Annotated in this window: 50 protein-coding genes (1 of these 50 running past the window's edge); 27 read left to right on the forward strand and 23 right to left on the reverse strand. The window is 72.6% G+C overall.

The window, feature by feature from the left end:
• The first annotated feature begins 906 nt into the window (after window positions 1-906).
• Window positions 907-2583, forward strand: a complete 1677-nt coding sequence (locus AB0J46_RS42630) for a glycosyltransferase family 39 protein (protein ID WP_364340783.1) — start codon at window positions 907-909, stop codon at window positions 2581-2583.
• A 247-nt stretch (window positions 2584-2830) separates the two neighbouring features.
• On the opposite strand, the gene tyrS is transcribed toward AB0J46_RS42630, so the two are convergent.
• Window positions 2831-4096, reverse strand: coding sequence for a tyrosine--tRNA ligase (gene tyrS, locus AB0J46_RS42635; protein ID WP_364340785.1), 1266 nt, complete (start codon window positions 4094-4096; stop codon window positions 2831-2833).
• Between the two features lie 87 nt (window positions 4097-4183).
• Between tyrS and AB0J46_RS42640 the strand changes: the two genes are divergently transcribed.
• Window positions 4184-4585 (forward strand): PH domain-containing protein, encoded by a 402-nt coding sequence (locus AB0J46_RS42640; protein WP_364340787.1) that lies wholly within the window; start codon window positions 4184-4186, stop codon window positions 4583-4585.
• On the opposite strand, the gene AB0J46_RS42645 is transcribed toward AB0J46_RS42640, so the two are convergent.
• From AB0J46_RS42645 to argC, 8 genes are all read right to left on the reverse strand, one after another.
• Window positions 4525-5328: a DNA-3-methyladenine glycosylase gene (locus AB0J46_RS42645; protein WP_364340789.1), complete on the reverse strand. Its 804-nt coding sequence runs from the start codon at window positions 5326-5328 to the stop codon at window positions 4525-4527. The genes AB0J46_RS42640 and AB0J46_RS42645 overlap by 61 nt on opposite strands.
• Entirely contained in the window at window positions 5310-6731 is a 1422-nt protein-coding gene (argH, locus tag AB0J46_RS42650) for an argininosuccinate lyase (protein WP_364340791.1), read from the reverse strand. Before argH ends, AB0J46_RS42645 begins: the two co-directional genes overlap by 19 nt.
• 78 nt (window positions 6732-6809) lie before the next feature.
• Window positions 6810-7319, reverse strand: a complete 510-nt coding sequence (locus tag AB0J46_RS42655) for an arginine repressor (RefSeq protein ID WP_352330310.1) — start codon at window positions 7317-7319, stop codon at window positions 6810-6812.
• Window positions 7316-8236: an ornithine carbamoyltransferase gene (gene argF / locus AB0J46_RS42660; RefSeq protein ID WP_364340793.1), complete on the reverse strand. Its 921-nt coding sequence runs from the start codon at window positions 8234-8236 to the stop codon at window positions 7316-7318. The genes AB0J46_RS42655 and argF overlap by 4 nt, the downstream gene beginning before the upstream one ends.
• The gene (locus tag AB0J46_RS42665) at window positions 8233-9399 is read right to left on the reverse strand and encodes an acetylornithine transaminase (RefSeq protein WP_364340795.1); all 1167 of its coding nucleotides are present in this window, start codon (window positions 9397-9399) and stop codon (window positions 8233-8235) included. The genes argF and AB0J46_RS42665 overlap by 4 nt, the downstream gene beginning before the upstream one ends.
• Window positions 9396-10271: an acetylglutamate kinase gene (gene argB, locus AB0J46_RS42670; RefSeq protein WP_364340797.1), complete on the reverse strand. Its 876-nt coding sequence runs from the start codon at window positions 10269-10271 to the stop codon at window positions 9396-9398. Before argB ends, AB0J46_RS42665 begins: the two co-directional genes overlap by 4 nt.
• The gene (argJ, locus tag AB0J46_RS42675) at window positions 10268-11419 is read right to left on the reverse strand and encodes a bifunctional glutamate N-acetyltransferase/amino-acid acetyltransferase ArgJ (RefSeq protein ID WP_352364964.1); all 1152 of its coding nucleotides are present in this window, start codon (window positions 11417-11419) and stop codon (window positions 10268-10270) included. The genes argB and argJ overlap by 4 nt, the downstream gene beginning before the upstream one ends.
• On the reverse strand, window positions 11416-12438 hold the full coding sequence (gene argC / locus AB0J46_RS42680; protein ID WP_364340799.1) for an N-acetyl-gamma-glutamyl-phosphate reductase: 1023 nt from the start codon (window positions 12436-12438) through the stop codon (window positions 11416-11418). The genes argJ and argC overlap by 4 nt, the downstream gene beginning before the upstream one ends.
• Window positions 12439-12602: 164 nt before the next feature.
• Here argC and AB0J46_RS42685 point away from each other — a divergent pair, with 164 nt between their 5' ends.
• Window positions 12603-13142: a hypothetical protein gene (locus AB0J46_RS42685; protein WP_364340801.1), complete on the forward strand. Its 540-nt coding sequence runs from the start codon at window positions 12603-12605 to the stop codon at window positions 13140-13142.
• 15 nt (window positions 13143-13157) lie between these two features.
• On the opposite strand, the gene AB0J46_RS42690 is transcribed toward AB0J46_RS42685, so the two are convergent.
• The 3 genes from AB0J46_RS42690 to AB0J46_RS42700 are packed head-to-tail and all read right to left on the reverse strand — an operon-like array spanning window position 13158 to window position 16685.
• Window positions 13158-15197: a bifunctional aldolase/short-chain dehydrogenase gene (locus tag AB0J46_RS42690; RefSeq protein ID WP_364340803.1), complete on the reverse strand. Its 2040-nt coding sequence runs from the start codon at window positions 15195-15197 to the stop codon at window positions 13158-13160.
• A 5-nt stretch (window positions 15198-15202) separates the two neighbouring features.
• Complete coding sequence (gene rhaI, locus AB0J46_RS42695; RefSeq protein WP_364340805.1) at window positions 15203-16357, reverse strand: L-rhamnose isomerase; 1155 nt, start codon at window positions 16355-16357, stop codon at window positions 15203-15205.
• Between the two features lie 10 nt (window positions 16358-16367).
• On the reverse strand, window positions 16368-16685 hold the full coding sequence (locus AB0J46_RS42700; protein WP_364340807.1) for an L-rhamnose mutarotase: 318 nt from the start codon (window positions 16683-16685) through the stop codon (window positions 16368-16370).
• Between the two features lie 132 nt (window positions 16686-16817).
• On the opposite strand from AB0J46_RS42700, the gene AB0J46_RS42705 reads away from it, so the two are divergent.
• From AB0J46_RS42705 to AB0J46_RS42735, 7 genes are all read left to right on the forward strand, one after another.
• Window positions 16818-17819: a LacI family DNA-binding transcriptional regulator gene (locus tag AB0J46_RS42705; protein ID WP_364340809.1), complete on the forward strand. Its 1002-nt coding sequence runs from the start codon at window positions 16818-16820 to the stop codon at window positions 17817-17819.
• Entirely contained in the window at window positions 17816-19225 is a 1410-nt protein-coding gene (locus AB0J46_RS42710; protein WP_364340811.1) for a rhamnulokinase family protein, read from the forward strand. The genes AB0J46_RS42705 and AB0J46_RS42710 overlap by 4 nt, the downstream gene beginning before the upstream one ends.
• A gap of 103 nt (window positions 19226-19328) precedes the next feature.
• Window positions 19329-19619, forward strand: a complete 291-nt coding sequence (locus tag AB0J46_RS42715) for a hypothetical protein (RefSeq protein ID WP_352364948.1) — start codon at window positions 19329-19331, stop codon at window positions 19617-19619.
• Between the two features lie 5 nt (window positions 19620-19624).
• A complete protein-coding gene (gene fdh, locus AB0J46_RS42720) occupies window positions 19625-22852 on the forward strand; it encodes a formate dehydrogenase (RefSeq protein ID WP_364341005.1) in 3228 nt (1075 codons plus the stop codon).
• Between the two features lie 63 nt (window positions 22853-22915).
• Window positions 22916-23698, forward strand: coding sequence for a 4Fe-4S dicluster domain-containing protein (locus AB0J46_RS42725; RefSeq protein WP_352364982.1), 783 nt, complete (start codon window positions 22916-22918; stop codon window positions 23696-23698).
• Entirely contained in the window at window positions 23695-24699 is a 1005-nt protein-coding gene (gene nrfD, locus AB0J46_RS42730) for an NrfD/PsrC family molybdoenzyme membrane anchor subunit (RefSeq protein ID WP_364340813.1), read from the forward strand. Before AB0J46_RS42725 ends, nrfD begins: the two co-directional genes overlap by 4 nt.
• A 165-nt stretch (window positions 24700-24864) precedes the next feature.
• Window positions 24865-25401, forward strand: a complete 537-nt coding sequence (locus AB0J46_RS42735; protein WP_364340815.1) for an NUDIX hydrolase family protein — start codon at window positions 24865-24867, stop codon at window positions 25399-25401.
• Between the two features lie 97 nt (window positions 25402-25498).
• Here AB0J46_RS42735 and AB0J46_RS42740 read toward each other — a convergent pair whose 3' ends face one another.
• Entirely contained in the window at window positions 25499-26017 is a 519-nt protein-coding gene (locus AB0J46_RS42740; RefSeq protein WP_358285861.1) for a peptidoglycan recognition family protein, read from the reverse strand.
• 125 nt (window positions 26018-26142) lie between these two features.
• The gene (locus AB0J46_RS42745; protein WP_364340817.1) at window positions 26143-27027 is read right to left on the reverse strand and encodes a MurR/RpiR family transcriptional regulator; all 885 of its coding nucleotides are present in this window, start codon (window positions 27025-27027) and stop codon (window positions 26143-26145) included.
• 86 nt (window positions 27028-27113) lie between these two features.
• Between AB0J46_RS42745 and AB0J46_RS42750 the strand changes: the two genes are divergently transcribed.
• The 12 genes from AB0J46_RS42750 to AB0J46_RS42805 all read left to right on the forward strand — a co-directional run bounded on the left by AB0J46_RS42750 (window position 27114) and on the right by AB0J46_RS42805 (window position 41407).
• On the forward strand, window positions 27114-28661 hold the full coding sequence (locus tag AB0J46_RS42750) for an ABC transporter substrate-binding protein (RefSeq protein WP_364340819.1): 1548 nt from the start codon (window positions 27114-27116) through the stop codon (window positions 28659-28661).
• Complete coding sequence (locus AB0J46_RS42755; RefSeq protein WP_364340821.1) at window positions 28661-29629, forward strand: ABC transporter permease; 969 nt, start codon at window positions 28661-28663, stop codon at window positions 29627-29629. The genes AB0J46_RS42750 and AB0J46_RS42755 overlap by 1 nt, the downstream gene beginning before the upstream one ends.
• A complete protein-coding gene (locus AB0J46_RS42760; RefSeq protein WP_364340823.1) occupies window positions 29626-30453 on the forward strand; it encodes an ABC transporter permease in 828 nt (275 codons plus the stop codon). The genes AB0J46_RS42755 and AB0J46_RS42760 overlap by 4 nt, the downstream gene beginning before the upstream one ends.
• A complete protein-coding gene (gene murQ, locus AB0J46_RS42765) occupies window positions 30450-31349 on the forward strand; it encodes an N-acetylmuramic acid 6-phosphate etherase (RefSeq protein WP_364340825.1) in 900 nt (299 codons plus the stop codon). Before AB0J46_RS42760 ends, murQ begins: the two co-directional genes overlap by 4 nt.
• On the forward strand, window positions 31346-32560 hold the full coding sequence (locus tag AB0J46_RS42770; protein ID WP_364340827.1) for an anhydro-N-acetylmuramic acid kinase: 1215 nt from the start codon (window positions 31346-31348) through the stop codon (window positions 32558-32560). Before murQ ends, AB0J46_RS42770 begins: the two co-directional genes overlap by 4 nt.
• Window positions 32557-33663 (forward strand): serine hydrolase domain-containing protein, encoded by a 1107-nt coding sequence (locus tag AB0J46_RS42775; RefSeq protein WP_364340829.1) that lies wholly within the window; start codon window positions 32557-32559, stop codon window positions 33661-33663. Before AB0J46_RS42770 ends, AB0J46_RS42775 begins: the two co-directional genes overlap by 4 nt.
• Complete coding sequence (locus tag AB0J46_RS42780; RefSeq protein ID WP_364340831.1) at window positions 33660-35258, forward strand: ABC transporter ATP-binding protein; 1599 nt, start codon at window positions 33660-33662, stop codon at window positions 35256-35258. Before AB0J46_RS42775 ends, AB0J46_RS42780 begins: the two co-directional genes overlap by 4 nt.
• A gap of 40 nt (window positions 35259-35298) precedes the next feature.
• On the forward strand, window positions 35299-35733 hold the full coding sequence (locus AB0J46_RS42785; RefSeq protein ID WP_352364923.1) for a helix-turn-helix domain-containing protein: 435 nt from the start codon (window positions 35299-35301) through the stop codon (window positions 35731-35733).
• A 113-nt stretch (window positions 35734-35846) separates the two neighbouring features.
• A complete protein-coding gene (locus AB0J46_RS42790; protein WP_364340833.1) occupies window positions 35847-36509 on the forward strand; it encodes a sensor domain-containing protein in 663 nt (220 codons plus the stop codon).
• A gap of 57 nt (window positions 36510-36566) precedes the next feature.
• Window positions 36567-37628: a DUF559 domain-containing protein gene (locus AB0J46_RS42795; protein ID WP_364340835.1), complete on the forward strand. Its 1062-nt coding sequence runs from the start codon at window positions 36567-36569 to the stop codon at window positions 37626-37628.
• 3 nt (window positions 37629-37631) lie between these two features.
• Window positions 37632-38267, forward strand: coding sequence for a hypothetical protein (locus tag AB0J46_RS42800; protein ID WP_364340837.1), 636 nt, complete (start codon window positions 37632-37634; stop codon window positions 38265-38267).
• A complete protein-coding gene (locus tag AB0J46_RS42805) occupies window positions 38249-41407 on the forward strand; it encodes a DUF87 domain-containing protein (protein WP_364340839.1) in 3159 nt (1052 codons plus the stop codon). The genes AB0J46_RS42800 and AB0J46_RS42805 overlap by 19 nt, the downstream gene beginning before the upstream one ends.
• A 46-nt stretch (window positions 41408-41453) precedes the next feature.
• Here AB0J46_RS42805 and AB0J46_RS42810 read toward each other — a convergent pair whose 3' ends face one another.
• The 4 genes from AB0J46_RS42810 to AB0J46_RS42825 form a co-directional block, all read right to left on the reverse strand.
• A complete protein-coding gene (locus AB0J46_RS42810) occupies window positions 41454-42530 on the reverse strand; it encodes a hypothetical protein (protein ID WP_364340841.1) in 1077 nt (358 codons plus the stop codon).
• The gene (locus tag AB0J46_RS42815) at window positions 42527-43576 is read right to left on the reverse strand and encodes a TOMM precursor leader peptide-binding protein (RefSeq protein ID WP_364340843.1); all 1050 of its coding nucleotides are present in this window, start codon (window positions 43574-43576) and stop codon (window positions 42527-42529) included. Before AB0J46_RS42815 ends, AB0J46_RS42810 begins: the two co-directional genes overlap by 4 nt.
• Window positions 43577-43804: 228 nt before the next feature.
• Complete coding sequence (locus AB0J46_RS42820; protein WP_364340845.1) at window positions 43805-44374, reverse strand: dienelactone hydrolase family protein; 570 nt, start codon at window positions 44372-44374, stop codon at window positions 43805-43807.
• Between the two features lie 125 nt (window positions 44375-44499).
• Window positions 44500-46161, reverse strand: coding sequence for an endo-1,4-beta-xylanase (locus AB0J46_RS42825; protein WP_364340846.1), 1662 nt, complete (start codon window positions 46159-46161; stop codon window positions 44500-44502).
• A gap of 262 nt (window positions 46162-46423) precedes the next feature.
• Here AB0J46_RS42825 and AB0J46_RS42830 point away from each other — a divergent pair, with 262 nt between their 5' ends.
• The 4 genes from AB0J46_RS42830 to AB0J46_RS42845 all read left to right on the forward strand — a co-directional run bounded on the left by AB0J46_RS42830 (window position 46424) and on the right by AB0J46_RS42845 (window position 50605).
• Window positions 46424-48085, forward strand: a complete 1662-nt coding sequence (locus AB0J46_RS42830) for a class I adenylate-forming enzyme family protein (protein ID WP_364340848.1) — start codon at window positions 46424-46426, stop codon at window positions 48083-48085.
• Window positions 48086-48345: 260 nt separating this feature from the next.
• On the forward strand, window positions 48346-48750 hold the full coding sequence (locus tag AB0J46_RS42835) for a hypothetical protein (RefSeq protein ID WP_364340850.1): 405 nt from the start codon (window positions 48346-48348) through the stop codon (window positions 48748-48750).
• Window positions 48751-48843: 93 nt separating this feature from the next.
• Window positions 48844-49203, forward strand: coding sequence for a nuclear transport factor 2 family protein (locus AB0J46_RS42840; protein ID WP_364340852.1), 360 nt, complete (start codon window positions 48844-48846; stop codon window positions 49201-49203).
• A gap of 94 nt (window positions 49204-49297) precedes the next feature.
• On the forward strand, window positions 49298-50605 hold the full coding sequence (locus tag AB0J46_RS42845) for an MFS transporter (RefSeq protein WP_364340854.1): 1308 nt from the start codon (window positions 49298-49300) through the stop codon (window positions 50603-50605).
• Between the two features lie 128 nt (window positions 50606-50733).
• Here the strand turns inward: AB0J46_RS42845 and AB0J46_RS42850 are convergent, their stop codons facing one another.
• Entirely contained in the window at window positions 50734-50967 is a 234-nt protein-coding gene (locus AB0J46_RS42850; RefSeq protein WP_358285799.1) for a hypothetical protein, read from the reverse strand.
• A gap of 80 nt (window positions 50968-51047) precedes the next feature.
• On the opposite strand from AB0J46_RS42850, the gene AB0J46_RS42855 reads away from it, so the two are divergent.
• Window positions 51048-51383: a hypothetical protein gene (locus AB0J46_RS42855; RefSeq protein WP_364340856.1), complete on the forward strand. Its 336-nt coding sequence runs from the start codon at window positions 51048-51050 to the stop codon at window positions 51381-51383.
• A gap of 45 nt (window positions 51384-51428) precedes the next feature.
• On the opposite strand, the gene AB0J46_RS42860 is transcribed toward AB0J46_RS42855, so the two are convergent.
• From AB0J46_RS42860 to AB0J46_RS42875, 4 genes are all read right to left on the reverse strand, one after another.
• Window positions 51429-53984 (reverse strand): phenylalanine--tRNA ligase subunit beta, encoded by a 2556-nt coding sequence (locus AB0J46_RS42860; RefSeq protein ID WP_364340858.1) that lies wholly within the window; start codon window positions 53982-53984, stop codon window positions 51429-51431.
• Complete coding sequence (gene pheS / locus AB0J46_RS42865) at window positions 53984-55024, reverse strand: phenylalanine--tRNA ligase subunit alpha (protein ID WP_352364980.1); 1041 nt, start codon at window positions 55022-55024, stop codon at window positions 53984-53986. The genes AB0J46_RS42860 and pheS overlap by 1 nt, the downstream gene beginning before the upstream one ends.
• A gap of 150 nt (window positions 55025-55174) precedes the next feature.
• Window positions 55175-56266 carry an ATP-binding protein gene (locus AB0J46_RS42870; RefSeq protein ID WP_352364892.1) on the reverse strand — a complete coding sequence of 364 codons (1092 nt, stop codon included), beginning with the start codon at window positions 56264-56266 and terminating at the stop codon, window positions 55175-55177.
• Window positions 56267-56316: 50 nt separating this feature from the next.
• Window positions 56317-56321, reverse strand: the 3' end of a protein-coding gene (locus AB0J46_RS42875) for an RNA methyltransferase (RefSeq protein WP_357986153.1). Its footprint extends 799 nt past the window's final position; the window shows 5 of its 804 coding nt (coding positions 800-804); its start codon lies off the right edge, out of view — the gene reads right to left on this strand; the stop codon is at window positions 56317-56319.

A 56321-nucleotide genomic window follows, 5' to 3' on the forward strand; every position in this document is an offset into this window, starting at 1 on the left:
TGGCTTTTAACACACTGTTGAGTTCTCAAGAAACGGACGCGTACTTCCTCACCAGAACCCGTTCCCGGATCCCCGCTCAGAGGCGTTCATTTCGTATCTTAATCTTAGCAGGCCCGCCGATTTCGTGTCAAATCCGGAGACTTGAACAAACCGGGCCAAACCTGTCTAGGATTGGATGCCTCGCTTCCGAGGCAACCCTCGTAACTTACCGTGTCATCCGGCACTTGTCGAATCAACCGATTATTCGGCGTGGTTCGGGCGCCAGAGGACAACCCATGCCAAAGCGCGGTGAAGCGCCTCGACCGAGGTGGCTTGTCATCTCAAGGGGCTTGTCCTGGGGCCCGTCCGCCTGATCGGCGTCCGGCTCGCTCCCGGGACGAAGTGAAAGATTAGGTCGCGATCCGCGACACGTCAAATCGACGGGCGGGAGCATGGCGGAACGCGGGATGACAGTGCTCGTCACGCGTGCCGCGCGAGCCATCGTCGGCGAGGGCCGGCTCGCCAGCGGGGGGTGGGGGGCGATTGGCGCGGTGGGAGGGAGTGATCGGCGAGTTCGAAAGGGGGTTGGAGACGGGCGGTAGGGGGTGAGAGTGAGGTCGGCCCGATGTGGCGGAGGCAGTGGGGTGGGGTGGCTCGTTCGGGGTCCGGGGAACGGGAGAGTCTGCAGTACTTGCTGCTCTGCGGTGCGGGGTTCTGTTCTGTGGCTGGGCTCCAGCGCGTTCGCGACGAAGGCAGTGACTGACGTGTGGATGCGGTGGTGAGGTCAGGTCGCTCGGACGGCTACCGGGGTCAGAGTGCAGGGCGGGGGTTCGGAGGGGCGCGTATTCTGCCCCGGTGACCACTGCCGCCACAATTGCCCCCTCGGTTCGACCTGCGACCCGTCTGCGTTCCTCTGCCCCTTGGTGGATGGCTTTGGTCGCGGGGGCGGTGGCGTTCTCGGGGACGGGGGCGGCCACCCTGAACGGTGACGAGCTGGCCACCATCAGCGCGGCTTCCCGGTCACTGGCGGGGTTGTGGGAGTTGGCCCGGAACATCGACGGGCACTTCCTGCCGTACTACCTGTTCATGCACTTCTGGATTAAGGCCGGCACGGCTGAGCTGTGGTTGCGGCTGCCGTCGGCGGTGGCGATCGGGGTGGCGGCCTGGTTCCTCGCCGACCTCGGCAGGCGGCTGCACAGTGTGCGGGCGGGCGTGATCGGGGCGGCGCTGTTCGCGATCCTGCCGTCCGTTTCCTATTACGGGGCTTTCGCCAGGTCGTACGCGTTTGCGGCGGCCGCGGTGGTGTTCTCGTTCTGGGCGCTGCACCGGGCGGTGGAGCGGCCGGGCGGGCGGCGGTGGGTGGCGTACGGGGTGGCGGTGGCGCTGGTGTGCTGCACGCATCTGTTCGCGGTGCTGGCGCTGCCCGCGCACCTCGCCCTGGCGCGGCGTGGGGTGCTGGTGCGGATGGCGGTGGCGCTGGGGATCGGAGGTCTGCCCGCGGTGGTGCTGGGACTGGTCGGGTTCGGGGAGCGGCACGCGATCAGCTGGATCCCGCAGCGGGGGCCGGAGGTGTGGCTCAAGTTCCCGAAGATGGCGGCGGGCTCGACCGGGGCCGGGGTGCTGCTGTTCGCGGTCGCGCTGGCCGGTGCGGTGGTGCTCTGGAAGTCGACGGCGGGCCGTGATCGGGTGCGCGACGACGGGATCCGGTCGGCGGGGGCTGGTCAGGCGTGGGGGCACGGTGACGGTACCGCCGGGCCTGACCAAGGGTGGGGGCATGGTGACGGTTCCGTGGGGGCTGAGCAGGTGTGGGGGCGTGGTGACCGTTCCGCCGGCCCTGACCGGATGCGGGGGCAGGGTGACGGTCCCCCGGGGGCTGAGCGGGTGCGGGGGGAGGGTGGCGGTTTCGCGGGGCTTGATGCGGTGGCCGGGGACGGTGGTCGGTGGGCTGTCGCGGGGGTGGGGTGGCTGGTGTTGCCGCCGCTGCTGCTGCTTGCGGTCTCGCAGCTGGTGACGCCGGCGTACGTGGACCGGTACCTGTTCGTGACGGCGCCCGCGCTGGCGTTGCTGGCGGGGGTGGCTGTGGCGGGGGTGCCGCGGTTCCCGGTGCCGGCGGGGGTGGCCCTCGTGCTGGTGGGGGGTGTGCTCGCGGCTTCCGAGCATGTGACGGTACGCGAGGAGAACGGGCGGTTCGAGAACATCCCGTGGGCGTTGCGAGTGGTCAAGGCGGAGCCGGAGGACGCGATCGTGTACGGGCAGAGTCAGCTCCGGGCCGGGTTCGACTACTACGCGGACGCGGCGATGCCGGACGACGTGCTGAAGACGGGTGACGTGCCGGATGCTGACGGGTTCGGCTACCCCGAAAGGTCGGAGGTCGCGGCGGCGTTGAAGGGGCGCGATCGGGTCTGGGTGGTGTGGCGGGGCACCAAGCAGGCGGGGTTGCAGGGCGACTCCGTGCCGCGGGTGGCGCAGGTGAGGCAGGCGGGGTTCGAGCCCGTGTCGGTCAAGCACTCGGCGGATCTGCCGGGGCTGACGGTGGCCCTGTTCGAACGGAAACCAGAACGGAAACCAGCGCGGACGCCGACCCGGACGTCAGCGCGGAAATAGGACAGGCGGCCTCCCGGGGAACCCGCCTCGCCATGGGCAGTGGGCCTTGCAGGGCTCGCCTCGCCATGGGCAGTGGGCTCTCGCATGGCTCGCCTCGCCATACGGCAAGTGGCCCCGCAGGAGATCGTCTCGCCATACAAAGAGTGGGCCCCGCAGGGATCCTCCCGGCCATACGAAAGCGGGCCCCGCAGGGCCCGCCGAGCCAAACGGAAGGCGAGCCCCGTAGGGCCCGCCTCGCCGGTCGTGATCAGGCGACCTCGACGCCGCCGATCGACTTCTTGCCGCGGCGCAGGACCATGAACCGGCCCGCCAGCAGGTCGGACGCCTCGGGGACGTACGCCTCGTCGGTGATCTTGACGTTGTTCAGGTAGGCGCCGCCCTCCTTGACCGCGCGCCTGGCCGCCGACTTCGACTCGACCAGCCCGCTGTCGGCCAGCAGGTCGACGAAGGATGCCCCGAGCTCGGCGACGGTGGCCTTGGGGACCTCCGCCAGGGCGGCCTGCAGCGTGGCGGCGGGCAGGTCCTCCAGCGACCCCTGTCCGAACAGCGCCTTCGACGCGGCCATGACCGCTTCCAGCTCGGCGCGGCCGTGGAGCAGCTCGGTGAGGTCTTCGGCCAGCGTGCGCTGGGCCTCGCGGGCGAAGGGACGCTCGGCGACCGCCTTCTCCAGCTCTTCGATCTCCTCGCGGCTGCGGAACGTGAACACCTTGAGGTAGTGGATCACGTCGCGGTCGTCGGAGTTGAGGAAGTACTGGTAGAAGGCGTACGGGGAGGTCATCTCGGGGTCGAGCCAGAGCGCGCCGCCCGCCGTCTTGCCGAACTTGGTGCCGTCGGCCTTGGTGATCAGCGGCTGGGTCAGGACGTGCACGTGCCCGCCCTCGATGCGGCGGATCAGGTCGGCGCCCGCCGTGATGTTGCCCCACTGGTCGCTGCCGCCGATCTGCAGGGTGCAGTTGTAGCGGCGGAACAGCTCCAGGTAGTCGTTGGACTGCAGGATCTGGTAGCTGAACTCGGTGTAGCTGAGCCCCTCCCCCGCGAGCCTGGCGGAGACCGACTCCCTGGCGAGCATGCGGTTGACCGGGAAGTGCTTGCCGATGTCGCGCAGGAAGTCGATGGCGCTGAGCTCACCGGTCCAGTCGAGGTTGCTGACCAGGCGGGCCGGGTTGGACTCCGCGTCGAAGTCGAGGAACTTGCCGACCTGGCCGCGCAGGCGCTCCACCCACTCGGCGACGATCTCGCTGGAGTTGAGCGAGCGCTCGGTGTTGCGGCCGCTCGGGTCGCCGATCAGGCCGGTGGCCCCGCCGACCAGGCCGATCGGGTTGTGCCCGGCGAGTTGCAGGCGGCGCAGCGTGAGCAGCGGCACGAAATGGCCGATGTGCAGGGACGGCGCTGTGGGGTCGAAACCGGAGTAGACCGTGATCGGTGCCTTGGCCATGGACGCGCGCAGGGCGTCGAGGTCGGTGGACTGGGCGATCAATCCTCGCCACGCGAGGTCGTCGATGATGTCGGTCACGGTGATGTGGCTTCCCTGAGTCGGAGTCGGTGCCTTTAGCCTGCCCGATCGGTGTGCCGGCGCGCCACTTGGATACGCTCGGTGTCCATGTGGAGGGTCCGTCGCGAGCTGGCCGTTTTCAAGATCTTAGGGGCTCTGGCGTGCGCCGGGCTCGCCGTCTTCTGGTGGGTGGCCGGGGACGTGCGCGGGGTGATCCTCGCGGTGCCGGCGGCCGTGCTGGTGGGCGGGATGGGGCTGCGCGACGTGCTGGTGCCGGTGCGGCTGTCGGCCGACGCGGACGGGATCACGGTGGTGCACGGGTTCGCCGGCCGGCGGCGCGTGCCGTGGGCGGCGGTCGAGGACGTCACGGTGGACGTGCGCAGGCGGTTCGGGCTGCGCAGCGAGATGCTGGAGATCGACACCGGCGACCACCTGCACGTCTTCAGCGCTCACGAGCTGGGCGTCTCCCCCACGGAGGTGGCCGCGGAGCTGCGCCGGCGCGGCACGTGAGCCCGGTACGGCGAGACGGTCGGGTCGCCGTCGATCCAGAACCGCCATGGGGTCTCCTTGGCGGTCGAGACGCCGGTGCGCGGGCCTGACCTGATCGTGCCGGGGTCGGCGGGCCGGCCTTCGAGCATGGCGGCCGACCCGTGGGGCAGGCCGGTGAGCCGGGTGGCGTGCTCCTGCCCCTGGCCGGTGAGCCAGGTCGCGTGCTCCGGCCCGTGACCGAAACGCCCGGAGTGCCCGGTGAGGGGATCGAGGGCGGCGGGTGCGCCTTCCCAGATCGCGTCGAGGCCGTTGTGCTCGCGCAGCAGGCCCAGCGCGACGGCCAGCCGGGCGGGGCCGCGGGCGAGGTCACGGTCCGGCACCCGCCCGCCCCGGCCGCCGGCGGGGGTGCGGCGGGTGCGGGCCTCGTCCAGGCCGGCGACGATCTCGCCGGCACGGACCAGCACGGCCGAGCCGTGGCCCTCGGGCAGGCAGACGAGGTTCGCGCAGAAGTGCATGCCGTAGGTGAAGTACACGTACAGGTGGCCGGGCGGGCCGAACATGACGGCGTTGCGGGGTGTCCTGCCGCGGTAGGTGTGGGCCGCCGGGTCCTCGCCGGGGCCGCCGTACGCCTCGACCTCGGTGAGCCGCACGGCGACCGGGCCGTGCACGAGGACGCGTCCGAGCAGGTCGGGCGCGACCTCGTGCGAGGGCCGGTCGAAGAAACCCCGCGGCAGCGGCGCGGCGCTCAGCTGCCCGAGGCCCATGCCGCCTGCGCGTCGACCGCCTCGCGCAGGGCGACGAGCTGGTCGCGTACGCGGTCGGGCGCGGTGCCGCCGTGGGCCTTGCGGGCCGCCAGCGCGCCGGGCACGTTGAGCACGTCGCGGACGTCGGGCGTCAGGTGCGGCGAGACCTTGGCCAGCTCGTCGTCGGTCAGGTCGCCGAGGTCCTTGTCGTTGACCTGGCACCAGACCACCAGGTGGCCGACGGCCTCGTGCGCGTCGCGGAACGGCACGCCGCGCCGCACCAGCAGCTCGGCCAGGTCGGTGGCCAGGGCGAAGCCGTCGGGCGCCGAGGCCTCCATGCGGGCGGTGTTGACGCGCATGGTCGCGACCAGCCCGGCCATCGCGGGCAGGACGAGCAGCAGCGTGTCGACCGAGTCGAACACCGGCTCCTTGTCCTCCTGCAGGTCGCGGTTGTAGGTCAGCGGCAGGCCCTTGAGCGTGGTGAGCATCGACATGAGGTTGCCGATCAGGCGGCCGGACTTGCCGCGGGCCAGCTCGGCGACGTCGGGGTTCTTCTTCTGGGGCATGATCGACGAGCCGGTGGAGTAGGCGTCGTCCATCTCGATCCAGCGGAACTCCTGCGAGGCCCACAGGACGATCTCCTCGCCCAGCCGGGACAGGTGCACGCCGATCATCGCCGCGTCGAACAGGAACTCGGCGGCGAAGTCGCGGTCGGCGACGGCGTCCATGGAGTTGGGCGCGGCGGCGGAGAAGCCGAGCTCCTCGGCCACGGCCTGCGGGTCGAGCGGCAGCGAGGAGCCCGCCAGGGCGCCGGAGCCGAGCGGGGAGACCGCGGCGCGCTTGTCCCAGTCGGTGAGGCGGTCGATGTCGCGGGTGAAGGCGTGGACGTGGGCCAGGAGCTGGTGGCCGAAGGAGACGGGCTGGGCGTGCTGCAGGTGCGTCATGCCCGGCGCGGCGGTCTCGGCGTGCTGCTCGGCCTGGGCCATCAGCGCGGTCTCCAGCTCGACCAGGCGGGAGACGATGCTGCGCACGTGGTCGCGGAGGTAGAGGCGCAGGTCGGTGGCGATCTGGTCGTTGCGGCTGCGGCCCGCGCGCAGCTTGCCGCCGAGCGAGCCGAGCCGCTCCAGCAGGCCGCGCTCCAGCGCGGTGTGCACGTCCTCGTCGGCCACGGTCGGGCGGAACTCGCCCGCCTTGCAGGCGGCCTCCAGGTCGTCGAGCGCGCCGATCATGCGCTCGAGCTCCTCGTCGCTCAGCAGCCCCGCCCTGTGCAGCACGCGGGCGTGCGCCCTGGACGCCGCCAGGTCGTACGGCACCAGCCGCCAGTCGAAGTGCACGCTCACCGACAGCCGGGCCAGCGCGTCGGACGGACCGCTCTCGAAGCGCCCGCCCCACAGCCGCATCGGCTTGCCATCACTCACCGTCATCTCCTCCATTTCCCACGCGACCATAGTGCAATTCAGCCCTTCTTTGCGTCAGGGGCGGCCGCGATCCCGGCGACCGGTTCAGCCACGCCGGTCCGCCACGCGCAGCAGCGCCTCGGCGACGGCCTGGCCGCCCGCCGGATCCCGGCTGATGACGAGGATCGTGTCGTCGCCCGCCACGGTGCCGAGGATCGACTCCCAGTCGGCGTGGTCGATGGCGGAGGCGAGGAACTGGGCGGCGCCCGGCGGGGTGCGGACCATGACCAGGTTGGCCGAGGCCTCGGCGGCCACCAGCAGCTCCTCGGCGATGCGGTGCAGCCGCGCCGCCGGGGTCTCGCCGCCGCCGCCGGTCCTGGTGAGCGGGATGCGGTCGCCGCCCTCGCCGGGCAGCGCGTACACCAGGGAGCCGTCGTCGGCGCGCAGTTTGAGCGCGCCGAGCTCGTCCAGGTCACGGGAGAGGGTGGCCTGGGTGACCTCGACGCCGCTCTCGGCCAGCAGCTTGGCCAGCTCCGGCTGGGAGCGCACGGCCTTGCGCTGCAGCAGGTCGGTGATCTTCGCCTGCCGCGCGGCCTTGGTCATCGGGATGGTCATCCGCGGGTCACCAGCCAGTGGAGCAGGGCCTTCTGGGCGTGCAGCCGGTTCTCCGCCTGGTCCCACACGACGCTGGCCGGCCCGTCGAGGACGTCGGCGGTGATCTCCTTGCCGCGGTAGGCGGGCAGGCAGTGCAGGACGATCGCCTCGGGCGCGGCGTGCTCCAGCAGCCCGGCGTTCACCTGGTACGGCGCGAACGCCGCCGCCCGCTCCTGCTCGCCGCTCTGTCCCATGGACACCCACGTGTCGGTGGCGATCACGTGCGCCCCTTGGACGGCGGCGGCCGGGTCGGTGATCGCGACCACCGATCCGCCGGTCCTGGCCGCGACGGCGGCGGCCTGGCCGAGGATCACCGCGTCGGGCTGGTAGCCGGCCGGGGCGGCGATCCGTACGTGCATGCCGGCCGTGGCGCCGCCGAGCAGGTAGGAGTGGGCCATGTTGTTGGCGCCGTCGCCGACGTAGGTCAGCGTCAGCCCGGCCGTGCCGCCCAGCCGCTCGCGGACGGTCTGCAGGTCGGCGAGGATCTGGCAGGGGTGGAAGTCGTCGGTGAGCGCGTTGACGACGGGCACCGCCGAGGCGGCGGCCATCTCCTCGACCAGTCGCTGCCCGGTGGTGCGCCACACGATGGCGGCCACCTGGCGGTCGAGCACGCGGGCGATGTCGGCGGTCGGCTCGCCCCGGCCCATCAGCACCGCGACGTTGTCCACGACGAGCGGCAGGCCGCCGAGCTCGCCGATGCCGGTGTGGAAGGAGACGCGGGTGCGGGCCGAGGGCTTGTCGAACAGGACGGCGACGGTCTTCGGGCCCTCGAACGGCCGGTAGCCGAACCGGTCCTTCTTCATCGCGGCGGCCAGGTCGAGGACCTCCGTCTGCTCCTCGGGGCTCAGGTCGTCGTCCCTCAGGAAGTGCCTGGTCACGCCGACGCCTCCGCAAGGATCGTGGGGAACGCCTCGACGAAGGCGGTCACCTCCTCGTGGGTGACCACGAGCGGCGGCGCGAGGCGTACGGCGTCCGGCTGGAGGGCGTTGACCAGGAAGCCCGCCTCGGCGGCGGCCTGCTGCACCCGCGCGGACCGCTCCTCCGTCAGGACGGCGGCCAGCCACAGCCCGCGCCCGCGCACGCCCTTCAGCAGCGGGTGGCGGACCGCCTCCAGGCCGCCGCGCAGCCCGGCGGCGACCGACTTGACGTGGTCGAGGTCGAGGTTGTCCAGCACGGCCAGCGCGGCCGCGCACGAGACGGGGTTGCCGCCGAACGTCGAGCCGTGGTCGCCCTTGTCGAACAGCCGGCCGGCCTCGCCGAACCCGACGCACGCGCCGATCGGCAGGCCGCCGCCGAGGCCCTTGGCCAGGGTCAGGATGTCGGGGGTGACGCCGTCGGCCTGGTGGGCGAACCAGTGGCCGGTACGGCCGATCGCCGACTGGATCTCGTCGGCGACCAGCAGCGCGCCGGTGGCGTCGCAGATCTCGCGGGCGGCCTCGAAGTAGCCCTCGGGCGGCGGGACGACGCCGGCCTCGCCCTGCGTCGGCTCCAGGAACACCGCGATGCAGTCGCCGGTCACCGCCTCCTTGAGCGCGTCGGCGTCGCCGTAGGGGACGAAGCGCACGTCGACGGGGAACGGGCCGAACTGGTCGCGGATGGCCTTCTTGCCGGTCAGCGACAGGGCGCCGATCGTCCGGCCGTGGAAGCCGTTCTCGGCGGCCACGAAGTAGGAGCGGCCCTCGCGCTTGCCGTACTTGAGGGCGAGCTTGTAGGCGGCCTCGTTGGCCTCGGTGCCGGAGTTGGCGAAGAAGATCCGGGCGGGCGCGTTGAGCAGGCCGAGCAGCCGCTCGGCGAGCAGCACCTCGGGCTCGTGCAGGAACAGGTTGCTGGTGTGGGCGAGCGTGGCGACCTGCTTGGAGACGGCCTCGACCAGGGCGGGGTGGGCGTGGCCGAGCGAGCTGACCGCGATGCCGCCGATGAAGTCGAGGTACTCCTTGCCGTCGACGTCCCAGACGCGGGTGCCCTCGCCGCGGGCCAGGGCGATCGGGGGGACGCCGTAGTTGGGCATGAACGCCTGCTCGAACCGCTCGTGGAGGCTCATGAGGGCATCACCATGGTTCCGATTCCTTCGTTGGTGAAGATTTCCAGCAGCATCGAGTGGGGCACGCGGCCGTCGAGGACGTGCGCCTGGGGCACTCCCCCGCGCACGGCGGTCAGGCACGCCTCCATCTTGGGGACCATGCCGCTGGACAGCGTGGGCAGCAGCTTCTCCAGCTCGTCGGCGTCGAGCTGGTCGATCACGTCGGTGTCGTCGGGCCAGTTGGCGTACAGGCCCTCGACGTCGGTGAGGACGATCAGCTTCTGCGCGCCGAGCGCCACGGCCAGCGCGGCGGCCGCGGTGTCCGCATTTACGTTGTAGATCTCTCCGTCGACGCCGGCGGCGACGCTGGAGACGACCGGGATGCGGCCGTCGTCGATCAGCGCGCGCACCGCGCCGGGATCGACCTTGACGATCTCGCCGACCTGGCCGATGTCCACCGGCTCGCCGTCGACCAGCGCGGGCTTGCGCTCGGCGGTGAACAGGCAGGCGTCCTCGCCGGACATGCCGACGGCGAACGGGCCGTGCCGGTTGACCAGGCCGACGATGTCGCGGCCCACCTGCCCGACCAGGACCATCCTGACGACCTGCATGGCCTCGGGCGTGGTGACGCGCAGGCCGGCGGTGAAGGTGGACTCGATGCCGTGTCTGTCGAGGGCGCTGCTGATCTGCGGGCCGCCGCCGTGGACGACGACCGGGCGCAGGCCGGCGTGGTGCAGGAACACGACGTCCTCGGCGAAGCCCTCCTTGAGGGACTCGTCGGTCATGGCGTTGCCGCCGTACTTGATGACGACGGTCGCGCCGTGGAAGCGGGTCAGCCAGGGCAGCGCCTCGATCAGCGCCTCGGCCTTGGTGGCCGCGGTGACGGCCCTCACGAGGAGTACGCCGAGTTCTCGTGGACGTACTCGGCGGTCAGGTCCGTGGTGTGGATCGTGGCGCTGTGGCGGCCGGCCGACAGGTCGATGGTGATCGTCACGTCCCGGGGGCGCATGTCGACCTTGGAGCGGTCGTCGCCGACGGAGCCGTCGCGGCAGATCCAGATGCCGTTGATGGCGACGTTGACGCGGTCGGGCTCGAAGGCGGCCTTCGTCGTGCCGACGGCGGCCAGGACGCGGCCCCAGTTGGGGTCCTCGCCGTGGATGGCGCACTTGAGCAGGTTGGACCGGGCGACGGTGCGGCCCACCTCGACGGCGTCGTCCTCGGAGGCGGCGCCGACGACCTCGACGGCGATCGCCTTGGAGGCGCCCTCGGCGTCCACGAGCAGCTGCCTGGCCAGGTCGGCGCAGACCTCCTGCACCTTCTGCCCGAACTCGGCCAGGTCGGGCCTGACCCCGGCGGCGCCGCTGGCCAGCAGCAGCACGGTGTCGTTGGTGGACATGCAGCCGTCGGAGTCGAGCCGGTCGAAGGTCGTCGCCGTGGCGGCGCGCAACGCCGTGTCGAGCTCCTCGCTGGTCAGGTCGGCGTCGGTGGTGATCACGCAGAGCATGGTGGCCAGGGCGGGGGCGAGCATGCCGGCGCCCTTGGCCATGCCGCCGACCATGTAGCCGTCGGCCCGCTTGAAGGAGATCTTGGAGACGGTGTCGGTGGTGCGGATGGCGTCGGCGGCGGCCAGGCCGCCGTCGCGGGAGAGCTGGCCCGCGGCGGTCTGGACGCCGGTCAGCAGGGCCTCCATCGGCAGCCGCTCGCCGATCAGGCCGGTGGAGCAGACCGCGATCTCGCCGGCGCTGTCGCCGATGACCTCGGCGACCTTCTCGGCGGTGGCGTGGGTGTCCTGGAAGCCCTCGGGGCCGGTGCAGGCGTTGGCGCCGCCGGAGTTGAGCACCACCGCGCGCAGCCGCCCGCCCGCCAGGACCTGCTGCGACCAGAGCACGGGAGCGGCCTTGACGCGGTTGGCGGTGAAGACGCCCGCGGCGGCGCGGCTGGGCCCGTCGTTGACGACGAGGGCCAGGTCGCGGGCGTCGCCGGACTTGATGCCGGCGGCGATGCCCGCGGCCCGGAAGCCCAGTGGGGCGGTGACACTCATGGAGCAACTCCTGTCAGGGGAAGGCCGAGCTCTTCCGGCAGGCCGAGGGCGAGGTTGACGCTCTGGACGGCGCCTCCGGCCGTGCCCTTGGTGAGGTTGTCGATGGCGATGACGGCGACCACGCGGCCGGCGCGCTCGTCGAGCGTCACCTGGAGTGCGGCGGTGTTGGCGCCGTACGTCATGGAGGTGGCCGGCCAGACGCCCTCGGGCAGGAGCCGGACGAACGGCTCGGCCTTGAGCGCGACCTCGTAGGCGGTGCGCAGCGACTCGCGGGTGAGGCCGGGGGCGGCGGGGGCGGTGCAGGTGGCCAGGATGCCGCGGCTCATGGGGGCCAGGGTGGGGGTGAAGGAGACGCGTACCGGGGCGCCGGCGACGGCGGACAGCCCCTGCTCCATCTCGGGGGTGTGGCGGTGGACGCCGCCCACGCCGTACGCGCTGACCGAGCCCATGACCTCGCTGCCCAGCAGGTGGGCCTTGGCCGCCCTGCCCGCGCCGCTGGTGCCGCTGGCGGCCACCACGACGACGTCGGGACCGGCCAGGCCCGCGGCGAAGGCGGGCCACAGGGCCAGCAGCACCGAGGTCGGGTAGCACCCGGGGACGGCGACGCGCCGGGCCGTGCGCAGCACCTCGCGTTGGCCGGGCAGCTCGGGCAGGCCGTAGGGCCAGGTGCCGGCGTGGTCGCCGCCGTAGAACTCCTGCCAGGCCGCGGGGTCGGCGAGCCGGTGGTCGGCGCCGCAGTCGACCACGATCGTGTCCTCGCCGAGCTCGGCGGCGACGGCGGCCGAGTGGCCGTGCGGCAGCGCGAGGAAGACCACGTCGTGCCCGGCGAGCACGCCCGGCGTGGTCTCCTCCAGGACGCGGTCGGCGAGCTGCGGCAGGTGCGGCTGGTGGGCGCCGAGCAGGCTGCCGGCGCTGGAGGCCGCGGTGAGCGCGCCGATCTCGAACTCGGGATGGCCGAGCAGGAGGCGGAGCAGCTCACCTCCGGCGTAGCCGCTGGCTCCCGCGATCGCTGCTCTCATCCGGCCCTCCTGCATATTCATGCACCCTGTCTCATGACCTTGCTTGTGAAGATGATGCACTCAAGAGGATGATTATGCAAGCCGGGACGGCCCGCGCCGGTGACGGGTCCATGTCCCAGTCCTTTCCAGGCCAATCCCAAGTGGCGGGCGGGATGCTGCCGGGCATGAGCGACTTCCTGCCCGATCTCACCTTCGTCACCCCGTCGCGCGGGCCCGGTCCCGGGCCGTTCGGGCGCGCCGTCATCGTGCTGCTGTGGGTGGGGATCTGCGTGCTGCCGGCGGTGCTGTCGGTCCAGGACTTCCGGCTGGCCACCGGGCGGACCGGCACGCCGGGGACGCTGACCGTGCTCTCCTGCGCCGACCTGGGCCAGGGGCGTTACGACTGCAAGGGGCGGTTCACGCCCGACTCCGGCGGCCCGTCCGTCCCGGTGGACGCCTCCCCCGACTCCGCGGCGGGCGACGTGACGCGGGCGCAGCTCACGCCCGAGGGCGACCGGGCGGCGCCGGCCGGGACCAGGGGCGTGCTGGCCGCGATGGCCCTGCCCGCGGTGGGGCTGGGCGGGATCGGGTTCCTGCCCTACGTGCTGCTCTACTGGGCCGGGGCGGGGCGGCGGGCCAGGCGGGCGGCCGTAGCGGCGGGAAGCGCCGTCACCGCCGCCGGGGCGCTGCTGATGGTGGTGGGGGTGGTGGCGGCCTACTCGTGAGGCCGCCACCATGGCTCACCTGAGGAAGGCGGCGGCGACGCCCGCGTCCACCGGGACGTGCAGGCCCGTGGTGTGGGTCAGGTCGGAGCCGGTGAGCGCGTAGACCGCGGCGGCCACGTGCTCGGGCAGGACCTCGCGCTTGAGCAGGGTGCGCCGGGCGTAGAACTCGCCCAGGCGCTCCTCCTCCACGCCGTACACCGCCGCGCGGTTGGCGCCCCAGCCGGAGGCGAAGATGCCCGAGCCGCGCACCACGCCGTCGGGGTTGACGCCGTTGACGCGGACGCCGTGCTCGCCCAGCTCGGCGGCCAGCAGGCGGACCTGGTGGGCCTGGTCGGCCTTGGCCGCGCCGTAGGCGACGTTGTTCGGCCCGGCGAAGACGGCGTTCTTGGAGGAGATGTAGACGATGTCCCCGCCCATCGCCTGATCGATCAGCACCCGGGCGCATTCGCGGGAGACCAGGAACGAGCCGCGCGCCATCACGTCGTGCTGCAGGTCCCAGTCGTCCAGGCTGGTCTCCAGCAGGGAGCGCGACAGCGACAGGCCGGCGTTGTTCACCACCAGGTCCACGCCGCCGAAGGCGAGCGCGGCGGCCCGTACGGCGGCCACGACCTGCTCCTCGGAGGTGACGTCCACCTCCACGGCCACCGCGACGTCGGAGGCCCGGTACGCCCCGGCCCCGATCTCGGCGGCGACCTTCCCGGCGGCGGCCTGGTCGCGGTCGGCGAGCACCACGCACGCGCCCTCGGCGGCCAGCCGCCGCGCGGTGGCCGCGCCGATGCCCGAGCCCGCGCCGGTGACCAGCGCCACCCGCCCGGCCAGCGGCTTCGGCTTCGGCATCCGGCGCAGCTTGGCCTCCTCCAGCTCCCAGTACTCGATCCGGAACTTCTCCGACTCCGGGATGGGCGCGTAGGCGGAGACGGACTCGGCGCCGCGCATGACGTTGATCGCGTTGACGTAGAACTCGCCGGCCACGCGGGCGGTCTGCTTGTCCTTGCCGAAGGAGAACATGCCGACGCCGGGCACCAGCACGATCGCCGGGTCCGCGCCGCGCATCGGCGGCGAGTCCGGGGTGGCGTGGCGCTCGTAGTAGGCGGTGTAGTCGGCGCGGTAGGCGGCGTGCAGCTCGCGCAGCCGGGCGACCGCCTGGTCCAGGGGCGCGTCCGGCGGCAGGTCCAGGACCAGCGGGGCGACCTTGGTGCGCAGGAAGTGGTCGGGGCAGGACGTGCCGAGCGCGGCCAGGCGCGGGTGCTCGGCACGGGAGAGGAAGTCCAGCACCTCCGGGGTGCCGGTGTAGTGGCCGACCTGCCGCGCGTCGGAGGAGGCCAGCCCGCGCACGACCGGGAACAGCGCGGCGGCCCGCGCGTGCCGTTCGTCCTCGGGCAGCGGCTCGTGGAGCACCGGCCCGAACGGGTCGGGGCGGCCGTTCGCGGCCAGGTACTCCTCGGCGGTGCGGATGATCTCCAGGGAGCGGGCCTCGCACTCCTGCGAGGTGGCGCCCCAGGCGGTGATGCCGTGGCCGCCGAGCACGCAGCCGATGGCCTGCGGGTTGGCCTCCTTGACGGCGGCGATGTCCAGGCCGAGCTGGAAGCCGGGCCGCCGCCAGGGCACCCACACCACGCGGTCGCCGAAGACGCGCCGGGTCAGCTCCTCGCCGTCGCGGGCGGTGGCCAGGGCGATCCCGGCGTCGGGGTGCAGGTGGTCCACGTGGGCGGCCTCGACCAGGCCGTGCATGGCGGTGTCGATCGAGGGGGCGGCGCCGCCCCTGCCGTGCAGGCAGTAGTCGAAGGCGGCGACCATCTCGTCCTCGCGCTCGACGCCGGGATAGACGGCGGCCAGCGCGCGCAGGCGGTCCAGGCGCAGGACGGCCAGGCCCGCCTCCTTCAGCGTGCCGAGGTCGCCGCCGGAGCCCTTGACCCAGAGCAGGTCGACGTCCTGGCCGGTGACCGGGTCGGCGGCGCGGCCCTTGGCGGAGGTGTTGCCGCCGGCGAAGTTGGTGTTGCGCGGGTCGGCGCCCAGGCGGTGGGAGCGGTCCAGGAGCTCGTTGATGACGTCCATGATGGTCAGGCCCCCCAGCCGGCCTGCGTGCCGCCGACGCGCTCGGCAGCGATTTTCTCGAAATATCCGGACTTGGCGTACGCGGCCATCGGGTCGGGCGCGAGGCCCGTCTCCTCGCGCAGTTCGGCGAGCAGCGGCCGCACGTCGGTGTTGTAGGCGTCCATGAGCACGGCGTTCGCGGCCAGCACGTCTCCCCCGGTCTGGGCGGCGGCCAGCGCGTCCCGGTCGACGAGCAGGGCCTTGGCGGTGGCCTCCTGGACGTTCATGACCGAGCGGATCTGGCCGGGGATCTTGGGCTCGATGTTGTGGCACTGGTCGAGCATGAACGCCACGCCCGCCGCCAGGCCGCCTCCGCGCACGACCTCGTACATGATGCGGAAGAGCTGGAACGGGTCGGCCGCGCCCACCATGAGGTCGTCGTCGGCGTAGAAGCGGGAGTTGAAGTCGAAGCCGCCGAGCTTCCCCTCGCGCAGCAGGAACGCCACGATGAACTCGATGTTGACGCCCGGCGCGTGGTGGCCGGTGTCCACGACGACCTGCGCCTTGGGGCCGAGCCTGAGGCAGTGGGCGTAGGCGGTGCCCCAGTCGGGCACGTCGGTGGTGTAGAAGGCGGGCTCGAACAGCTTGTACTCCAGCAGGAAGCGCTGTCCCTCGCCGAGCCGGGCGTACACCGCCGACAGCGCCTCGGCCAGGCGGTCCTGGCGGGCGCGGATGTCGTCCTGGCCGGGGTAGTTGGTGCCGTCGGAGAACCAGAGCTTGAGGGTGTCCGAGCCGGTGGCGTCCATGATGTCCACGCACTCCAGCAGGTGCGCCAGCGCCTTGCGGCGGACCGCCGGGTCGGGGTTGGTGACGCTGCCGAGCATGTAGGCGTCGTCCTGGAAGACGTTGGAGTTGATCGCGCCGATGCCGACGCCGAGCTCGCGGGCGTGGGCGGCCAGGTGGCCGTAGTCGGCCACCTTGTCCCACGGGATGTGCAGGGCGACCGTGGGGGCGACGCCGGTGTGGGCGTGCACCTGGGCGGCGTCGGCCAGTTTCTCGTACGGGTCGCGCGGCACGCCCCGCTGCGCGAACACCTTGAACCGGGTGCCGCTGTTGCCGTACGCCCAGGAGGGCGTCTCGATGTGCAGCGCGCGCAGGGCGGCCTTGATGTCAGTGGTCATGACTTCCCGATCAGTCCAGGTGGAACACTTCGTCCAGCGGCCGCATGCCCTCGTCGGGCCGGCCGTCGAGGTCTTCGAAGAAGGGCGCCATCTCGGCCTGCCAGCGGGCGTTGACCTCGGTGGCCTCCATCGCCTTCCTGGCGGCCTCGAAGTCGGCGGTCTCCAGGTAGCCGACCAGCAGGCCGTCGTCGCGCAGGAAGAGCGAGTAGTTGTGCCAGCCGGCGCGGCGCAGCGCGTCGAGCATGTCCGGCCAGACGGCCCGGTGGCGTTCGCGGTACTCCGCCAGCCGCTCGGGACGGACCTTGAGCAGGAAGCAGACGCGTCGCACGGTCACCCCTCTTCAAAACGTTTTAATCTGTCGCGGAGGAAACTACGAGCACACGGGGGCGCTGTCAATGCGTCGCCTAGTCAGATCGGCGGCACTGGCCAACTTCTCGTTGGTACGTTTTAATGTGGCGCCATGGCCATGGTCAGCATCAAGGACGTCGCCGCCCGCGCCGGCGTCTCCCCCGGGACGGTCTCCAACGTCCTGAACAGACCGGCGAAGGTCGCCCAGGCGACCCGCGAACGGGTGGAGGCCGCGATCCGGGAGCTCGGCTTCGTCCGGCACGGCTCGGCCTCGACCCTGCGCGCCGGCCACAGCAGGACGATCGGCCTGAGCGTCATCGACATCGGCAACCCGTTCTTCACCGAGGTCGCCGCCGGGGTCGAGGACGTCGCCAGCGAGCTGGGCTACGCGGTGATCCTCGGCAACTCGGCCGGCTCCCCGGACAAGGAGGAGCGCAACCTCGGCGTGCTGGCCGAGCAGCGGGTGCGCGGCGTGCTGATCACCCCGTCCGGCGAGGACCCGGCCCGGCTGGACCGGCTGCGCGAGCGCGGCATCAGCGTCGTGCTCGTCGACCATCCGGCCCACCGGCCCGACCAGTGCGCGGTCGCGGTGGACGACGTCGCGGGCGGCCGGGCCGCGGTGCGGCATCTGCTGGCCAGGGGCGGGAACGGCGTCGCGTACGTGACCGGGCCGCTGACCATCCGGCAGTGCGCCGAGCGGCGGCGGGGCGCGGCGCAGGCGCTGGCCACGGCCGGGCTCGACCCCGCCTCGCTGCGGGTGGTCGAGGCGGCCGCGATGACCGCCCGCGCGGGCGAGCAGGCCGCCGCCGACCTGATGGCGGACGGCCTGCCCGAGGCCGTGTTCTGCGCCAACGACCTGCTCGCGCTGGGCGTGCTGCGGGCCCTGCTGCGCGCCGGGGTGCGGGTGCCCGACGACGTGGCGCTGATGGGCTACGACGACATCGAGTTCGCCGCCGCCTCGGCCGTGTCGCTCAGCTCGATGCGGCAGCCGACGTACCAGCTCGGCCGCATCGCCACCGAGCTGCTGCTGGACGAGTGCGACAACCCGGCCGAGCACGCCCACCAGCACATCATGTTCCAGCCCGAACTGGTCGCGAGGGAGTCCACCCAATGAGCCGATTCGCCGCCGTGGACCTGGGCGCCTCCAGCGGCCGGGTGCTGGTCGCCGACCTGTCGGACGGGCTCGCCACGTCCGTGGTCCACCGCTTCCCCAACGGCCCGGTCCGCCTGGCCGGCCGCCTCCACTGGGACGTCCTGGGCCTCTACCGCGAGATCCTGGCCGGTCTGCGCGCGGCCGGGCCGGTCACCTCGATCGGCGTCGACTCCTGGGCCGTCGACTACGGCCTGCTGGACGAGACCGGCGCGCTGCTCGGCAACCCGGTCCACTACCGCGACGACCGTACGCGGGGGGTGGCCGGGCAGGTGGCCGAGCTGATCGGGGCCGAGGCGCTGTACGCGGTGTCCGGGTTGCAGGTGCTCCCGTTCAACACGATCTACCAGCTCCTGGCCGACCGGCTGGACGGGGCCGCCACGATGTTGCTCGTCCCCGACCTGATCGGCTACTGGCTGACCGGCGAGATCGGCGCCGAGGTGACCAACGCCTCGACCACCGGCCTGCTCGACGTGCGCACCCGGTCCTGGGCGGTGCCGCTGATCGACCGGCTGGGCCTGCCGGAGGGGATCTTCCCCCCGTTGCGGCAGCCGGGCGAGCCGATCGGCGGGGTGCGCCGCGACGTCGCGGCGGAGATCGGCTTCTCGGCGCCGGTGCGGGCGGTGGCCTCGCACGACACCGCCTCGGCCGTGGCCGCCGTGCCGGCCGCCGGGCCCGCGTTCGCCTACGTCTCGTGCGGCACCTGGTCGCTGGCCGGGGTGGAGCTGCCCGCCCCCGTGCTCACCGAGGCGGGCCGGGCGGCCAACTTCACCAACGAGGCCGGGATCGACGGCACCGTCCGCTACCTGCGCAACGTCATGGGGCTGTGGCTGTTGCAGGAGTGCCTGCGGGCCTGGCCCGGCTCCTCGCTGGACGACCTGCTGGCGGCGGCGGCGCGCGAACGTCCGTTCGCCGCCGTGGTGGACCCCGACCTGCCGGTGTTCCTGCCGCCGGGCGACATGCCCGCGCGGATCGCCGCCGAGTGCCGCCGCACCGGGCAGCGTCCTCCCTCGACGCCGGCGGGCATCGTGCGCTGCGTGCTGGAGAGCCTGGCGCTCGGGCACCGCAACGCGATCCGGCAGGCGATGGAGCTGTCCGGCCGCGAGGTGGAGGTCGTGCACCTGGTGGGCGGCGGGTCGCGCAACGAGCTGCTGTGCCGGTTCACCGCCGACGCCTGCGGGCTGCCGGTCGTGGCCGGGCCGGCCGAGGCGACCGCGCTCGGCAACGTCCTGGTGCAGGCGCGCACGGCCGGGCTGGTCGCCGACCTGGCCGGGATGCGCGCGCTGGTGGCCGACACGCAGGAGTTGCGCCGGTACGAGCCCTCCGGCGACGCCGCCGCCTGGACGGAGGCCGCCGCCCGCCTGGCCTGACGCCATCTGTCCCCCAAGCACGCCTTTGACCTGGGACTTCGGGTTTCCTCCTGCCTGCGAAGGGGAGGACCGGAACCGGGGGGCACGGGCGCCGGGGGGAACGATGCCGAGCAAGGAGCGGGTGCTGCGGCTGCTGTCGCAGGGGCTGGACTACGCCGAGATCGCCAGGTTGCTGGGCGTGCCCGCGGGGCGCGCGTACCTGATCGCGACGGGCGTGCCGGCCGACGGGAGCGACGCGGTGGCACGCCGGCGGGGACGGCCCGGCCTGCTGGCCGGGCGTACCCAGCACCTGGTCAACCCGCGCGAGGTCGGGCCGGTCGAGCGCGGCGACGTGCGCGCCTGGATGCGCGAGCGGGCCTGGAGCGACCGGCGCATGCGCCAGACGGGCGCGTGAGCGGCATGGGGTTCTCCTGGCCGCTGCTGCGGCAGCTCACCGGCAAGGACAAGCTCGGCCGGGCGGCCGCGGTGAAGTCGCCGCGCACGGGCGCGCACCCGGCCCGGACGGCCGCCGCCGACCGCGTGGTCAAGTCGGTGTGCCCGTACTGCGCGGTGGGCTGCGCCCAGAACGTCTACGTCCGTGATGAGAAGGTCGTGCACATCGAGGGCGACCCCGACTCCCCGATCAGCCGGGGCCGGCTGTGCCCGAAGGGCGCCTCCAGCCTCCAGCTCACCACCGGCGAGGACCGGCTGCGCAAGGTCCTGTACCGCCCGCCGTACGCCGCCGACTGGCAGGAGCTCGACCTGGAGACCGCCATGGACATGGTGGCCGACCGGATCATCGCCACCCGCCGGGCGACCTGGGAGTGGGAGAACAAGGGCCGCCGGGTGGCCCGCACGATGGGCATCGCCAGCCTGGGCGGCGCGACGCTGGACAACGAGGAGAACTACCTCATCAAGAAGCTGCTCACCGCGCTCGGCGTGGTGCAGATCGAGAACCAGGCGCGGGTGTGCCACAGCTCGACCGTGGTGGGGCTCGGCACGTCGTTCGGGCGCGGCGGGGCCACGACGTTCCTGCAGGACCTGCAGCACTCCGACTGCGTGCTGATCCAGGGGTCGAACTTCGCCGAGGCGCATCCGGTCGGGTTCCAGTGGGTGATGGAGGCCAAGGCCCGCGGCGCGGTGGTCATCCACGTGGATCCGCGGTTCACCCGTACCAGCGCGCTGGCCGACCTGCACGTGCCGATCAGGGCGGGCTCGGACGTGGCCTTCCTCGGCGCGATCGTCAACCACGTGCTGGAGAACGAGCTGTTCTTCCGCGACTACGTCCTGCACTACACCAACGCGGCGACCATCCTGCGCGAGGACTACCGCGACGCCGAGGACCTCGACGGCCTGTTCTCCGGCTTCGACGCCGAGAACCGCTGCTACGAGGACGACACCTGGCAGTACGAGGGCATGCACACCGTCGCGGCCTCCGGCGAGCGGGACGAGGACTACGACCGCCCGGCGGGCAGCCTCCCGGCCGGCCGCGCCGAGGTGCAGGGCGGCACCGGCGTCCCGCTGGGCGGCGAGATGCGGCGGGACGAGACGCTGCGGCACCCGCGCTGCGTGCTGCAGGTGCTGCGCCGCCACTTCGCCCGCTACACGCCGGAGATGGTCCAGCAGGTGTGCGGGGTGCCGCCGGAGCTGTTCGCCCAGGTCTGCCGCCACCTGACGGAGAACTCGGGGCCGGAGCGGACCGCCGAGTTCGTCTACGCGGTGGGCTGGACGCAGCACAGCGACGGCGCCCAGTTCATCCGCACCGCCAGCATCCTGCAGCTCCTGCTGGGCAACATCGGCCGCCCCGGCGGCGGCATCCAGGCGCTGCGCGGGCACGCCAGCATCCAGGGCTCCAGCGACATCCCGACGCTGTTCAACCTGCTGCCCGGCTACATCCCGATGCCGCACGCCCACGAGCACGAGAAGATGCGCGAATTCCTGCGCGCCGACGCCTCCTGCCGCGGCTTCTGGGCCAACATGCCCGCCTACCTGGTGAGCCTGCTGAAGGCGTGGTGGGGGCCGGCGGCCACGCGCGACAACGACTTCCGCTTCGACTACCTGCCGCGCCTGACCGGCTCGCACAGCACGTACGACACGGTGCTCGCGCAGCTCGACGGCACCTGCAAGGGCTACCTGCTGCTCGGCGAGAACCCGGCCGTGGGCTCGGCCAACTCCCGGATGCAACGCCTGGGCATGGCCGAGCTCGACTGGCTGGTGGTGCGCGACCTCAACCTGATCGAGAGCGCCACCTGGTGGAAGGACGGCCCCGAGATCGAGACGGGCGAGCTGACCACGTCCAGGATCGGCACGGAGGTGTTCTTCTTCCCCGCCGCGGCCCACACCGAGAAGAGCGGCAGCTTCACCAACACCAACCGCTGGTTGCAGTGGCACCACCGGGCCGTCGAGCCGGCCGGCGACGCGCGCAGCGACCTGTGGTTCATGTACCACCTCGGGCGCATCATCCGGCAGAAGCTGGCCGGTTCCGCCGACCCGATGGACCGGCCCCTGCTCGACCTCACCTGGGACTACCCCGTCGAGGGCGAGACGGCCGAGCCGGTCGCCGAGGCGGTGCTCGCCGAGATCAACGGCTGGGACGCCGAGGGCCGCCCGCTCGACGCCTACACCCAGCTCAAGGACGACGGCTCGACGGTGTGCGGCTGCTGGATCTACTGCGGCGTGTACGCCGGCGGCGTCAACCGGGCCGCCCGCCGCAAACCGGCCGCCGAGCAGGACTGGGTGGCCGCCGAGTGGGCGTGGGCGTGGCCGGCCAACCGGCGGGTGCTCTACAACCGGGCCTCGGCCGCGCCGGACGGCCGTCCGTGGAGCGAGCGCAAGAAGCTCGTCTGGTGGGACGCGGGCGCCGGCCGCTGGACCGGGCTCGACGTGCCGGACTTCGAGGAGCGCAAACCGCCGTCCTACCGGCCGGAGCCGGGGGCGCAGGGACCGGCGGCGCTGTCGGGCATCGACCCGTTCATCATGCAGGCCGACGGCAAGGGCTGGCTGTTCGCCCCCTCGGGCGTGGTGGACGGCCCGCTGCCCAGCCACTACGAGCCCCAGGACTCGCCGGTCGCCAACCCGCTCTACGGGCGGCAGCGCAACCCGGCCCGCAAGCTCTACCGGCACGAGGACAACCGTTACCAGCCGAGCGGGGCCGAGCCGGGCGCGTCGGTCTACCCGTACGTGGTGACCACGTACCGGCTGACCGAGCACTTCACGGCAGGGGGCATGAGCCGGCACACGCCGTACCTGGCCGAGCTGCAACCGGAGATGTTCTGCGAGGTCTCGCCCGAGCTGGCCGCCGAGCGCGGGCTCGTGCACGGCGAGTGGGCCACGATCATCACCGCGCGCAGCGCCATCGAGGCCCGCGTGCTGGTCACCGACCGGATGGCGCCGCTGCACCTGGACGGCAAGGTCCTGCACCAGATCGGGCTGCCCTTCCACTTCGGCCCCAACGGCCTGGCCACCGGCGACGCGGCCAACGAGCTGTCGGCCATCTCGCTCGACCCCAACTCCCACATCCAGGAGGTCAAGGCCCTGTCGGCGGACATCCGCCCCGGGCGCAGGCCGCGCGGCCCGGCCCTGCCGGAACTGGTGCTGGCCTACCGGCGGCGGGCGGGCGTGACCGAGCACACCGGAACGGAGGTGTGAGCCGTGGCCTTCGACCTCGACCGGGCGCCGCTCGACGCCGGCTACGACGACCCGCCCAGGCGCATGGGCTTCTTCACCGACACCAGCGTCTGCATCGGGTGCAAGGCGTGCGAGGTGGCCTGCAAGGAGTGGAACGCGGTGCCGGAGGACGGGCTGCTGTTCACCGGCATGTCCTACGACAACTCCGTCGGGCTCGGCGCCGACACCTGGCGGCACGTGGCGTTCGTCGAGCAGCGCAAGCCGCTGGGCCATCAGGAGACCGGCGCCCGTGACCTGGACTTCCGCTGGCTGATGGCCTCCGACGTGTGCAAGCACTGCACGCACGCGGCCTGCCTGGACGTCTGCCCGACCGGCTCGCTGTTCCGCACCGAGTACGGCACGGTCGTCGTCCAGGAGGACGTCTGCAACGGGTGCGGCTACTGCGTGCCCGCCTGCCCGTTCGGGGTGATCGGCCGGCGTGCGGAGACCGGCACGGCCGCCAAGTGCACGATGTGCTACGACCGGCTGGAGGTCGGCCAGGAGCCGGCCTGCGCCAAGACGTGCCCGACGGACTCCATCCAGTTCGGCGAGCTGGACGAGCTGCGCGAGCGCGCCGACCGCCGTCTGGAGCAGGTGCGCGCGGCGGGCGTGTCCTCGGCCCGCCTGTACGGCCACGACCCGGCCGACGGCGTGGGCGGCACCGGCGCCTTCTTCCTGCTGCTGGACGAGCCCCAGGTGTACGGCCTGCCGCCGGACCCCGTGGTGACCACCGCGGACCTGCCGTCGATGTGGCGGCACGCCGGCGCGGCGGCGCTGGTGCTGCTGGCCGGGATGGCCGCCGCGGCGGCCTGGAGGAGGGGCGGATGAGCAACCAGACCGACGTGCGCCTGGACGACGCGCCCGGCCTGCGCACCGAGCGTGAGGCCACGCCCGGCTCGGCGGGCCGCGGCAGCCGCTCGCTGCGGCCGCCGGAGCCGGAGGCGGATTCCTACTACGGCCTGCCGGTGCTGAACAGCACGCCCTGGAGCGACCACGACATCGCCGGTTACCTGTTCCTCGGCGGCCTGGCCGGCGCCTCCTCCACGCTGGCCGCCGCCGCCGAGCTGACCGGACGCCCGGCGCTGGCCCGCGCCGCCAAGGTGGGCGCCCTGGGCGCGGTCGGCGGCTCGCTGTACGCGCTGATCCACGACCTGGGCAAGCCGTCGCGCTTCCTGAACATGTTGCGGGTGTTCAAGGTGACCTCGCCGATGAGCGTCGGCACCTGGATCCTGACCGCGTACGGGCCGCAGGCCGGGCTGGCCGCGCTCACCGGGGTGACCGGGCGGTTCCCCCGGCTGGGCCGGGCGGCCACGGTGGGGGCCGGGCTGACCGGGCCGGCGCTGGCCACCTACACCGCCGCGCTGATCTGCGACACCGCCGTCCCGGCCTGGCACGACGGGTTCAGGGAGATGCCGTTCCTGTTCGCGGGCTCGGCCGCCGCGTCGGCGGGCGGGCTCGGCATGCTGGCCGCGCCGGTCGCGCAGGCGGCCCCGGCCCGGCGGGCGGCGGTGCTGGGGGCGGCCCTGGAGTGCGCGGCGGCCGTCCGCATGGAACGCCGGATGGGCCTGACCGCCGAGCCGCTGCGGCGCAGCCGCCTGCTCAGGGCGGGCCAGGCGCTGTCGGTCGCGGGCGCCCTGCTCGGTCAGGGCCTGGGCGCTCGCAGCAGGGTCGCGGCGGTGGCCGCCGGGGCGGCCCTGCTGGCCGGGTCGGTGTGCACCCGGTTCGGGATCTTCCACGCCGGGACGGCCTCGGCGTGCGACCCCCGGTACACCGTCGAGCCGCAGCGCCGGCGGCTCGCCAAGTCGAGAGCGGAGCGTGATCTGTCATGAGAAGAGTCGCCGAGTACCTGCCGTTCATGGGCATCGTGCTGGTCGTCTGCACGGCGTCCTGGCTGGCGGGCAGGAGCAGGCCGGCCAGGCGGGCCTGAACCCCGTCCGGGGATCGGTCGGTGGGGCTTACGCTGTCAGTGGCGGCGCGGGGCATACGATCGGCAGATGACCGAAAAGACCGAAACCGCGCCTGGATGGCTGGCACCCGAAGAGCTCGAGTCGGTGCGCGGCCAGTTGCCGATCCTCTACATCGACGCCGTGCCGGTACGCGTCGACGAGACCGGCGTGGTGACCCGCGTGGGCCTGCTGCTGCGGATCGCGGCGGACGGCACGGTCAGCCGGGCGCTGGTCTCGGGGCGGGTGCTGCACCACGAGCGCATCCGCGACGCGCTGCTGCGCCACCTGGAGAAGGACCTCGGGGCGGTGGCCCTTCCGCGCATCCCCGTCTCGCCGCAGCCCTTCACCGTCGCGGAGTACTTCCCGACGCCGGGCGTCACGCCGTACCACGACCCGCGCCAGCACGCGGTGTCGCTGGCCTACATCGTGCCCGTGGCCGGTGACTGCCGGCCCCGGCAGGACGCCCTGGACCTGGTCTGGTTCACCCCGGAGGAGGCGTCCTCGCCGGCCGTGCAGCAGGAGATGACCGGCGGCCAGGGCGTGCTGCTCAAGCAGGCACTGGCCCACGTGGGCCGCCTGGTCTAGCGCCCCGCCTCTCATCGCGCACGCGGTGGCCGTCGAGGCCGCCATGGTCGTCCACGGCGGCCGCCGCTCGCGGGGTGTCTTTCGGGACGCGTCCGGCTCAGGGGCGTTCGGCGCCCCCTCGCACCCAGTGGTAGAGCGGGTCGCCGGGGCAGTCGGTGTCGTAGCCGTCCCGGTGGCCCTTGACCTCGTCGCCGGCGTCGCCGTGCTCGCGCAGGTACTCGATGGCGTCGACGAGGGCGTTGAGCAGGTCGTCGTTCGGTTCGGTGAACCCGGTGTTGCCGAGCAGGGCGAGCACGGCGTAGTGGCCGGAGTTGAGCCCCGGGCCGTTGGCGGCGGGCAGGACGTGCGGACCCCGGCCCATGAAGGTGCGCCGGTGCGGGCAGCACACCATGTTGTAGCCGAGGTCGATGTAGGTCTCGCCGCGCCCGCCGGACATGTGCATGCGCTGGATGTCCCTGACCAGGTCGACGCACTTGTCGTGGTTGTCGGCGTCCGGCAGGTCGGAGGGCACCTTCCCGCCGGTGTAGTGGATCTTGACGCCCCTGGTGGACGCCAGCCGGGTGTAACTGGTGGTGGGCTTCTTGGCGTGCCAGTCGGCACGGGTGATCAGCTGCATGTGGTGTCTCTCCTGGTAGACGATGCCTCGCCACCAGAATGTCAACTTAAAGTAGCCGTGTCATCACTTTTTGTCACTAGGTTCACGTGCCGCCAAAGAAAGACTTCCATGCTGGTCAGGCCGGTTCACCCCCGCTTGTGCACCGTTCGGTCGTGGACGACCGCGTAGGTGTTGCGCAGGGCCGCCATCGACTCGTCGTAACTGGCCGCGGCCACGCCGGTGAACAGGCAGTCGACGACCATGAGCTGGGCGATGCGGCTGCCGAGCGCGCCGGAGCGGAACTGGGTCTCGCGGGCGGCCGTCGTCAGCGTCACGTCGGCGGTGGCGGCCAGCGGCGAGTCGCGGAAGTTCGTGATCGCCACCGTGGCCGCGCCCGACCGGCGGGCGATGGCCAGGAACTCGACCGTGTCCACGGTCGCGCCGGTGTGCGAGACGGCGACGGACACGCAGCCGGCGTCGAGCGTGGCCGCCGACGTCCAGGCCGAGTGGGCGTCGTGCCAGTTGATCGCGGTACGCCCGATGCGCGAGAGCTTCTGCTGCAGGTCGAGGCCGACCAGCGCGCTCGCGCCCACGCCGAAGGTGTCGATCCGGCGCGCGGCCAGCAGCAGGGCGACCGCCCGGCCCAGGGCCTGCATGTCCAGGGAGCGGGCCGTGTCGGCGATGGACAGCGTCTCGTTGGTGGCGACCTTGGAGACGATGCCCTCCAGGCTGTCGTGGCGGTCGATGTCGCCCGACACCTCCGGCAGGCTCGACGTGGTCAGCTCCTCCAGGGCGGCGGCCCTGGTCAGGTCGATCCGGAAGTCCTTGAAGTGGGCGTATCCCATGCGCTGGTAGAAGCGCACGACCGAGGTCGTCGAGGTGGCGCAGCGGGCGGCCAGCTCGGCGATGGACAGGTTCGCGGCCGCGGCCGGGTCGCCGGTGAACGTCTCGGCGATGCGCCGCTCCGACGGCCGTAATGCGGGCATGGCCGCACGGATGCGGATCAGCAGGCTTCCGTCGTCCTCGACCATTCGTCATCCATCCCTGTTGAGGAAATTTAGTACACCAGTGGTAGGGTCTGCGTAATTTTATGACCTACTGCCCCTGAGGAGACCACATGCCCCGTGGCGCGCTCTCCGCGATCGGCGCCGCCGCAGTGCTGTCCATCGCCCTGACCTCCTGTTCATCATCTTCCGGGCCCGCGACCAGCACCGGCGCCACGGGCAAGTCCGGCGGCGCCCTGGTCGTCGGCGTGACCTCCGACCCCGACACGCTCTTCCCCTGGAAGGCCACCCAGTTCACGGCCGTGAACGTGTTGCAGAACATCTACGGCACCCTCACCGAGTTCGACAAGGACCTGAACGTCGTGCCGGGCCTGGCCGAGTCGTGGCAGGCCGCCGAGGACGGCAAGAAGCTGACCCTCACCCTGCGCAAGGGCGTGACCTTCGGCGACGGCAGCGCCTTCGACTCCAAGGACGTCAAGGCGTCCCTGGAGAAGATCATGGACGAGAAGACGGCGGCCGTGGCGCGGGCGTCGCTGGCGTCGGTGAAGTCGGTCGAGGCCCCCGACGAGAGCACGGTGGTGCTGGAGCTGACCGGCCCCGACGCCGCGCTCCCGGCGAACCTGGCCACCGTCAACATGGCGATGCTCTCCTCCGACGACACCGAGGAGAAGCTCAACGCCACCCCCAATGGCACCGGCCCGTTCACGCTGGGCAAGCGCGTCCCGAGCCAGTCGCTGACGCTGGCCAGGAACGACAAGTACTGGGGCGCCGAGAAGGCCAAGGTGGGCAGCGTCGAGTTCCGGGTGATCCCGGACGAGTCGTCCATCGTCTCGGCCATGCAGTCGGGCAACGTGCAGCTCGCGGTCTTCAACGACCCGCTGGTCGCGCAGACCGCGCAGGGCGGCGGCACGATCACCGTCACCAAGACGCCGCAGCTCAGCTACCACGCCCTCCAGCTCAACGCCCAGCGCGGCGACCTCAAGGACGTCAACGTGCGCCTGGCGATCCAGTGCGCGATCGACCGCAAGCAGGTGCTCGACACCGCCGCGCTCGGCGAGGGCGAGGTCACCGGGCCGATCACCGCCCCGGCCTTCAGGTCGGACCCGGCCAAGCGTCCCTGCCCGGCCCGCGACCTGGCCAAGGCCGCCGAGTACCTTGGCAAGGCGGGCAAGTCCGGCGGCGTGACGGTCAAGGCCATCGTCTCCCAGGGCGAGTACGCCACCTCCGTGAACGAGGCCCAGAACCTCAAGGCGCAGCTCGCCGAGGCGAAGATCACCCTGGACCTGGAGGTGCTGGAGTCCGGCGCGTTCGTGGACCGCTGGGTGGCGGCCGACTTCGACGCGGCCGTCGCGCTCAACGGCGGGCGTCCGGACCCCGACGGCTCCTACGGCCGCTACTTCACCAGCAAGGGCAATCTGAACAAGGTCGCCGGGTACAGCTCGCCGGCGCTGGACAAGCTGTTCGCCGAGGGCAAGGCCACGACCGACCCGGCCGCCCGCAAGGCGATCTACGAGAAGGTCTCGGCCGAGCTGGAGGCCAACGCGCCCTGGATCTGGCTGTTCACCAGCTACACCTACACCGGCACCACCTCCAACGTGTCCGGGTTCGTACCGATGGTCAGCGGGTCGCTGCAGTACCTGCGCACGACGTCCGTCGCCTGATGCGCCGGATCCTCGCAAGCCGGGCCGTCCGGCGCGTGGCCTCGACGATCGGCACCCTGTTCGGGGTGGCCGTGTTCGTCTTCGTCATGCTCCGGGCGATCCCGGGCGACCAGATCACCGCGGGGCTCGGCACGGAGGCGGCTGCCCTCACCCCGGCGCAGCGCGTGGCCCTGGAGCAGTACTACGGGCTGGACCAGTCGCCGGTCACGCAGTTCTTCTCCTGGCTGGGCAACATGCTCACCGGCAACTTCGGCTACTCGGCCCGCTCGCAGCAGGGCGTGCTGGAGATGACGCTGCACTCGCTGCCGGTGACGTTCGAGCTGGCGGTGTTCTCGATCGTGCTGGCGCTGCTGCTGGGCGTGCCGCTCGGCATGTTGTCGGCGTCCAGGACGAACTCGCCGCGGGACGCCTTCGGCCAGGTCGTGAGCCTGTCCGGGCTGTCGGTCCCGGCGTTCCTGCTGGCCACGACGCTGCTGTCGATCTTCGCGGCGTCGTTCGGCTTCAACCCCAACGGTCAGGGCTTCGCCACGCTCGCCGAGGACCCGCTGCTCAACCTGCAGCAGATGTTCCTGCCCGCGCTCGTGCTCGGCTTCGGCATCGCCGCGCCGATCCTGCGCACCACCCGTACGGCGGTGCTGGAGGTGCGCTCGGAGGACTTCGTGCGCACCGCCCGCGCCAAGGGCGTGCCGCCGCGCCGCCTGCAGGTCAGGCACGTGCTGGGCAACGCGCTGGTGCCGATCGTGACGATGACCGGGCTGCAGTTCGGCTACCTGCTCGGCGGCGCGGTCGTGGTCGAGCAGATCTTCTCCGTGCCCGGCGTGGGCCGGCAGGTGCTGCTCGGCATCCAGCAGAAGGAGTACGCGGTGGTGCAGAGCACGGTCCTGGTCATCGCGCTGGCGTTCGTGCTGGTCAACCTGCTGACCGACGGGCTGTACCGGATCATCGACCCGCGGGTGAGGGCGTCGTGATCGCGCTGCGCAGGAGCCCCGCCATGCTGGCGGGCACGATCGTGCTGCTGGTGCTGGCCGTGGTGGCGGCGCTGTCGTACGCCGGGCTGCTCCCCTACGACCCGATCGCCCAGAACCCGCCCGAGCGGTTCCTGTCCCCGTCCGGGACGCACCTGTTCGGCACCGACCAGTTCGGCCGGGACGTCTTCTCCCGGGTGGCGGCCGGGGTCGGCAACTCGGCGCTCATCGCGGTGGTCGCGGTGGCCTTCGCCACCGTGGTCGGCACGCTGGGCGGCCTGGTGTCCGGGTTCTACCGCGGCTTCGCCGACGGCGCCATCGGCGGCGTGACGAACGTGCTGTTCGCGTTCCCGCCGCTGCTGCTCGCGCTCTCACTGGCCTCGGTGCTGGACCGCAACTGGTTCACGGTCGCCGTCGCCATCGCGATCGTGTACGTCCCCATCTTCATCCGTGTCACGCGCGGCCCCGTGCTCTCCCTCCGGGAGATCGAGTACGTCAAGGCCGCGGTCTCCACCGGCCAGAGCCGCTGGCAGATCATGCTCAGGCACGTGCTGCCCAACATCACCTCGATCATCGTCATCCAGGTGGCGCTGTCGTTGTCGTGGGCGGTGCTGACCGAGGCGTCGCTGAGCTTCCTCGGCCTGGGCACGCCGCCGCCCGCCCCCTCGCTGGGCTCGATGATCTTCGAGGCGCGCAGCCTGGTGTTCATCGCCCCCTGGACGCTGATCGCGCCGGGCGCGGTCGTCGTGCTGCTGGTGGTGGGCCTGAACCTGCTCGGCGACGGCCTGCGTGACACTCTCGACCCCAGAACCCGAGGCAAGCGGTGAACCTCTCAGAACTGACCACGGAATCGGCCGACCCGCGCTTCGCGGGCATCGACACCATGAGCGTGGCCGAGCTCGCCGCGACCATGAACGCGGCCGACGCCACCGTCCCCGCCGCGGTCGCCGCGGCGCTGCCGCAGATCACCCCGGCCATCGAGGCCGCCGCCGAGCTGGTACGGGCCGGCGGCCGGCTGGTCTACGTGGGCGCGGGCACGCCGGGCCGGCTCGGCGTCCTGGACGCCTCCGAATGCCCGCCCACCTTCAGCACCCCGCCCGAGCAGGTCTTCGCCGTCATCGCCGGCGGCGAGCGGGCGATCGTGCACCCGTGCGAGGGCGCCGAGGACGACGCGGGGGCCGGCGCGGCGGCGATCGACGCGGCCGGCGTCGGGCCGCTGGACACGGTGGTGGGCATCGCCTCCAGCGGGCGCACGCCGTACGTGCTGGGCGCGGTGCGGCGGGCCCGCGAGCGCGGCGCGCTGACCGTCGGCCTGTCCTGCAACCCGGGCACCCCGCTCAGCGCCGAGGCCGAGCACGCGATCGAGGTGCTGGTCGGGCCCGAGGTGGTCAGCGGCTCGACCCGGCTCAAGGCGGGCACGGCGCAGAAGCTCGTGCTCAACATGTTCTCGACCATCGTCATGGTCCGGCTCGGCAAGACGTACGGGAGCCTGATGGTCGACGTCAAGGCCAGCAACGGCAAGCTACGGGAACGGGCGATCAGGATCGTGCGCACGATCGCCGGGGTGGACCGCGAGGAGGCGGAACGGGTGCTCGACCAGCACGGTTTCAACGTCAAGCAGGCGGTGCTCGGCGCCCGGCTCGGGCTCGGGCCGCAGGAGGCGGCGGCGCTGCTGGACCGCAGCGAGGGACGGCTGCGCGTGGCGCTGGGAGAGCCGGCATGAAGATCCTCGGCATGATCTCCGGCACCTCGCACGACGGCATCGACGTGGCCCTGGTCGACTTCGCCCTCGACGGGGGCGTGCTGACCGGCCGCGTGCTGCACACCGCGAGCACCCCCTACCCGGACGAGCTGCGCGCCCGGCTGGTGGCCGCGCTGCCGCCCGCGCCCGTCACGCTGGCCGAGGTGTGCGTGCTCGACACGCTGATCGGCCAGTGCTTCGCCGAGGCCGCCGCGGCCGCGGCCGAGCAGGCCGGTCCGGCCGACCTGATCGTCTCCCACGGCCAGACGGTCTTCCACTGGGTGGAGGGCGCGCACGCGCGCGGCACCCTGCAGATCGGCCAGCCCGCCTGGATCGCCGAGCGCACCGGCGCGCCCGTGCTGTCGGACGTGCGCATCCGCGACATCACCGCGGGCGGGCACGGCGCCCCGCTGGTCTCCGTGCTCGACGACCTGCTGCTCGGCGGCCTGCTGTCGGACGGACGCACGAGCGGCACGGGCGGCACGGGCGGCACGGGCGGCACGGGCGGCGCGGCGGCGCTCAACCTGGGCGGCATCTCCAACATGACCGTCGTGCGCGACGGCGGCCTGAGCGCCTATGACATCGGCCCGGCCAACGCCCTCGTCGACGCCGTGGTGGCCGGCCGCGGCCTGAACCCGCGCGGCTACGACGAGGACGGCCGGATCGCCGCCTCCGGCCAGGTGGACGAACGCCTGCTCGACGTGCTGCTCGACGAGCCGTACTACCGGCTGGCCGCGCCGAAGAGCACCGGCAAGGAGCTGTTCCACCTGGCCTACGTCGAGGCGGCGATCGCCAGGGCGGGCCGCGAGCCGTCCGGCCCCGACCTGGTGAGGACGCTGACTGAGCTGACGGTCCGCACGGTGGCGGCCGACGTCGCCGCGGCGGGCGTGGACGTGCTGGTCGTCTCCGGCGGCGGCTGCCGCAACCCGGTCATCATGGACGGCCTGCGCGCCGCCCTGCCCGGCGTGCGGGTGTCGCTGTCCGACGAGCTCGGCGCCCCGGCCGACGACAAGGAGGCCATCGCCTTCGCGCTCATCGGCTGGCTGACCGCCCACGGCCTGCCGGGCACCGTCCCCGGCGGCACGGGCGCGCAGGCCGCCCGGGTGCTCGGCACGCTGACGCCCGGCGCGGGCCCGCTCGTCCTGCCCGCCCCGCTGCCCACGCCGCCGCGCTCGCTGGTACTGCGCCGATGACCCCGGCCCCCGCAGCGCCGCCCGGCCCTTCGAGCCGGCCAGGGGGGCCCGCGAGCCCTGAGCCCGGTCCGCCGGCGGGCCTGGTCCGGGCGGCCCGCACGCCGTGGTTCGACCTGACCGAGTGCGCCGGCCACCGCACCGTGCGCCGGACGGACGGCGGCGCACTGGCCGGCGAGGCCCCCATGACCCTCGGCACGTACCACGACCTGGCCTCGGTCACCAAGGTCGTCGCCACCACGACGGCCCTCCTCCGCCTGGTCTCCGACCGCCTGGTGGACCTGGACGAGCGGGCGTCCGCGTACCTGCCGGAGGGCTGCCCCGACCAGGTCACCGTGCGGGACCTGCTGCTGCACCGGGCCGGGCTGTGGGAGTGGTGGCCGATGTACCTCGACCCGCGGATGCCCGCCCCGCGCTACGCGCCCGGCCGCGAACGGCACTACTCCGACCTGGGCTTCATCCTGCTCGGCCGGGTGGTCGAGACCGTCACCGGCACGTCGCTGGAGCGGGCGGTGGCCGAGCTGGTCACCGGCCCGCTCGGGCTGGCCGGCACCACGTACGCGCGGCCGGCCGGGCCCGAGGTGGCCATGAGCGCCCTGGACGACCGGGTCGAGATGCGCATGCTCGACACCTCCGAGCCGTACCCGGTGCCCTTCCGCAGCGCGGACTTCGCCGGCTGGCGGCACGAGCCCGTGCTCGGCCAGGTCGCCGACGGCAACGCCTGCCACGCCTTCGGCGGCGTGGCGGGCCATGCCGGGCTGTTCTCCACCGTCCCGGACCTGCTGCGGTACGCCACCGCGCTGTCCCGCTACGAGGAGCACGACCGGCTGTGGCGGCCCGAGGTCGCCCGCGAGTTCTTCACCCCCGGCCCCGACCCCGGCCAGGCGCTCGGCTTCCGCACCTACCGGCTCGACCTGCGGGAGGAGACCGTCACCGTGCTCGGCCACCCCGGCTACGTCGGGTGCGCCGTCGGGTTCGTCCCCGGCCGGGACGTCGCGATCGCGCTGGCGAGCAACCGCCTGCTGACGACGGCCGCGCCGACGCCCACCGACGCCCTCTGGACCGGCCTGCTGCAGGCCATCACCCACCGATCGAGGACCGCATGACCCCGCTCCTGGAGATCCGCGACCTCTCCGTCGCCTTCCGCACCCGCAAGCAGGACGTCACCGTCGTCAGGAACGTCTCGATGGAGATCCTGCCGGGACAGACCGTGGCCGTGGTCGGCGAGTCGGGCTCGGGCAAGTCCACCACGGCCGCCGCGGTCAACCGGCTGCTGCCCGCGGGCGGCCGCATCACGACCGGCCAGGTGCTGTTCGACGGCCGCGACCTGGCCGGGGTGAGCGAGCGCGAGATGACCGCCGTCCGGGGCGCGGGCATCGGCCTGGTGCCCCAGGACCCGATGTCCAACCTCAACCCGCTCATGCGCATCGGCGACCAGATCGCCGAGGCCCTGGAGGTGCACGGCCTGGCCGCGGGCAGGGCGGCGCGCGGGCGCGTGACCGAGCTGCTGGAGATGGTCGGCATCCCCGAGCCGGAGCGGCGGGCCGGGCAGTACCCGCACGAGTTCTCCGGCGGCATGCGGCAGCGGGCGCTCATCGCCATGGGGCTGGCCTGCCGGCCCAAGCTGCTCATCGCCGACGAGCCGACCTCGGCCCTCGACGTGACCGTGCAGCGGCGCATCCTCGACCAGCTCGGGCAGCTCACCGCCGAGATGGGCACCGCCGTCTTCCTCATCACGCACGACCTGGCGCTGGCCGCCGAGCGGGCCGACGTGGTGGCCGTCATGTACCGGGGCGAGATCGTGGAGACCGGCCCGGCGGCCGAGCTGCTGGCCGACCCGCGGCACGAGTACACCCGGCGGCTGCTGAAGGCCGTGCCGAGCCTGTCGTCGGTGCGGGTGGCCGAGCCCGGCCCGAAGGAGAGCGCCGAGGACCTGGTCGTGGTGGAGGACCTGCGCAAGGTGTTCCCGCTGCGGGGCGGCGCCGGGGAGTTCACGGCGGTGGACGGGGTCTCCTTCACGATCCCGCGCGGCCGTACCGTCTCGGTCGTGGGCGAGTCGGGCTCGGGCAAGTCGACCACCGCCAACCTGCTGCTCGGCCTGGACGGCATCACCTCCGGCCGGATCCTGTTCGACGGCACCGACCTGACCTCGCTCGGCCGCCGGGAGCTGTTCGCCTTCCGCCGCCGGGTGCAGCCGGTCTTCCAGAACCCGTACGCCTCGCTCGACCCCCGCTACACGGTCGAGAAGTCGATCGCCGAGCCGCTGCGCGTGCACCGCGTGGGCACCCCGGCCGAGCGCGCGCGGACCGTCGCCGAGCTGCTGGAGAAGGTCTCGCTGCCGGCGTCGGTGGCCGAACGGCTGCCGCACGAGCTGTCCGGCGGCCAGCGGCAGCGGGTGGCGATCGCGCGGGCGCTGGCGCTCTCCCCCGAGCTGGTCGTGCTCGACGAGGCCGTCTCCGCGCTGGACGTGCTGGTCCAGGCCCAGATCCTGGAGCTGCTCGCCGAGCTGCAGCGCGACCTCGGGCTCACTTACCTGTTCATCAGCCACGACCTGGCCGTCGTCCGGATGATCTCGCACCGGGTGCACGTGATGCAGGCGGGCCGGATCGTGGAGAGCGGCACGGCGGCCGAGATCTTCGGCTCGCCGCGCGCCGACTACACCCGCGAGCTGCTCGCCGCCATCCCTGGACGGGCCGCCTGATGGTAAGTTGGAAATCCGGACCTACCTGAGCGGAGGGGCCTTGTCCCGCCCGAGAGAGTGCTCGATCGCCAACGCGCTGGCCGTCGTGGGCGAGCGGTGGAGCCTGCTGGCGATGCGCGAGATCATGCTCGGGGTGCGCCGCTTCGACCAGATCGCCCGCAACACCGGCGCCAGCCGCGACATCCTCACCGCCCGGCTGCGCAAGCTGGTCGAGGTGGGCCTGCTGGAGCGGGTGCCGTACGAGCGGCACCCGCCGCGCCACGAGTACGTCCTCACCGAGTCGGGCCAGGCCCTGCACACGGTCCTGCTCGCCCTCATGGACTGGGGCGACCGGTACGTCACCGAGGGCGAGCCGCCCACCGTGTGGCGCCACTCGTGCGGCGAGCCCCTGGAGCCGCTCACGGTGTGCGCGCACTGCCGGGAGCCGGTGCGCCCGCAGGAGCTGACCGTGATCCGGGTGGACCAGCCGCAGTAGCGGGGGTCGCCTTTCCAGGGGTCCGCCGGGGGGCGTGGTAGGGCCTGCCCTACCACGCAGTGGCCCGCCGCCAGGATCGATCGCTCCCCTGCCGGGCCCGTAGCGTCGTAGCCATGACAACCCTCCGGCACCGCGTCGCCACCGACACCCGCTACACCCTGCTCGGCCTCCCCGCGGCCGCCGCCTCCTTCACCCTCGCCGTCGCCGGAGTCTCGGCCGGTCTCGGCTCGGCGGTCGTGTTCGTCGGGCTGCCCGTCCTGGCCGCCACCGCCGCCATGGCCCGCCACTTCGCCGACCTGGAGCGCGCCGCGCTCCCCGGAGTGCTCGGCCACCCGATCGCCCGCCCCCGCTACGCGCAGGCCCCCGCGGGGGCGGGTTCCTTCCGCCGCATGATGAACCCGCTGGCCTCCGGCCAGGCGGCGATGGACCTGCTGCACGCGATCATCACCTTCCCGGTCTCGCTGGCCGCCGCCGTCGTGAGCGCGGTGTGGTGGGCGGGCGCGCTGCTCGGCCTGACCTTCCCGGTCTACGGCTGGGCGATCGCCGCGATCCCCGGCGTGGACGGCGGCCTGCCCGCCCTGCTCGGCCTCGGCACCGGGACCGTGCCGTTCGTGGCGTTCAACACGGCGGTGGGCCTGCTGTTCGCGCTCACGCTCGTCCCGGTGCTGCGGACGGCGGCCCTGGTGAAGGCGAGCGTGTCCCAGGCCCTGCTGACCCGCGCCCACGTCCCGTCGTCCGTGGAGGGCGCCTCCCCGGTCTGGGTGACAGCCCGCTAGGGACGGGGCTACCCTCCCAAGTGCCGACGTTTCCGATCTTGTGAGGGCAGGGAAGCCGTGCCGTCGTGGGCAGAGCTGCCGATCGGCCAGGTGGTACGGCTCGACGCCGACCCCGACGCCGTGGCGCTGGCCCTCGATCCCCTGCCGGACGACGCCCCGGCCGTCGTCACCTACTTCGCCGCCGAGGAACGTTCCGTCGCCGACCTGGCCGCCTCCGTCCTGCGTGAGCTGGACAAGGCGGCCATCGCGCTGTTCCCGGCCTGGTTACCGGGGGCCGAGGGCATCGAGGGCCCGTCCGGGGTGAACGTGGCCGCGGTCCAGGCGCTGGCCCTGCGCAGGGCCTCGGTGACCGGCCACTTCGGGCCGTTCCTCGCCGAATTGGCCCGGCGGGCGCTGACGGCCGCACCCAGCGCTCTCGCGCCGGAGGTCCGGGCGGCGGGGCTGGTCAGGGTGCTGGCCGACAGCTTCGGCCGGGCCCGGCTGGCGGTCCTGGTGCGGGTGCCGGACGGGCTGGGCGCGGCGGCCCGGGAAGTGCTGGTCGCCGGGTGCGAGTGGCTGGCGCACCGGGGCCGGGCCGGCGTCTGGCTGGCGGGCGCGCCCCTGCCCGACGACCGCGTGCGGACGATCGCCACCCCGCTCCCCGCGAACCCGTTCCCCACGGGCCCGCTCACCACGGACCCGCTTCCCGCAGGCGTTGGCGACGCTCGCGAAGTCGTACCGCTTCCCGCGACCGCCGATCGGGCGCCCGCCCTCGCGTATCCGCCGGTGGCGGGCAGGCCGCATCCGGGCAGCGCGAGCGAGCGGGCGCTGGAGGCCGCCTTGTCGGCGCGGGCGTGGGCCGGGGGCCGGGCCTGGAACCAGACGTACCGGCCGGGGCCGCTGGCTGCGCCGATCCGGGTGGACCTGCTCTGGGAGCGGGAGCGGTGCGTCGTGGAGATCGACGGCCCCGACCACCGGGCGCCGGCCAAGTTCGCCGCGGACCGGCAGCGGGACGTGCTCCTGCAACTCGACGGTTACGCCGTGCTGCGCTTTCCCGATGCTCAGGTGATGACTGACATGGACACCGTCGTCCGTCAGATCGGCCAGTTTCTGCGGAACCGCCGCAGAGCGGAAGGATGAGATATGCCGGACAAAGGGCTGACCCTGCCCGAGTTCACTGCCCTGCTGGTGCTGGCCGTCGAAGCCCGCGAGGTCTCCAACAGCGAGCTCAAGGAGCACTACAGGCTGACCATCGACGGTCCGCGGCGGCTGAAGCTCAACGACCTGAAGCTGGTCGAGAGCCACCGGCCCAGGGGCGGCCGCGCCTTCGTGCACGTGCTCACCGACTCCGGGTGGGCCAGGCTGGCCGAGGACCTGCGGGCGGGGGCGATCCCGCCGCAGACCGGCTCGTCGGGGGCCATCGCGCGGGCCCTGCTCGAATGGCTGCCCCGGTTCATGCGGCGCACCGACCAGCGGCTGTCGGAGATCTTCCAGCCGGAGCCGGACGTCCTCCCCGCCGGTCTGGAGTCGCGCATCCGTGCCGCGTACGCCGAACTGGCCGCCGCGCCCGGCTCGTGGGTGAGCCTGACCCCGCTCCGGCGGCTGCTCCCCGCCGTGCCGAAGCACGAGGTGGACGAGACGCTCGTGCTGATGGAACGCCTCCCGGACGTGAACCTGGTACCGGAGTCGAACCAGAAGACGCTCACGCCCGAGGACCGCGAAGCGGCGGTGATCATAGGCGGGCAGGACAAGCATCTGCTGTGGATCGGCGAGCTGTGAGCGGCGGCGGCATCGCGGACCTGGCCGCGCTGACGTTCAACTACACCGAGGGCGCCGACGACGTGTGGCGCCGCTCCCCCTTCCACGTCGAGGGCCTGCACGGCGCGTCGACGAAGATCCTCCTCGACGGGCTGGCCGAGGCCGCCCACCGGCCCGAGAGCAGCCCCATCGGCGTGGTCGTGCAGGGCCAGCGCGGCACCGGCAAGACCCACCTGCTCGGCTGGCTGCGCGAACGCGCCCAGCGCGAGGACGGCTACTTCGTCCTGGTCGGCCTGCTGGACGCCAAGGGGTTCTGGGAGAGCATCGTGGTCTCCCTGCTGGACAGCCTCTCCCGGCCCCGCCACGACGGGCAGACGCAGCTCACCGTGCTCCTGGACCGCCTGGCCATCATGGCGGGGCTGTCCCGCATGGCCCGCCGCTCGATCACCGGCAAGCGCGGCCTCACCCGGGACGAGCTGGACGCCTTCGTCACCGCGTTCCGCCGCGTCGGGGGCCAGGTCGGCCGCGACAGCCAGGACGCCGCGCGCGCCCTGGTCCTGCTGGCCGGCGACGATCCGGGGCTGCAGGACCTCGGGGAGTCGTACCTGTCGTCGGCGCCCGAGGGCGAGCCGGGCGAGCGGGCCCGCTGGGGCATCCGGCAGCTCGGGCGCACGCCGCAGGAGATCGTCAGGGACCTCTCGCGGCTGATGGCGCTCACCGGCCCCACGATCGTCGCGGTGGACCAGATCGACCCGCTCGTCGCCCAGTCCCGGGTCACCACCTCCGGCCGCGCCGGGCACGACCCGGCCGAGCAGCTCATGATCGAGCGCATCGCGGGCGGCCTGATGGCGCTGCGCGAGGTCACCCGCCGGACGTTGACGGTGGTGACCTGCATCCCCGCCACGTGGGCGCTCATCGAGCAGGTGGCGGTCGACACCGTCCGCGACCGCTTCCGCCAGGCGGTCCCGCTCATGACCATCCCCGACGCGGCCACCGCGCGCACGCTGGTCGCCACGCGCTTCGAGGTGCAGTACGGCGAGGCGGGCGTCAAGCCGCCGTACCCGACGTGGCCGGTCCGGCCGGAGGCGTTCGAGCAGGCGCCCGGCTTCACCCCGCGCGAGCTGCTCATCCGGATCGACCGGCACGTCCACGCCTGCCTCACGGACGGCGAGGTCAGGGAGCTGACCGGGTTCGCGGCCGAGACGACGCCGCGTCCGCAGCCGCCCGCGCGTCCTGCCGACCACGCCGGCCCTGTCGCGCCGGCCGGCGCCGCCGATCTCGCCGCGCTCGACGCCCGCTTCGCCGAGCTGCTGGCGGCCGCGCAGGCTCCGGTGATCGACCAGGCCAGCGAGGACACCGCGATGCCCGCGCTGCTGGCCGCCGGGCTGTCCGCGTGGATCGCCGAGCAGGGTGCGGCCGGCCGGGCCTTCAGCCTGGACCCGCCGCCGAGCGCCAAGCCCCCGCTGCACGCCCGGCTGCGCCGCACGCTCGACGAGAGCAGGGAGGACGAGGTCCACTGGGCCTTCCGCGCGGTCAGCGCGACGCACGGCAACGCGGCGCTGAACCGCCTCCGCAAGGCGTGCGTGGCGGCCGGACTCGACGCGGAGGTGCCCAAACGGCGGTTGTTCCTGCTGCGCGACACCCCGTGGTCGCCAGGGCCGGCGACGCGGGAGGCGATCGCGGCGTTCGAACGGGCGGGCGGCAGGACGCTGCGGACGAGCCGCCAGGACCTGCTGGTCCTCGCCGCGCTGCGGGCCTTGGTCGCCGAGAGCCCGCCGGAGCTGGCCGCCTGGCTCGCCGCGCGGCGGCCGACGTCCGGGATCGGCTTCCTCATCGAGGCACTGGCCGACGCGTGGAGCGTTCCCGCCGTACCGGCCCTCGAGAGCCCCGTCGCGGCACGGAGCCAGGACGGCGGCGACCAGGACCACTCCCTGACGATCGGGCGGCGGATCGCGGACGGCGGGCCGGTGCGGATCGCGCTGGAGGCGCTGCGCAAGCACACCGCGATCTTCGCCGGTTCCGGCTCGGGCAAGACCGTGCTGATCAGGCGGCTGGTCGAGGAGTGCGCGCTGCGCGGCGTCTCCTCGATCGTGCTGGACCCGAACAACGACCTGGCCCGGCTGGACGAGCCGTGGCCCGAGCCGCCGCGCACGTGGGCGGAGGGCGACGCCCGCCGCGCCGCGGAGTACCTGGCGGCCACCGACGTGACCGTCTGGACGCCGGGACGGACGGGCGGACGTCCGCTGAGCTTCCAGCCGCTGCCCGACCTGGCGAGCCTGGCCGGCGACCCCGACGAGTTCGCCGAGGCGGTCGAGGCCGCGGTCGCGTTCATCGTGCCGCGGGTCAGGCTGGACGCCAACACCGACAAGGCGCTGCGCGGGCAGGCCGTGCTCAGGCGGGCCCTGGCCGCCTACGGAGGCGGCGGCGCGACCAGTCTGAGAGGGTTCGCGGCGTACCTGGCCGACCTGCCGGACGGGGTGAGCGAGCTGGCCAGCGCCCGGCGCATCGCGGCCGACCTGTCCCAGTCGCTCACCGCGGCGATGGACAACGACCCGCTGTTCGGCGGGGCCGGCGAGCCGGTCGATCCCGGGTTGCTGGTGACGCCGCCGCCGGGCAGGCGGGCCCGCGTCTCGGTGATCAGCCTGGCCGGGCTGCCGGGCCTGGAGCAGCGGCAGAGCTTCGTCAGCCGGCTGCAGATGGAGCTGTTCGTCTGGTTCAAGCGGCACCCCGCCCAGGACCGTCCGCTGGGCGCGCTGTTCGTCATGGACGAGGCGCAGACGTTCGCCCCCGCGGCGGGAGGCGCGTCGGTCTCCACCCGCAGCACGGTGCTGCTCGCCTCCCAGGCCCGCAAGTACGGCCTGGGCCTGGTCTTCGCCACGCAGGCGCCCAAGGGGCTGCACAACCAGATCCCGGGCAACTGCGCCACGCAGTTCTTCGGCCTGCTGAACGCCCCGATCCAGATCAGCGCGGCCAGGGAGATGGCCCAGTTCAAGGGCGGCGGTGACGTGCCGGACATCTCCCGGCTGGGCGCGGGCGAGTTCTACGTGGCCGGTGAGGGCGGCGGGTTCGCCAAGGCGCGCGTGCCCATGTGCCTGACGCACCACCCGAAGGCGCCGCTCACCACAGAGGAGGTCGTCGCCAGGAGCCGCGGGGGCGCCTGATCGCCACGGTCCCGGCCGCGGAGGGGGCGGCCGGGACCGTGCTGTCTCAAGAGGATCGGCGGGCCGAGGCGAGCAGGCGGCGGCCCAGGACGGCCAGGTAGAGCGCCCAGCCGGCGCCGACCACGGCCAGGGCGGCGACCGGCTGCCAGCCCGGCAGCTCATCGACGGCCCGGCGGCACACGGCGACCGTCACCGGGATCGTGTAGAGCGCGAAGAAGGCCAGCCCGAGCACCCGTCCTGCCACGAGGAACCAGGCGTACACCCGGACGCCGCGCGGCGCCGTACGGGTGCGCCGCGCCCGCAGGTACGCCTGCGCGTCGGCCATGAGGTTCTTGTTGCCGCCGGCGTTGGCGATCGCGTAGTAGACGTCGGTGCGCATGAAGAACAGGAACTGCCAGGCGATCTGCGACAGGCAGATGACCACGACCAGCCGCACCACGGGCAGGTCGGCGGCGTACAGGACGCAGGTCCCGGCGCAGGCGAGGAACCAGTCCACCCGCATGCCCGCCAGGTGGGCGCGGTAGCGGGCGCGCCTGGGCACGCCCCAGATGCCGGTGATCCTGGTCTGCACGACGAGGAACTGCAGGCGGGTGCCGAGCGACAGCTCGGCCCGCACGCCGAGCGACCGGGCCGCGGCGATGTGGCCGAGCTCGTGCACCAGCACCAGCAGCCAGGAGCCCGCGGCGAAGGCGACGGTGAAGGTGAGGCTGTCCGACCAGACCAGCGAGGAGAACGACGGCAGCACGCCGGGCCTGGCGACCGCCGCGGCCAGGGCGCACACGGTCAGCGCGGCCAGCACGGCGTGCGCCGGGCGGGAGAACAGCCAGGCCACGTGGCCGGGCCTGATCCGGTCCCACAGGTTGGGCGGACGCCGGGGCCGGTTGAGCAGCCCGGCCGCGCCGAGCCCGGTCACGAACTCGGCGACGTCCACGTCCAGACCGCTTTCGGCCAGCACCAGGGCGCGGGCCTCGGCGGCCGTCCTGGTGCCGTCGAGCGCCTCGACCACGGCCGCCGCCACGCCGGGCACGTTGACGAACGTCTCGCCGTTGCCGATGACGTAGTCGTCCGGGCCGTCGGCCACCACGCTGAGGAACGACAGGTCCGTCAGCGGCTCGGCCTTCACCCGCACACCTCGCAGCCGTCGCGGCGGTCGAAGTCGTAGGCCGTGGTGGTCAGCGTGAGCAGGTCGAGCCAGAGTCCGCGCCCCTCGACGGCGGGGTCGCCGGTGCCGGTCAGGAAGCGGATCACCTCGGACGCGAGCATGGCCGACACGATCCCGCACAACGGCCCGAACGACGGGATGGCCCGTCCGGGGTTGTCGTTGGCCGGCAGGACGGTGGAGCCGTACCGCGCGGCCAGGGCGGCCTCCTGGCAGGCCAGGCAGCCGGTCTTGCCGGGCACGACCAGCGGGCCGAGCAGGCCGACGTGCTGGTTGAAGCCGCCGGTGACGAACGGCGTGCCGGCCCGCACGCAGGCCTCGTTGACCCAGCGGCGGATGTGCGGCTGCGGGGTGTCGACGGTGTTGACCACGAGGTCGGCGTCGGTGACGACGTCGGAGGGTCCGTTGATGCGCCGCTCGACGCGGGTGACGCGGACGTCCGGGCAGTGCTCGCGCAGCCGGCGGGCGGCCGCGGCCGTCTTGGGCTCGCCGAGGTCGCGGACGGTGTAGAGGTGCTGGCGGTGCAGGTTGCCGATCTCGACGCGGTCGTCGTCGAGCAGGGTCAGGCGGCCGACGCCGGAGGTGGCGAGGTGCAGGGCGACCTGGCCGCCGATCGCGCCGGCGCCGAGCACCGCCACGTGCCGGCCGGCGAGGTCGCCGAGCGCGGCCACGGCCCGGTCGGCCGGCTGGAACATGGCCATGAACAGCGCGAACCTGGACAGCCTGGCGTCGGCGGCGAGCGTGACCAGCTCGGCGTCGGTGACCAGGAAGCGGGCGGCGCGCAGCTGTTCGACGGCCGAGTCGATCTCGGCGGGGGTGAGGTCGTCGAGGAGGTCGTACAGGTCGGACTGCTCGACGGGGGTCTCGGCGCACAGGCGCAGCAGGCGGCGCAGGGGTGGCGGCGCCGGGTCGAGGATCTGGCCGGTCGGGGGGAAGTCGCCGAGCCGTACGCGCCCGCGGGCGTCGTCGATGAACAGGGGGAAGACCGGATTCACCTGAATCCTGGGCATGAAGGCGGCTCCCGGGCGAGTGAGGGCCTCCCGCGGGGTCGGGCCGCGTCGCGGGAGGCCCGAAGAGGTCAGCAGCTGTTGCTGTTTCCGGTGGTCTCGACTTCTTCGACCTTCTTGATCTCGATCGTCATGAGCGATCCTTCCGTCGATCTTGATGGGCCGATGAGATCATAAAGTAAAGATCGCCCCTTTTGATAGACCCAAGTACGAAATATCCGCGAAATCGTCTTATATCCGCGCAATAAAGTCGCGGGATCGTTTCCACATAAGCGCCGCCGACTCTTCGGAGTATCCGGGAAGATCGGGATCGGCGAACAAGTGCACATTTCCCGGATAAATGAAGCACTCGAATAACGGCCCGAGCTCCGTCCGCAGACTGCGGACGTCACCGGCGTCCACCCACGGGTCGCCCTCCGCGTAGTGGAGCTGCACCGGCACCGAGACCGGCCACCCCTCCGCGCTCACCTCTGCCACGGCCGCGCAGCCGTGGTAGAGCAGCAGCCCCCGGGCCAGCGGGTGCGTGGCGGCCAGGAGCTGGGCCCCGAACCCGCCCAGCGAGAACCCGGCGAACACGACCGGCCCGCGCGCCTGCGCGGCGATCTCCCGCCAGCGGCGCGCGAGCTCGTCGAAGCCGATCGCGTCCCGTTTGCGCAGTCCGGATTCGAGGTCGTCGAAGACCTCGCCGTCGTAGTAGTCGGGCGTGCGCACGACGTGCCCGCCCGCGCGAAGCGCCTCCGCGGCCCCTATTACCCCCGGTCGCAGGCCCTGTGCGGAGTGCAACAGGATGATCTCTGCCATGTGCACTGTGTACCACCGCGCGCAGGCCCCACCAAGGGCCCCGTTCGGGCACCCTCCCGTGCCCCGCCGCGCCGGCGCGCGGGTCCCCGGGCGGTGGCCATGTCCGCCCGGGGAGGTCGCGCGGGTCAGGCGCAGGTGTAGGCGGACGGCGTCGCGGTGTCGCCGCCCGGCCTGCTGACCTGGAACCCGAAACTGGTGCTCGCGCCGGGCGCGAGCGTGCCGTTGTACCCGGCGTTCCTGGCGGTGACGTTCTGCCCGCTGACGGTGACGGCGGCGTTCCAGGAGCCGGTCAGGGTGTGCCCGGCGGGCAGGGTGAAGGTGACCGTCCAGCCGTTGATCTGGGACGTGCCGGTGTTGGTGACGGTCACGGGCTGGATGACGTACCCGCCGCTCCACTGGGTCTGCACGGTGCCCGCGGCGGTGCAGCCGCCTCCGCCGCCCCCGGTGAGGGTGGTGAAGGTGACCGACGGGGACTCGCCGGACAGGTTGCCCGCGCCGTCGCGCGCCCGCACGTAGACCTGGTACTGGGTGCCCGCGGTCAGGCCGGTCAGGTTGACGCTGTTGCCGGTGGACTGGCCGAGCCGGGTGTCGGTGCCGCCCTGCTCGCGGTAGACGTCGTAGCCGGCCAGGCCGCTGCCGCCGGTGTCGGTGGAGGCGGCCCAGGTGAGGGTGGCCGAGCTCGCGGTGACGTTGCCCGCCGTGGGGGCGCCCGGCGTGCTGGGCGGGGTGGTGTCGGTGCCGGCGCCGCCGGCCAGGGCGTCGTGCACGGCGGTGTACGACGGCTTCTGCTGGTAGCTCTCGTTGTAGATCAGCGCGGCGCCCTGACCGGGGAAGGTGTCGGGCACCCAGGAGTACTTGTCGGTGAAGCCCCAGATCGTGACGCCCTGGCAGGCGGTCACCGCGAGGCAGGCGTTGACGACGTTGCGGTAGTAGGTGGCCTGGGTGGCGTCCTTGGTGGCGTCCCTGGGGGTCTGCATGCGCACGTCCAGCTCGGTGATCCGGACCTGGACGCCGAGGGCGGCGAAGCGCTGCAGGTTCTGCTGGAAGTCGCTGGGGAAGCCGTACTGGATGGCCAGGTGGGACTGGAAGCCGACGCAGTCGATCGGCACGCCCTGCTGGCGCAGGGAGGAGACCAGGTTGTAGATCGCCGTGCTCTTGGCGTTGATGCCCTCGGTGTTGTAGTCGTTGATGCACAGCTTGGCGTCGGGGTCGGCGGCGCGCGCGGCGCGGAAGGCGTCGGCGATGTAGCCCGAGCCCAGCGTGTTGTACCAGAACGACGTGCGCAGGTTGCCGTTGTCCTCGAAGACCTCGTTGACCACGTCCCAGGAGACGACGGCCGGGTTGTCGGCGAAGTGGCCGACGACGTTGGCGATGTGGTTCTGCATGGCCGCGCGCATCGCGGTCGCGCTCAGGCCCTGCACCCAGCCCGGCGTCTGGTTGTGCCACACGAGGGTGTGGCCGTGCACCTGCTGGTCGTTCTGGGCGGCGAAGGCGACGATCGCGTCGGCGCCGGAGTAGTTGAACTGGCCCTGGCTGGGCTCGGTGGCGTCCCACTTCATCGCGTTCTCGGGGGTGACCTGGCTGAACTCGGTGGCCGCGATGGTGCGGTAGGAGGTCTCGCCGGACAGCGGGGTGGTGGCGAGCGCCGTGCCGATGAACTTGCCCTTGGCGGACGCGTGCGCGCGCAGGGGCGCCGAGGCGTCGGCCGAGGTGGCGGGGAGGAGGAATGCTGCGAGAATCCCCAGCAGCGCGAGGACTCTGACGGACAGGGACGAGAGCACGGGCATCTACCTCCGGAGGCAGGCACTCGGTTCCGAAACCTTTCGATCCCCAGCGGATCGCATCGCAGACGGTATTGACATGCAGGGGAACGGTCAATGCCGATCGCGCGCCGCCCCCAAAAGAGCAGTTGGCGAGCGAAAAATATCGGCTTCTACGTGAAACTTTCACGAGCACCTGTCCCCCGGGTTTTGGCTGCTCTAGCGCGACGTACCTACCGGTCGGTACTGTGAAAGTCCAGAAGAATCGTCTGATGCGGGAGTTCTGCGCATGTCCCTTTCGCACGCCCAGGTCCAAGCCCAGCTCACCGGCCCCGGCCAGCTTTTCGAGACCGAGGAGATCGGCGACACCGGGGTACGCACGTGGAAGCACGCGCCGGCACACTTCCGCGCCCTGCTGGAGACCAGCAGGTTCCACGGCGAGCAGGTCTTCCTGGCCTACGAGGACGAGCACATCACCTTCGAGGAGCACTTCCGCCGCGCCGCCACCCTGGCCCGCCGCCTGGTCGAGGAGTACGGCGTCGCCAAGGGCGACCGCGTTGCCATCGCCATGCGCAACTACCCGGAATGGGTGGTCTCGTTCTCGGCCGCGCTGGCCGCCGGGGCCATCGCCGTACCGCTGAACGCCTGGTGGACGGAGGCCGAGCTGGCCTACGGCGTGCACGACTCGGGGGCCAAGGTGCTGATCGCCGACGGCGAGCGGGCGGTCAGGCTGGCCTCCACGGGCGTGCCGATGATCGTGACCAGGGGCGAGGTGCCCGAGGGCGCGCGGTCGTTCGGCGACGTGCTGGGCGAGGTCACCGCCGACGTGCGGCTGCCCGACGTCGAGCTGTCCCCCGAGGACCCGGCGACGATCTTCTACACCTCCGGCACCACCGGCCGGCCCAAGGGCGCGCTGGGCAGCCACCGCAACCTCGGCCAGTCCCCCATGACCGTGGCCTACGGCCTGGTCCGCTCGGTCACCATGGCCGGCAAGGACGCGGGCGCGGCGGCGAGCGTGCGCCGGGTGACGCTGCTGACCGTGCCGCTGTTCCACGTCACCGGCTGCTTCTCCGCCATGATCACCTCGATGTTCACCGGCGGCGGCGTGGTGCTCATGTACAAGTGGGACCCCGAGCAGGCGCTGCGGCTGATCGAGCGGGAGCGCGTCACCACGATGATCGGCGTGCCGACCAACGCCTGGCAGCTCATGTCGCACCCCGACTTCGGCAAGTACGACCTGTCGTCGCTGACCACCCTCGGCTACGGCGGCGCCCCCGCCCCGCCCAAGCTGCTGGAGCGCATCACCACGAACCTGCCCGACCGCGCGCCCTCCAACGGCTACGGCATGACCGAGACGACCGCCCTGGCCATCGGCAACGGCGGCGCCGAGTACCACGCCAGGCCCGACAGCATCGGCATGCCCTCGGCCGTCGTGGACGTGCGCGTGGTGGACCCCATGGGCGCCGAGCTGCCCGCCGGCGAGGTGGGCGAGCTGTGCGTGCGCGGCCCGAACGTGATCATGGGCTACTGGAACCAGCCCGAGGCCACGGCGCAGACGTTCGTGGACGGCTGGCTGCACACCGGCGACCTGGCCAGGATCGACGAGGAGGGCTTCGTCTACATCGTGGACCGCGCCAAGGACATGGTGATCAGGGGCGGCGAGAACGTCTACTGCGCCGAGGTCGAGGCCGCCCTGTTCGAGCACCCGGCGGTGGACGACGTGGCGGTGATCGGCGTCCCGCACGACGAGCTGGGCGAGGAGGTCGGCGCGGTGATCCGGCCGGCGCCGGGCCGGTCGGTCACGGCCGAGGAGCTGCGCTCGTTCCTGGCGGACCGGATCGCCAAGTTCAAGATCCCGGCGCACGTGTGGTTCCGTGAGGGCGAGCTGCCCCGCAACCCCGGCGGCAAGATCCTCAAGACCCACCTACGCCGCGAGATCCTCGGCTCCTGACCATCCCCTCCCGGGACGTCGCACGCTCCTGAACCCCACTTCAGGGAAGCCGTACCCTCCCGGACCCCGCTTCCGCGACCTCGCATCCTCCTGAAACCCCTCCGGGGCGCCTCCGCAAGGGGGCGCCCCCTTCCTTTTTCTCCGGAGAACCCGCAGGTCGGCGACCGGTTCGCGGACTTCATTACCTGGCGCGTAATCGCGGCCCCTACGCCCCGGCTGACATCGTTCAAGTGTCGCAACCAGCACTTGAAGGAGCCAAGATGACCGCCCTCACCGTCACCGCCGACCGGACCAGGTTCCTGCGCCTCGCGCTCGCCGCGGACGCCGTCGTCACCGGCGTCAACGGGCTGGTCTACCTGGCCCTGGCCGGCCCGGCGAGCGACCTGCTCGGCCCGGGCGCGGGCCTGCTGCGCGAGATCGGGATCTTCCTGCTCGTGTACGGCGCCGCCGTCGGCCTGCTGGCCTCCCGCCCCGCGATCAACCCGGCCGCCGTCAAGGTCGTCGTCGGCCTGAACATCGTCTGGACCCTGGCCGGCGTGGCCGCCGTCGTGACCGGCGCGCTCGAGTTCAGCACGCTCGGCGCCGTCTGGGCCATCGCCCAGGCCCTGGTCGTGGGGCTGTTCGCGGAGCTGCAGATCACCGGCCTGCGCAAGGCCCGCCGCTGACACCTCTCCTGAGAACCGCCTTCTGAGAACCGCCTTCTGAGAACCGCCTTCTGAGAACCGTTGAAAGAACTCCTGGAAGAAAGTGAGATCATCATGACCACCGAACTCGTCGAGCGCTACATCGCCGCCTGGAACGAGACCGACGCCGACGCCCGCGCCAAGGCCGTCGCCGAGCTGTGGACCGAGGACGCGACCTACACCGACCCGATGGCCGACGTGGCCGGGCACGCCGGGATCGCCGCCGTGATCGAGGGCGCGCAGGGCATGTTCCCCGGCCTGGTGTTCACGCCGGGCGAGGTGTTCGACGCCCACCACCACATCGCCCGCTTCACCTGGCACCTCGGCCCGGCCGGCGAGGAGCCCCTGGCCGTCGGCTTCGACGTGGTCGAGCTGGCCGAGGACGGCCGGATCCGCAGGGTCCTCGGCTTCCTCGACAAGGTGCCCGCCGCCTGACCCCCCTCCCGCGAAGGCCCCCGGTTCCCCGGGGGCCTTCGCCGTTCCTAAATGATTTGCCCTCATCGCGGACGTGGTCCGACAATCAGACTTCGTGCCCGCACCAATCCTGCGCCTGCTCCGTCACCTCTTCCCCGACCTGAGCCCGCTGCGCGACTCCCGCGACTACCGCCTGCTGTTCGGCGCCGGCGTCGTCACCATGTTCGGCACGATGATCACCATGGTGGCGCTGCCGTACCAGATGAAGGAGCTGACCGGTTCCTACGTCGCGGTCGGGATGATGAGCCTGGCGGAGTTCGTCCCGATGGTGGTGTGCGGGCTGTGGGGCGGCGCGATCGCCGACGCGCTCGACCGCCGCCGGATCATCGTGCTGAGCGAGCTCGGCCTGCTGGTCACCACCGCCGCGCTCGTGGTCAACGCGATGCTCCCCCACCCGCAGGTCTGGGTTTTGTACGTGATGGGCGCCCTGTCCACCGGCATCGCCTGCCTGCAGCGTCCGAGCCTGGAGGCGGTGATGCAGCAGGTGGTCCGGCACGACCAGCAGGCCGCGGCGGCGGTGCTCAACAGCCTGCGCTGGAACGTCGGCGCGATCGTCGCCCCGGCGCTGGGCGGCCTGCTGCTGGTGCACCTCGGCACGCACGTCGCCTACGCCATCGACACGGCGACCTTCGTGCTCTCCCTGGCGCTGCTGTGGCGCATCAGGTCGCTGCCCCACGTCGAGGACGCCGCGCCCGCCTCGCTCAGCTCTCTGGTCGAGGGCGTGCGGTACGCCACCGGCCGCGGCGACCTCATGGGCACGTACCTGGTGGACATCGCGGCCATGGTGTTCGCCATGTCCAACGCGCTGTTCCCGTTCCTGGCCGACGAGCTGGGCTCACCCGAGTCGCTCGGCCTGCTGTACTCCGCCGCCGCCGTGGGCGCCCTGGCCGCCTCGGTGACCGGCCGCTGGACGGCCCGCGTCCAGCGGCAGGGCCTCGGCGTGATCGTCGCGGCGGCGCTGTGGGGCGTGGCGATGACGCTGACCGCGCTGGCCCCGAGCGTGTGGCTGGTCTTCCTGTGCATCGCGCTGGCCGGCGCGGCCGACATGATCAGCGGCATCTTCCGGACGACGATGTGGAACCAGACCATCCCGCAGGAGCTGCGCGGGCGGCTGGCGGGCATCGAGCTGCTGTCGTACGCCAGCGGCCCGATGCTGGGCAACGCCCGCGCGAGCCTGATGGCCAACTTCGGCGGCACCCGGTTCTCACTGGGCGCGGGCGGCCTGCTGTGCGTGGGCGCCGTCCTCGGCCTGGCCGCCGCCCTGCCGAAATTCCGCCGCTACGACGCCAGAACCGACGAACACGCGATCGCCGAACGCGCCCGCCGCATCGAGCAGTCCTCCGACCAGCCCACCCCGGCCTGACCGACCCGCCATCGGCAGCCGTTCCACCGACCGGACCAGCTCACCCCGCGCGGCCGTTCCACCGGCCGGACCGGCTCACCCCGCGCGGCCGTTCCACCGGCCGGGACGGCTCCATCGGGCGGGGCGCCCTACTCCCGCTCCCGCCAGCCGTCGTACCGCTCCACCAGCTCGTCGACCTGGCCGAGGGCCTGCTCGTCGAGCCCCTCCACGACGACGAGCCACTGGGCGTCCTCGGCGTCGTCCTCACCGGCGAGCGTCTCCCGCACCACCCGCGGCACCCCGAGCCCCGGGAACCACTCCCCCAGCGTCTCGGCGACCTCCTCGGCATCCCCACGCTCGCCGAACACCAGCAACTCCCTCATGCCCCACATTCTCCCGCGACTTGCACACGTGTACGTTCGTTCACCAAGCGTGAGCGAAGTGCGTTGATTAGCGTTGGACGATGCCTGCCGAAGCGATCCTCCCCGACTGGGCCTTCCCTCCACCGCAGGGCTACGTCGCCGAGGACCTCGATCACATTCCGGATCTGCCTCCGCACACAGAGCTGATCGACGGAAGCCTGATCGTCCTGGGGCCGCAGGCGCCTTCCGACGAGGCGCTGACCTGCTACCAGGCCGAGGATGTCATCCTGGCCGTCGAGGTGGTCTCGCCCGTCACCGAGGTGCGCGACAGGAAGCGCAAGCCCACCCTCTACGCCGAGGCGGGCATCCCCCACGACCGGCTCAAGCTGACCGTCCCGTTCGACATCGACATCGACCTCACCACGTTGAACACATGACAAAGGGGCCGGTACGACGATCCGTACCGGCCCCCTCTGATCGGCTCAGGCGCTGCGGAGCTGGGCTCCCACGCGGTCGGCCGCCATCGCCACCGCCGCGTCCCTGGCCGCCGTCGTCTCCTCGACCGTCAACGTACGGCCCGCCGCCCGGAACCGCATCGTGTAGGCGAGCGACTTGTTCCCCTCGCCCACCTGCTCACCCGCGTAGACGTCGAACAGCCGCACCGACTCCAGCAGCTCGCCGGCCCCGTCGCGCAACGCCGCCTCCACGTCGGCCACCGGCGTGAAGTCGGGCACGATCAGCGCCACGTCCTGCGTCGCCACCGGGTACGGGGACACCGGCGGCGCCTGCACCGGCCCCGGCATGGCCGACTCCAGCCGCGACAGCTCCAGCTCCATGGCGGCGGTGCGCAGCGGCAGCCCGTACGCCTCGATGACCCGCGGGTGCAGCTCACCGGCGTGCCCCACCAGCGTGTCGCCCACGTAGAGGGCGGCGCACCGGCCCGGGTGCCACGGCTCGTGCTGGTCGGCGCTGATGGACAGCTCGACCCGCGACTCGGCCGCGATCAGCCGGGCGGCCTGCACGGCGTCGGCCCATGAGGCCTGCCGGCCCGAGCCCCACCAGCCGGACCGCTCGAACTCCCCGGCCAGCACGACCGCGACCCGCAGCGGCTGGTCGGGCAGCGCCGCCTCGATCGAGGCCAGCTCCTCCTCGGTGGGACGGCGCGAGACGCCGAGCACCGGAGCGGCGGCGGGGGCGTTCTCCCGGGGCCGGTAGACCGCGCCCGTCTCGAACAGCGCCACGTCGCCGAAGCCGCGCCCGACGTTGCGGACCAGCGTCTTGAGCAGGCCGGGCAGCAGTGTCGTGCGCATCAGCGGCTCGTCCTCCGACAGCGGGTTGGCCAGGCGCATGGCCCGGCGTCGCGCGTCGTCGGCGGGCAGCTGCAGCCGGTCGAAGTCGTCGGCCCCGATGAACGGGTAGCTGAGCACCTCGACGTAGCCGCCCTCGGCCAGCGCCCGGCCGACCCGCCGGCGCAGCCGCTGCCCCTCGGTCAGCCCGGCGCCCGCCGGGGCGCTGGGCAGCACCGACGGCAGCCGGTCGTAGCCTTCGAGCCGGATGACCTCTTCGGCCAGGTCGTTGGGGTCGGTGAGGTCGGGCCGCCACGACGGCGGGGTGACCGTGATCATGTCGGGGCCGGTGACGGCCAGCCTGGCGGCCAGCTCGCCGCCGGTCACGACGCCGGTCGGGTCGACGCCGCCCTCGCGCACGGCCGGGTCGTCGCCGTCGGTCACGAGGCAGCCCACCTGCTCCAGGCGGCCGACGACGACCTCCTTGGAGTACGGGACGCCCGCCACGGCCGACGGATGACCGGCCGGGATCGCGATGCGCGCCGGCGTGACGTCGACCTCGGCGTGCGTCACGCCGGGCTGCACGGTCGCGCCGCCCAGCTCGGCCAGCATGCGCACCGCCCGCCAGGAGGCGACCAGCGGCAGCTCACGGTCGACGCCGCGCTCGAACCGCTTGGACGCCTCCGAGACCAGCCCGTGCCGGCGCGACTCGCGCGAGATGCCGGTGGCCGAGAAGTGGGCGGCCTCGATGACGATGTCGGTCGAGCCGTCGGAGATCTCGGTCTCCAGGCCGCCCATCGTGCCCGCCATGGAGATCGGGCCCGACTGGTCGGTGATGAGGATGTCGTCGGGGTCGAGCTCGCGCACGACGTGGTCGAGCGTCTCCAGCCGCTCGCCCTCCCGGGCCCGCCGGACGACGATCTCGCCGGTCAGCTTCGACCGGTCGAAGGCGTGCAGCGGCTGGCCCAGCTCCAGCATCAGGTAGTTGGTGATGTCGACGGCCAGCGACACCGGGCGCATGCCGGACCGGCTCAGCCGCACCCGCATCCACAGCGGGCTCTGGGCGGCCGGATCGAAGCCGCGCACCTCGCGCAGCACGAACCGGTCGCAGGCCGTCGGGTCGCCGATGGAGGCCGGCCAGGACGGCTCGCTCTCGGCGGGCACCTCGACGTCGGCCGGGTCGCGGAAGGCCACGCCGAACGCGGTGGCCACCTCGCGGGCCACGCCGCGGACGGACAGCGCGTAGCCGATGTCGGGCGTGATCTCCAGCTCGATCACGTCGTCGCGCAGGCCGAGCAGCTCGACCACGTCGGTGCCGATGGGCGTGCCGGCGGGCAGCACCATGATGCCGTTGTGGTCGTCGCCGAGGCCCAGCTCGCGCTCGGAGCAGATCATGCCCTCGGACATGCGCCCGTACGTCTTGCGCGCGCCCACCTCGAACCCGCCCGGCAGCACGCCGCCGGGCAGCACGACGGGGACGCGGTCGCCGGCGACGAAGTTCGTGGCGCCGCAGACGATCTCGCGCGGCGTCGCCTCGCCCACCTCGACCTTGCAGTGCCTGATCGGCTTCTTGAAGCCGGTGAGCTCCTCGATCTCCAGCACCTCGCCGACGACGACGTTCTTGACGTCGTGGCCGTAGGAGGTGATGGCCTCGAGCTTGAGCCCGGCCATGGTGAGCCTGTCGGCCACCTCGTGCGCGGTGGCCGCCGGGAGATCGACGTACTCCCGCAGCCAGGAGAGCGGGACCTTCATCAGATCTCCATTCCGAACGGGAGCGTGAAGCGCACGTCCCCCTCGATCATGTCTCGCATGTCTTCGGCGTTGTGGCGGAACATCAGCGTGCGCTCGATCCCCATGCCGAACGCGAACCCGGAGTAGCGCGAGGGGTCGACGCCGCAGGCGATGAGCACCCGCGGGTTGACCATGCCGCAGCCGCCCCACTCGATCCAGCCCTCGGACTTGCAGGTGCGGCACGGCGGGTTGCCGGGGATCGCCGAGGCGCCGCGGCAGACGAAGCACTTCAGGTCCATCTCGGCGGACGGCTCGGTGAAGGGGAAGTAGTTCGGCCGGAACCGGGTGGTGATGCCCTCGCCGAACATGACCTCGGCGAACCTGTCGAGCGTGCCCTTGAGGTGGGCCATGGTCAGGCCCTCGTCGACGGCCAGCCCCTCGGTCTGGTGGAAGACCGGGGTGTGGGTGGCGTCGAGCTCGTCGGTGCGGAACGTCTTGCCCGGCGAGATCACGTAGACCGGCAGCTCGCGCTGGAGCAGCGCGCGGATCTGCACCGGCGAGGTCTGGGTGCGCAGCACCATGCCCGACTCGGTGGAGTCCACGAAGAACGTGTCGTGCTCGGAGCGGGCGGGGTGGTCGGTGGCGATGTTGAGCGCGTCGAAGTTGAACCACTCGCCTTCGAGCTCGGGGCCCTCGGCGACCTCGTAGCCCATGGCGACGAACGCGTCGGCGACGCGCTCCTGCAGCGTGGTCAGCGGGTGACGGGCGCCGCGCGGCCGCCGGTCCCACGGCAGGGTGACGTCGACGGTCTCCTCGACGAGCACCCGGGCGTCGCGTTCGGCCTCCAGCTCGGCCTGGCGGGCGGCCAGCGCCTCGTTGATCGCTCTGCGGGCGCCGCCGACGCGCTTGCCGGCCTCGGCGCGGGCGGCCGGCGGCAGGGCGCCGATCTCGCGGTTGGCCAGGGCGATGGGCGAGCGGTCGCCCGCGTGCGCCAGCCTGGCCTGCTTGAGTGCGTCGAGGCTGTCGGCCGCCTTGATCGCCGTGAGGGCGTCGGCCTCCATGCGGGACAGCTCGTCGGCATGCAACGGCGTCACCTCGACGGGGTCGTAGTCAGACAAGAGTGAGCTCCGTATCCAGGGCTTGAGCGGAAATGAGTCTAGTGGGGCCCGCCCACCGGACCGACTTCGACGGGGGTCGAGCCGCTCGGGGCTTCAGACCGTGGCGAAGTCGGGTGTGCCGGTGGGCACGGTAAATCGGAACTCCGCGCCGCCCTCGGGCGCACGCTGCACGGTGATCGTGCCGCCGTGCGCCTCGACCAGGCCCTTCACGATGAACAGGCCGAGCCCGGTGCCGCCGCGCCGGCGGCTGTTGCCGCCCCGCCAGAACTGCCGGAAGACGCGCGGAGCCAGCTCGGGCTCGATGCCCTCGCCCTCGTCGCGCACCGACACGGCCACTCCCCATCCGACGGACTCGATCTCGATCGTCACGGTGCCACGCCCGTGGCGCACCGCGTTCTCCACCAGATTACCCAGAATCTGGTCGATCTTGTCCTGGTCGAGCCACATCTCCGGCAAACGGTCGCCGACGATCAGGCGGTAGCGGTCTTCCGAGTCGCCCGCCGCGACCCGGCCGGCGACCAGCCGGCGCGCCCTGGCCGGCACGTCGACGACCTGGCGGCGCACCTCCAGCCGCCCGGACTCGATGCGCGAGACGTCGAGCAGCTCGGTGATGAGCCGGGTGACGCGGTCGGCGTCGTTGTTGACGGTCTCCAGCATGACGCGCTTCTGCTCGTCGGTGAAGCGCGTCCACTTGGCCAGCAGGGTGGCGGTGAAGCCCTTGACGCTGGTCAGCGGCGAGCGCAGCTCGTGGGCCACGGTGGAGACCAGGTCGGCGCGGCTGCGCTCCAGCCGGGCGCGGGCGCCGCCGTCGCGCAGGGTGATCGTGACCCGCTCGACCTCGCCGCCGCGCTCGGGCTCGCGCACCAGCCGGGCCGCGACGTAGAGCTCCTGGCCGCCCGGCAGGTGCAGCGGCCGCTCGGGGACCCTGGTCCTGGTACGCAGCCCGCCCTCGGGATCGAGCGCCTTCCACCACTCGCGCCCGTCGTGGTCGCGGAAGGGGAAGACCTCGTTCATCTCCCGGCCCACGGCGCGCTCCATGGCGACCCGGGTGAGCCGGGCGGCGGCCCGGTTGACGGCCAGCACACACCCATATCGGTCGGTCACGATAAGACCGTCGGGGAGGTCGTCGATGGAGATCGTGCACGCGGCGGCCACGACTCGCCCGTCGGTTTCTGCGCCGTGCACGACCTCGCCTCCTCCGCCTACAACGCCGACAATAGCGGGTTTCCGGCCGCCTAGG

This window comes from Nonomuraea sp. NPDC049758 (genome assembly GCF_040674635.1).
Taxonomy (GTDB): Bacteria; Actinomycetota; Actinomycetes; order Streptosporangiales; family Streptosporangiaceae; genus Nonomuraea.

Excerpts from the sequence above, each read along its gene's own strand:
- argC (WP_364340799.1), bottom strand. The coding sequence starts at position 12,438 with ATGAGAGCAGCGATCGCGGGAGCCAGCGGCTACGCCGGAGGTGAGCTG.
- AB0J46_RS42835 (WP_364340850.1), top strand. The coding sequence starts at position 48,346 with ATGACCGCCCTCACCGTCACCGCCGACCGGACCAGGTTCCTGCGCCTC.
- AB0J46_RS42645 (WP_364340789.1), bottom strand. The coding sequence starts at position 5,328 with ATGGGCCTCGGGCAGCTGAGCGCCGCGCCGCTGCCGCGGGGTTTCTTC.
- AB0J46_RS42755 (WP_364340821.1), top strand. The coding sequence starts at position 28,661 with ATGCGCCGGATCCTCGCAAGCCGGGCCGTCCGGCGCGTGGCCTCGACG.
- AB0J46_RS42630 (WP_364340783.1), top strand. The coding sequence starts at position 907 with ATGGCTTTGGTCGCGGGGGCGGTGGCGTTCTCGGGGACGGGGGCGGCC.
- pheS (WP_352364980.1), bottom strand. The coding sequence starts at position 55,024 with ATGGAGGCCGACGCCCTCACGGCGATCAAGGCGGCCGACAGCCTCGAC.
- AB0J46_RS42740 (WP_358285861.1), bottom strand. The coding sequence starts at position 26,017 with ATGCAGCTGATCACCCGTGCCGACTGGCACGCCAAGAAGCCCACCACC.
- AB0J46_RS42725 (WP_352364982.1), top strand. The coding sequence starts at position 22,916 with ATGGGCTTCTTCACCGACACCAGCGTCTGCATCGGGTGCAAGGCGTGC.
- AB0J46_RS42710 (WP_364340811.1), top strand. The coding sequence starts at position 17,816 with ATGAGCCGATTCGCCGCCGTGGACCTGGGCGCCTCCAGCGGCCGGGTG.
- AB0J46_RS42830 (WP_364340848.1), top strand. The coding sequence starts at position 46,424 with ATGTCCCTTTCGCACGCCCAGGTCCAAGCCCAGCTCACCGGCCCCGGC.
- AB0J46_RS42640 (WP_364340787.1), top strand. The coding sequence starts at position 4,184 with ATGTGGAGGGTCCGTCGCGAGCTGGCCGTTTTCAAGATCTTAGGGGCT.
- AB0J46_RS42705 (WP_364340809.1), top strand. The coding sequence starts at position 16,818 with ATGGCCATGGTCAGCATCAAGGACGTCGCCGCCCGCGCCGGCGTCTCC.
- AB0J46_RS42850 (WP_358285799.1), bottom strand. The coding sequence starts at position 50,967 with ATGAGGGAGTTGCTGGTGTTCGGCGAGCGTGGGGATGCCGAGGAGGTC.
- AB0J46_RS42685 (WP_364340801.1), top strand. The coding sequence starts at position 12,603 with ATGAGCGACTTCCTGCCCGATCTCACCTTCGTCACCCCGTCGCGCGGG.
- AB0J46_RS42655 (WP_352330310.1), bottom strand. The coding sequence starts at position 7,319 with ATGACCATCCCGATGACCAAGGCCGCGCGGCAGGCGAAGATCACCGAC.
- AB0J46_RS42665 (WP_364340795.1), bottom strand. The coding sequence starts at position 9,399 with ATGAGCCTCCACGAGCGGTTCGAGCAGGCGTTCATGCCCAACTACGGC.
- fdh (WP_364341005.1), top strand. The coding sequence starts at position 19,625 with ATGGGGTTCTCCTGGCCGCTGCTGCGGCAGCTCACCGGCAAGGACAAG.
- argH (WP_364340791.1), bottom strand. The coding sequence starts at position 6,731 with ATGACGGTGAGTGATGGCAAGCCGATGCGGCTGTGGGGCGGGCGCTTC.
- AB0J46_RS42775 (WP_364340829.1), top strand. The coding sequence starts at position 32,557 with ATGACCCCGGCCCCCGCAGCGCCGCCCGGCCCTTCGAGCCGGCCAGGG.
- argJ (WP_352364964.1), bottom strand. The coding sequence starts at position 11,419 with ATGAGTGTCACCGCCCCACTGGGCTTCCGGGCCGCGGGCATCGCCGCC.
- AB0J46_RS42800 (WP_364340837.1), top strand. The coding sequence starts at position 37,632 with ATGCCGGACAAAGGGCTGACCCTGCCCGAGTTCACTGCCCTGCTGGTG.
- AB0J46_RS42825 (WP_364340846.1), bottom strand. The coding sequence starts at position 46,161 with ATGCCCGTGCTCTCGTCCCTGTCCGTCAGAGTCCTCGCGCTGCTGGGG.
- AB0J46_RS42860 (WP_364340858.1), bottom strand. The coding sequence starts at position 53,984 with ATGAAGGTCCCGCTCTCCTGGCTGCGGGAGTACGTCGATCTCCCGGCG.
- AB0J46_RS42780 (WP_364340831.1), top strand. The coding sequence starts at position 33,660 with ATGACCCCGCTCCTGGAGATCCGCGACCTCTCCGTCGCCTTCCGCACC.
- AB0J46_RS42815 (WP_364340843.1), bottom strand. The coding sequence starts at position 43,576 with ATGCCCAGGATTCAGGTGAATCCGGTCTTCCCCCTGTTCATCGACGAC.
- AB0J46_RS42690 (WP_364340803.1), bottom strand. The coding sequence starts at position 15,197 with ATGGACGTCATCAACGAGCTCCTGGACCGCTCCCACCGCCTGGGCGCC.
- AB0J46_RS42715 (WP_352364948.1), top strand. The coding sequence starts at position 19,329 with ATGCCGAGCAAGGAGCGGGTGCTGCGGCTGCTGTCGCAGGGGCTGGAC.
- AB0J46_RS42855 (WP_364340856.1), top strand. The coding sequence starts at position 51,048 with ATGCCTGCCGAAGCGATCCTCCCCGACTGGGCCTTCCCTCCACCGCAG.
- AB0J46_RS42750 (WP_364340819.1), top strand. The coding sequence starts at position 27,114 with ATGCCCCGTGGCGCGCTCTCCGCGATCGGCGCCGCCGCAGTGCTGTCC.
- AB0J46_RS42840 (WP_364340852.1), top strand. The coding sequence starts at position 48,844 with ATGACCACCGAACTCGTCGAGCGCTACATCGCCGCCTGGAACGAGACC.
- rhaI (WP_364340805.1), bottom strand. The coding sequence starts at position 16,357 with ATGACCACTGACATCAAGGCCGCCCTGCGCGCGCTGCACATCGAGACG.
- AB0J46_RS42820 (WP_364340845.1), bottom strand. The coding sequence starts at position 44,374 with ATGGCAGAGATCATCCTGTTGCACTCCGCACAGGGCCTGCGACCGGGG.
- AB0J46_RS42735 (WP_364340815.1), top strand. The coding sequence starts at position 24,865 with ATGACCGAAAAGACCGAAACCGCGCCTGGATGGCTGGCACCCGAAGAG.
- AB0J46_RS42770 (WP_364340827.1), top strand. The coding sequence starts at position 31,346 with ATGAAGATCCTCGGCATGATCTCCGGCACCTCGCACGACGGCATCGAC.
- AB0J46_RS42790 (WP_364340833.1), top strand. The coding sequence starts at position 35,847 with ATGACAACCCTCCGGCACCGCGTCGCCACCGACACCCGCTACACCCTG.
- AB0J46_RS42745 (WP_364340817.1), bottom strand. The coding sequence starts at position 27,027 with ATGGTCGAGGACGACGGAAGCCTGCTGATCCGCATCCGTGCGGCCATG.
- nrfD (WP_364340813.1), top strand. The coding sequence starts at position 23,695 with ATGAGCAACCAGACCGACGTGCGCCTGGACGACGCGCCCGGCCTGCGC.